This is a genomic window from Palleronia caenipelagi (genome assembly GCF_007004065.1).
Lineage (GTDB): Bacteria > Pseudomonadota > Alphaproteobacteria > Rhodobacterales > Rhodobacteraceae > Palleronia > Palleronia caenipelagi.
Window position 1 is genome coordinate 1 of sequence record NZ_VFSV01000024.1, and the last position, 53,641, is coordinate 53,641.

Here is a 53,641-nt window from a genome sequence, read left to right on the forward strand (position 1 = left end):
GCCCATCCTGCCAGATCTCCTGGACCAAATCCCGTCTGACGAAGAGATCGGTTCCGTGACGGCAGATGGCGCCTACGACACACGCAAGTGCCACGAGGCAATCGCTGCCCGTTGTGCCGCTGCGATCATCCCGCCCCGCAAGAACGCCAAGCCTTGGAAACCAACGAGCCCCGGAGCCATTGCCCGCAATGAGGCACTGCGCGCGTCCAAATATTTGGGTCGTGCCATCTGGCGACGATGGTCTGGCTACCACCGCCGGAGCCGGGTCGAGAGCAAGATGAACTGCATCAAGCTGCTCGGCCAATCCCTCATGGCCCGAGACTTCGACCGCCAGGTCGCCGGTCTGCAAGTTCGTATCGCCGTGCTGAACGGCTACACCGCGCTCGGCGCACCCATGACTGTAGCCGTAAGATAGGTCCGTCCGGGGAAAGGGGAACCGCGCTCAGACCCCGATTTGTGCAACAGCGCCCCATAAAACTGAAAACAGCTGTCTAAACCCTACGACTGGACCCCATTGAAACGGGGGAGATTACCTTGGCAGCCGCGAAAAGCTTTCGACAAAGCCTGTTGTTTGACGAAACAGTATACCGAAAAGCACCTTCATCATGAGACAAACTTGGATCGCTGTGTCCCTGAACTCGCGCTGCCACCCGCGCCTCCCCATCGGAGCACCACGCCATAGCATCCTAGGATCAAACCAGATCGATAGACAACCGCGCAGCTTTTGCGCGTCGGCCATTGTGATCAACCCAATTGAGCATCGATGGCCAACTGTACAAAGCCCAGTTTCGGGTCTTGTATCTTGTAGGCGACCAACTGCTCATACAAGTCAGCTGCCACGCTCGACTCAACAGAAGAAACCCACACCCCATTTGTGCAACAAAGCTCGGTCAGTTCAAAAGCTAAAGTGGCAGTTCGGTTGTTTCCCGCACGCGCTTGAGAGCGAAGCTCGACTGCATCTGCGCGACGCCCGGCAGGCGGGCGAGTTTGCTGCGATGAAGGTTACCGAAATCTTCGCTGTCGCGCACCACGACCTTCAGCAGATAATCCGCCGTTCCGGCCATCAGGTAACATTCCTGTACCTCGGGGATCCGGCGCACGGCGGCCTCGAAGGATTCGAGCACTTCATCTGACTGACCTGCCAGTGTGATCTCGACAAAGACCGTTGTCTTTCGCCCCAGAGCCGCCCGGTCGAGCAGCGCCACGTAGCTCGAAATCGCCCCCTCCCGCTCCAGCCGCGCGACGCGGCGATGGCAGGCGGAGGGGCTGAGGCTGACCTGCTCCGACAGTTCCGCGTTGGTGAGTCTCCCGCTCCTCTGAAGCTGCCGGAGGATTCGAAGATCTGTCTCGTCAAGGCTCAACATTTTGCAAGATCCTTCGAATAAATAAAATTATTGTCGACGATCATTCATCACCAGCGTCAAATCCGCAAGACCTTTGCAAAGCTCTTGTCACAGGCCTTTGCTATAACGGCGTCAACACCAGTGGAGGATCCCCAAATGAAAATCGGTTGCCCGACAGAAATCAAAGCACAGGAATTCCGGGTTGGCCTGACCCCCCCGGCCGCCGCCGAAGCGGTCGCCCACGGCCACGAGGTCATCGTTCAGCAAGGCGCAGGCGATGGCGCGGGCTTTACGGATGACGATTACCGCAACGCCGGTGCCGGGATAGTTGATACCGCCGATGAGATTTTTGCCGCCGCCGATATGGTGGTGAAGGTCAAGGAGCCGCAGGCTGTCGAGCGCAAGATGCTGCGCGAGGGTCAGCTCCTGTTCACCTATCTTCACCTTGCCCCCGATGTACCCCAGACCGAGGACCTGCTGGCCTCGGGTGCCACCTGCATCGCCTACGAGACCGTCACCGATCGCTCCGGCGGCCTGCCCCTGCTGGCCCCCATGTCCGAGGTCGCGGGTCGTCTTGCGCCGCAGATGGGCGCCTATACGTTGCAAAAGGCCAATGGCGGCCGCGGTGTACTCATGGGCGGCGTGCCCGGTGTGTTCCCGGCCCATGTGGTGGTGATCGGCGGTGGTGTCGTCGGAACCAATGCGGCGCGGATCGCCGCCGGGATGGGCGCCGACGTGACGGTGCTCGACCGCTCCCTGCCGCGTCTGCGCTACCTCGACGATGTGTTCGGAGGCCAGTTCAAGACCGGCTACGCGTCGAAGACCTACACCGCCGAGATGGTGGCCGAGGCCGATATGGTGATCGGCGCGGTGCTGGTCCCCGGCGCCTCCGCGCCCAAGCTCATCAGCCGCGCACAGCTCTCGGACATGCAGCCCGGCGCAGTGCTCGTTGACGTGGCCATCGATCAAGGCGGTTGCTTTGAGACGTCGAAAGCCACGACCCATCAGGATCCGAGCTTCGAGGTGGATGGCATCATGCATTACTGCGTGGCCAACATGCCCGGGGCCGTGCCGCGTACCTCGACCCAGGCCCTGAGCAACGCGACCATGCCGTTCATGCTGGCGCTGGCCGATAAGGGCTGGAAGAAAGCCTGTCAGGACGACCCCCATCTGGCTGCGGGCCTGAACGTTCATGCGGGTCAGCTGACGAACCTGCCCGTCGGTGAGGCGCAGAACCGCGACGCGGTGGAGCCGTCTGCGGTCCTCTGATCGAGTTTCAGGAAAACGCCCCCTTCATCGTCCGAAGATAAGCCACTGGCTTGATGGATGGGGGCGTTGCCGTCGCAACGACGGCTGCGAAGCGGGACGGGCTGGTGTCCGCCCCCTTCAATTTAAAACTGGCCTCTCGCGGTGCGAGGGGCCCTTTTCGTCAGATCGCGGCGCGGATCGCGGCCATGTTCTGGCCGTAGATCTCCGGCTGATCCACTGACCCGCCCCGGAACACGGCGGAACCTGCGACCAGCACATCTGCACCGGCCTCTACAACGAGGGGCGCCGTGGTGGGGTCCACGCCGCCGTCGATCTCGATATGCACCGGGCGGTCGCCGATCATCTGGCGCAGGGTGCGGATCTTTGCGGTCATGTCGAGGAACTTCTGCCCGCCAAAACCCGGGTTCACCGTCATCACGCAGATCAGGTCGGTGAGGTCCAGAAGATGCGCGACGGCCTCTGCAGGGGTGCCGGGGTTCAGGGCGACACCGGCCTTCATGCCAGCCGCACGAATCGCTTGCAGGGTCCGGTGGATATGGGGTCCGGCCTCCACGTGGGCGGTCAGGACGTCCGCGCCGGCCTCGGCATAGGCGTCGATATAGGGGTCCACGGGCGCGATCATCAGGTGCACGTCCATGACGGTTTTCACATGGGGGCGGAAGGCTTTGACCGCCATCGGGCCGAAGGTCAAATTCGGGACAAAATGCCCGTCCATCACATCCACATGCACCCAGTCGGCGCCCTGATCCTCAATGGCGCGGATCTCTGCACCAAAATTGGCGAAATCGGCGGAGAGAATCGACGGGGCGATCTTGATCGAACGGTCCATGGGGCAGCCTTTCCGTGTCAGCGCGTGGGTCCGCCCGTGCCATGGAGCAGGGCGGGCCGCAGGTCAATCGCTTCGACGGGTCAGGCGGATTTGAAGCCGCGCAGCACGCGCCGCGTGGCCTCGACCAGGGGATCGTGGGTTTCCGACAGGATCTGCACCCGGTCAAAGCGGTCCGGGTCGCGGGCCACGGCGTCGCGCAGGGCGTGGCCAAAGGCCATGCGGAGCTCAGTGCCGATGTTGAATTTGCAGATCTTCGAACTGCGGGCGAGCATCGTGCGCTGCGCGTCGGGCACGCCGGAGCCGCCATGAATGACCAGCGGCACGTCGGTCACCGCCTCGATGGCGCGGATGCGCGCCTCATCAAGCCCCTCCGACCGCTCCTGTTGCAGATGCACATTGCCCACCGAGACGGCCATGGCGTCTACCCCGGTCTCCCGGGCGAATCGCGCGGCTTCCTCGGGATCCGTCCCGGCCGATTCAGCGCCGCCGGAATAGCCGACAAAGCCGATCTCACCTTCGCACGATATCCCGGCGCTGTGGGCCAGTTCTGCGATGCGGGCGGTCTCGTCGATGTTCTGGGACAGAGGCTTTTGCGAGCCGTCGAACATCAGCGAGGTGAACCCGCTATCGAGCGCCTCTTGGCACTCGTCGAAGCTGTAGCCGTGATCGAGATGGGCGACCACCGGGACGCTGGCGCCCTCGGCCAGATGACGGAACATCTTGCCCAGAACCGGCAAGGGCGTGTGCTTGCGGCAGGAGGGACCAGCCTGAAGGATCACCGGCACCCCCTCCGCCTCGGCGGCGGCCACATAGGCGCGCATGTCTTCCCAGCCCAGCGTCACCAGACCGCCCACGGCATAGCCCCCGCTCAGGGCCGGTTGCAGCACATCGGAGAGGGTTGCGAGTGTCATTTGAACTTGGCCACCATGTCCTTGATCCCGGGGATCGTTTCCACCTGATAGGCGTGGGTCGGCTGAAAATACTGCACCAGCGAACGCTGCGACAGGCCGCCCAGAATGGTGAAGTAATACATCTCATAGCCCGGCAGTACGCAGCAGGGATGGTAGCCGTTATCGATCACAATCGTGGAGCCATCGACGATGTGATAGGCGTCGCCGGGCCTGTTATCCTCGCGCTGGAGCATTTGCAGCCCGGAGCCGTGATTGGGCCGAAAGCGGAAATTATAGGTCTCGTCATGGCGCGTCTCGTCGGGCAGGCGGTCGGTGTCGTGTTTATGCGACGGAAAGCCCGACCAGCCGCCCTGACCGACGGTATACAGTTCGGAAACCAATAGGCGGCCCACCTTGTCATGCTGTTTCTGACCGAGGATGTGTTTGATCTTGCGGTGGGTTTTCGTGTCGTCGGAGCCGTACTGCACCAGATCGATGCCATCGGCGCGCACGTCGAACGGCTCCAGCACGGTGTCATATTTCGCCCCGGCCACGAAGACTTCGGCGGCGTCGCTGACACAGACCATCCGCGCCTTGGCGCCGGAGGGGATGTAGACGCCCTCGGGCTCGCCATCCCACACATCGACGCCGCGATTGCCCAGGCTGGAAAAGGACACGCCCTCGACCGCCACATCCACGGTGCCGGTGGCGGGCACGATGCAGGTCTCATAGCCCGGCACCTGATAGTCAAACGCCTGACCCTTCGTAAGTTTCACGATATTAAAGTAATTCAGCGGCACCCGTGCATCATCGGCATCGACGATGGCGGCGTTCTGGTTGTCATAGGGGGGGATATGCATGGTCGGAACCTCTTGTCACAGGGCGCTCACCGGACCGGGGTGGTCGGCGAGGAATTGATCGAGTTGGGCGGTTGTGGGCATGGAGGGCGCGCAGCCCGGTTGCGAGACGACGATGGAGGCACAGGCCGAGCCGCGCAGGATCGCGTCGCGTAACTCGCGCCCCTCGGCGATCCCGGCCAGCAGCCCGGAGATAAAGCTGTCGCCCGCGCCGTTCGGCTTCACCGGCGTGACGGGGTAGATGCCGGTGTGGATCTCCTGCCCGTCATAGAAGGTCACGGCGCCTTTTTCGCCCATCTTGTAGATGACCATCCGGCCTGCCGTCTCGGCGAGGGCCTGCGCCTTGGCCAGCCCCTTGTCGATGCCGCCCGCCATGAAGCCGAACTCCTCGTCATTGCCGACGATCAGATCGCTGGCCTCGCCCGCGCGGGTCAGCACATCTGCGGCGACCTCGGCAGAGGGCCAGGAATAGGGGCGGTAGTCGATGTCGAAAATCACCGGCTTGCCTGCCGCTTTCATGTTGTCGAACGCGCGGAAGGTGGCGCCGCGCGAGGGCTCCGCGGCAAAGACCGTACCCGCGGTGATCACCGCCCCATAAGCGGCATAGTCGACCCGGTCCACGTCGTCTTCGGTTACCTGAAAATCCACCGCGTTGTTGCGGTAGATCACCAGCTGGAAATCCTCTATCTTGCTCTCATAGACCGCGAGCGAGGTGCGGTATTCGCCGCCGAGCGCGCGAATATAGCGGGTATCGACACCGTAATGCTCCAGCCGGTTGACGCAGAATCGCCCTACCGCGTCGTCAGAAACCGAGGTGACCAGCGCCGAACGCCCGCCGAGCTTGCACAGGCCCGCGCAGATATTGGCCGAGGAGCCGCCGAGATCCGCCCGGAAACTCTCCGCGTGATCGGCGGCGGTGCCCGGAGGGTCGGCATACATGTCCATTCCGGCCCGCCCAAAAACGACAAAGTTGTTTTCGCGGATGCCCTCCATCAGACCTGTCATTATGCTGCCTCCCTGCGGGTTGTCGCTTGCGCGGTGATCTGGCACAGGATAGAAAGTTTGCAACCGGTTGCAAACAAAAAGTCCGGCGACCTGAGATCTGAGGGGAGAAGCTTGGTGACGATCAGAATTGGGAATGCACCCTGTTCATGGGGTGTGGAGTTCGCGAATGACCCGAGAAACCCCGACTGGCGGACGGTTCTCGCGGAATGTGCCGGGGCCGGCTATCGCGGAATCGAGCTGGGACCAGTGGGCTACATGCCCGAAGATCCGGCGGTGCTGGGTGAGGCTCTGGCCGAGCATGAGCTGGAGTTGATCGGTGGCGTGGTGTTCCGCCCGTTCCACGATCCCGAAGCTTGGGATGACGTTCTGGACGGCACCCACCGCACCTGCCGCGCGCTGCGGAGCCATGGGGCCAGCCATCTGGTGCTGATCGATTCGATCTCCCCCCGCCGCGCACCCACCGCAGGTCGCGCCGATGAGGCCGAGCAGATGGACGCCGCCGAGTGGACCGCATTTCGCGACCGCATCGCCGAGGCCGCGCGGATCGCGGTGGAAGAATACGGGTTGATCGCCTCGATCCACGCCCATGCAGCAGGATTCATCGACTTCGAGCCCGAGCTGGAACGGCTGCTGGATGAGGTGGATGAGCGGCTTCTGAAGATCTGCTTTGACACCGGCCACCACTCCTATGCGGGCTTCGATCCTGTGGCCTTCATGAAGCGCCATGTGGGCCGGATTTCCTACATGCACTTCAAGGATATCGATCCGAAGATCAAAGAACAGGTGATCGCCGAGCGCACCGGGTTTTACGATGCCTGCGGGCAGGGAATTTTCTGCAATCTCGGTCAGGGAGATGTGGATTTTCCCGCAGTCCGTCAGGTGCTTCTGGATGCGGGTTTCAAAGGCTGGTGCACGGTCGAGCAGGATTGCGATCCGACCCTGCCGGGCAGTCCGATAGAGGATGCGCGCGCCAATCGCGACTATCTGGAGAGCGTCGGTTTCGAGCGGGGAGATCAGGCATGATGAAGCTGCAATGGGGCATGATCGGTGGCGGCGAAGGCAGCCAGATCGGTCCGGCGCACCGTCTGGGCGCGGGTCTCGACGGGGCGTTTGAGTTCGCCGCCGGTGCGCTTGATCACCGGCCCAAGGAAGGCCGCGCCTATGGTCAGCGGCTGGGTCTGGCCGGCGATCGCGCCTATGGCAACTGGCAGGAGATGCTGGAGGGCGAGCGAAGCCGCGAAGATCGTGTCGATCTGGTCACTGTCGCCACGCCCAATGCGACGCATTTCGAGATCACGCGGGAGTTCCTCAAGGCAGGCTTTCACGTACTCTGTGAAAAACCGATGACCATGACCGTCGAAGAGGGCGAAGAGATCGTTCGGATCACCCGCGACACGGGCCGGATCTGCGCGGTGAATTACGGCTATACGGGCTATTCACTGGTGCGGCACATGCGCGCCATGGTCGCCCGCGGCGATCTGGGCAAGGTCCGGCTGGTGAAGGCCGAGTTCGCCCATGGTCATCATGCCGACGCCGCCGACGCCGATAACCCGCGCGTGCGCTGGCGCTATGACCCGGCGCAGGCAGGGGTCTCGGCGCAATTTGCCGATTGCGGTATCCATGCGCTGCATATGGCGAGCTTTGTCACCGGTCAGGAGGTCACGCGCCTCTCGGCGGACACGGTCTCCTGCATCGAGAGCCGTGAGCTCGAAGATGATGCGATGGTGAATTTCCGTATGGATGGCGGGGCTGTGGGGCGGCTCTGGACGTCTTCGGTGGCTATCGGGCGGCAGCACGGTCTGACGATACAGGTCTTTGGTGAAAAAGGCGGTTTGCGCTGGGCGCAGGAGCATCCGAACCAGCTCTACTGGATGCCTCTGGGCGAGCGCTTGCAGGTGATCGAGCGGGGCGAGGCGAACCTGTCGCCCGAAGCGGACCGCTCGACCCGCGTCACCATCGGCCATGCCGAGGGGATGCCGCTGGCCTTTGCCAATATCTACAGCGATCTGGCCGAGGCGATCCGGGCGCGCAAGGACGGCCGCGAGATGGATCCCGCCGCTGATCTCTACCCCCGGGCCGAGGATGGCTTGCGCTCCATGGCGGCTGTGTTTGCCGTGGCGCAATCGGGCAAGGAAGACGGCGCGTGGCTCGACGCCCGCCCGCCGATGTTCCGCTAGATCCGCCTAGGACAGGCGCGGGCGCAGGGTCGCCCGCTCCACCACGTCGCAGGGAAAGAGCCGGCAATCGGGCGCGGTGACCTCGCCCTCCAGCATCCCAACCATCAGGCTCAGCGAGGCCTGAATGATCTCGGCGATGGGCTGGCGGATTGTTGTCAGACCGATATTCTGCCAGCCCGCCATTTCCATATCATTCAGCCCGATCAGCCCGATATCCCCGGGCACGGACAGCCCCGAGTCTGTCACTGCGCTGAGCGCCCCGATCGACAGCACGTCATCCCCGCAAAAATAGACCTCGGCCGGGGTGTCTTGCAGCAGGCGCTGCATCTCCGCCCGACCGGCGGCAAAACTATAGGCCTCGGCAAAGCTCTGGCTGAGGGTCACACCGTCGTGGCCTGCGAGTTCACCGGCGAAACCTTGCAAACGATCCCGCGTTGATGTGGCGCTTTCCGGCCCGCCCAGAAAGCCAACCCGGCGGTAGCCCCGGGCCAGCAACTCCCGCGCGGCCATCCGACCGCATTCGACGTTGTCGATGCCGACCACGTGGACTGGTGGCGCGTCAGTTGCGCGGCCAAAGCTGTGCACCACGGGGATGCCCGCCTCGGCGAAAGCGCGGGCGAAATCGGGGGGCAGGGTGGAGGAGGCCACGATCACCCCGTCAACGGAGTATTGACGCAGAAGCTGGACCGAGCTGTCTGGACGGGTCTCGTCGGTGAGATTCACCAACAGGGGCCGATAGCCGCGATCCTGCAAGCCTCTGGTAAAGAGGTCGAACACTTCCAGAAAGATCGGGTTATGAAAGTTGTTGGCCACGAGGCCGATCATCCGCGTCTGGCCGGTGGTCAGGCTGCTCGCCAGCGCGTTGGGGCTGTAGCCCAGCTCTGCCGCCGCCGCTTCGACCCGCTGGCGCATGGCGGGGGAGACGGAGGCTCCGGGGGTGAACGTTCGCGACACCGCCGAGCTCGACACGCCCGCCGCCCGGGCGACATCCTTCAGGGTCACACGCACGGGCTGGCATCCTCCTTGGGGGTCAATCGCGCGGACTATCCCCCTTTGGCCGGGCTTTTGCAACTGGTTGCAAAGCGTCTCAGACCCGGTGGCCCCAGAGATCGTATTCGCCGGCCTCATCCACCTCGACTTCGACGAAATCGCCGGGGCTCAGCCCGTCATAATCTTCGTCGATATAGAGGTGGCCATCGATTTCGGGCGCGTCGGCGGTGGTGCGACAGGTGGCGGCTTCGTCGTCCACCTCGTCCACCAGAACGGTCATGCGCTGGCCGACCTTCGCCTCCAGTTTCGCCTCGGAGATCGCTTGTGCTTTCTCCATGAACCGCTCCCAGCGCTCCTGCTTCAGCTCCGGCGCGACATGGTCAGGCAGGGCATTCGAGCGCGCACCGTCCACGTTTTCGTACTGAAAGCACCCGACCCGGTCGAGCTGAGCCTCGTCCATCCAGTCGAGCAGGTATTGGAACTCTGCTTCGGTCTCGCCGGGATAGCCGACGATGAAGGTCGAGCGCAGGGTCAGATCCGGGCAATCCGCGCGCCATGCGGCGATTTCGTCCAGCGTCCGGGCGCTGGCGGCGGGGCGGGCCATACGCTTCAGGACGTCCGGGTGGGCGTGCTGGAACGGGATATCAAGATAGGGCAGGAGCCCAGAGGACGGATCGGCCATCATCGGGATCAGCTCGCGCACGTGGGGGTAGGGGTAGACGTAGTGCAGCCGCACCCACGCGCCGAGCGTGCCAAGGTCGCGGGCCAGATCGAGGATCGGTGCCTTCGCCTCGCGGTCCTTCCAGTCGGTGCCAAAGGCAGAGGTGTCCTGGCTGATGACCAACAGTTCCCGCACGCCCGCGCCGACCAGCCGCTCTGCCTCCCGCATCACCGCCGCGTGGGGTCGTGAGGCGAGGCGGCCGCGCATGTCGGGGATGATGCAGAATTTGCACTTATGGTTACAGCCCTCGGAGATCTTCAGATAGCTGTAATGGCGGGGCGTCAGGCTGATCCCGCGTGCGGGCAAAAGGTCCACGAAGGGGTCGGGATCCGGCGGCACGGCGGCGTGGACCGCATCAAGCACCTGTTCGTATTGATGCGGGCCGGTGACGGCGAGAACCTTCGGATGCGCGCCGGTGATATAATCGGGCTCGGCCCCGAGACAGCCGGTGACGATGACCTTGCCGTTCTCCTGAAGAGCTTCGCCGATGGCCTCAAGACTCTCGGCCTTGGCCGAGTCGAGGAAACCGCAGGTGTTCACGATCACTGCATCGGCGCCGTCATAGCTGGCCGAGATGTCGTAGCCCTCGGCGCGCAGACGGGTCAGGATGCGCTCGCTGTCCACCAGCGCCTTGGGGCAGCCGAGGGAGACCATACCGATCGAGGGCTGTCCCTCCCGGCGGTCAGAGGAGGTCACAAGCTGCGCCTGAGCGCGGTCGGGGCGGAGATCTGGCGGGTTCGTGGACATTGGGCGGATATACGCTTGTTTTTTCGCCACGCAAGGCATCGGTGCTTGCGCGCGCTTGCGGTGTTGCGGAAGTCTGCGGGCATGAGACACGTTCTGATCCTCCTTCTTGTGCTGCAAGCCTGCGGGTCTGGCGGCAGCGATGCACCCCGCAACACCGCGGAACCTTCACCGGCCAGCGGCGACGTCTCGCGCGGCTTGTATCCCGGTGAGACCCCGCAGATGAGGGTGCTCGTGAACGAGTATGCAGATCGCTATGGCGTGCCGCGCAGCCTTGTGCACCGCGTTATCCAGCGCGAAAGCGACTATCGTCCCGAGGCGCGAAATGGGCCGTATTATGGGCTGATGCAGATCCTGCCCCAGACTGCGCAAACCATGGGCTTTCGGGGCCGACCTTCTGATCTTCTGGATGCAGAGACCAACCTGACATACGCGGTGAAGTATCTGCGCGGGGCGTGGCTGGTCTCGGGCGGGGACGAGGCGGATGCTGTGGGCTGGTACGCGCGCGGCTATTACTACGAGGCCAAGAAGCAGTGCCGGCTGGTCGAGACGGGTCTCAACGACCGCGAAACCGCCCGGCACTGTCGCTGAGCAGAGCGATCAGGCGTCCCGCCAGCCCGGCGCGCATGCGACCACGGTTGCGAATTTCCACTGCCCGTCGATCCGGCGCAAAACGTAGTGAGCGTCCATCACATCGACCGGAGTGCCGTCTTTTTGCAAGCGTCGGACGTCCCGGACGTCAAGAATAGCCAGATTGTCGTTGCAGCGCGTGACCGTCATCTCGCCGATCTCGCTATGGCTATAGCCGTCTGCTTCCAGCTTCGCGAATAGGGACTCGAGGAATGCGGTGAACACCTGCCGGTTGCTCAGGACAGCATCACCATCAGGTTGCACGAAAAAGGCCGGCTCGGTGTAGCAGTCTGCCACTCCCGCAAAGTCACGCCCGTTCCAGCGCTGCAAATAGGTCGCGTAAAACTCGGCGACTTCCGTTTCCAGATCGGATTGCATTCACAGCTCCTGTTCGCCTGAAAATTTTCGCGCCCGAGTTGCCAGAATGGCGGCGGAACAAAGGTTCCGCGCGCCGGTTGGGGGCGGGCATGGAGGACAGCCTGAAACGTGTAGTACCCCCAGTCCGCCCCCCTTGGTCTGAAAGGTACCCTTACATCTCGGGCATATAGAACATGCCTTCGGGCAGTTCGGTTGCTTTGCCCACCAGCGCCTCGCCGCCCAGGTCCCGCATGAGCTTCAGGGTCTTGTCAGCCGAGTCGAGATCCACCTCCAGCGTTTCTGGAATGCCCAGACGGAACCCTTCGATCAGGGTCTCGAACTCCGCATCATCGGCGGCGTTCATCAACGGGCGCAGGGGCTCCCACGCGGCGTCATCATTGGCCAGCATATCCTTGGCGGCGCGGCTCGCGGCGATCAGGCCTTTGACAGCGTCGGGATGCTTTTCAACGGTCTCCTCGCGCAGCACGTAGCCGAGATAGGGCATGTCGGGGTCGAGCCCCAGCGCCTCTGCGGCGGTGGCAACGTCGATCAGGACCTTCTGCCCGTCTGCGACCATGCGGGCGAGGAAGTGCCAGTAGTTGATCGCGCCGTCGAGGTCACCCGCGAGGGCTTGCTCCAGAATTTCCGGCGGTGAGCCGTAGACCTGCTGGGTCTGGCCGACCAGATCCATGCCGAATTCTTTTTGAGCGTAGGCCTGAAGGAGCAACCAGCTCTTGTCCAACTCGCCGCCGGCAATGCCGATTTTACCATCGGCCAGATCGGTGATGTCTTCGGCCTCGCTGTCGGCGGGGACGACCACGCCGCCGATGGCCTTGGAATAGGGGATGAACACAAAGTCATGACCTGCCGCGCGTTGCCGTGCGACCCAGAGCCAATCAGAGACGATGATATCGGTATCGCCATTCTCCAGCGCGGCATCGCTGTCCTCGCCGCGCGGACGCTTCGAGACTTCGAGATCGAAGCCGTTCTGGGCGTCCAGTTCGTTCTCGGTGATCGTGGTGATTTCCCAGTTCACCGTGCCCGATTCGAGCAGGGAAATGCGCAGCGACGGCATGTCCTCGGCCAGCAGCGGAGTTGTCCAGATCATCAGCGCAGCGGTGGCGGCGAAAGTCGGTTTCAAAAGCATGAGATCCCTCGGTTGAATTCCGATTGAAGACGTAGCCCGATGCGCAGCGCGCTCCAGCGCGCGAGCAACAAAATCTATCACTCGATCTGTCATTTTTTCGAAACTGTGGGAGATGTTGGCTGATGGAGCGGGCGATGAGATTCGAACTCACGACCCTTACCTTGGCAAGGTAATGCTCTACCCCTGAGCTACGCCCGCCCGTCAGCTATGTCATCCCGATGGAGCGGGCGATGAGATTCGAACTCACGACCCTTACCTTGGCAAGGTAATGCTCTACCCCTGAGCTACGCCCGCGCTGCCATCGGATGAGGCGCGTTTAGACAAGCTCTCGGGGGGATGCAAGAGAGCGCGTGCGAATTTTCTGCGAAAATTCATTCCCCGAAGCTGCCATCATATTTTCCCGCGTAACGATGGAGCGGAGCGCGAATTTTTGTAGAAAACTCGGCCCCGCCCGTTCCGTTCATGCGAGTTCGACCAACAGGTCTTTGGCGTCGATCTGACTGCCGACAGACACATGGACAGCCTTCACTGTGGCGTCCCGTTCGGCATAGAGACCCGTCTCCATCTTCATCGCCTCGACGGTCAGGAGCAGATCGCCTCGCTTGACCTCCTTGCCGGGTTCCACGGCGATGGAGGCAACGATTCCCGGCATCGGAGCGCCCACATGGTTCGCGTTGCCTGGCTCCGCTTTGGGACGGATCGCCGCGGCGCCGCCCTCTGTCCGGTTCGGCACGATCGAGACGCGTGGTTGGCCGTTCAGTTCAAAGAACACCCGCACCTGCCCGTCGTCTCGCGTATCGCCGATGGCCTGGCAGCGGACCTCCAGCGTCTTGCCCGGATCGATCTCGGCCGAGATCTCCTCGCCCGGTTTCATCCCGTAAAAGAACGTCTGCGTCGGCAGGGTCCGCACGGGGCCGTAATCCTCGTGCCGGGTGCGGTAATCGATGAAGACCTTGGGATACATCAGATAGCCGAACAGGTCTTCGTCGTCGATCTCGACGCCGCCGCACTTCGCCGAGGCTTCCTTGCGCGCTGCTTCCAGATCTACAGGGGGCAGGTGCTTGCCCGGGCGGTCAGTGATGGGGGTCTCCCCCTTCAGGATCTTGGTCTGAAGCGCCTCGGGCCAGCCGCCGGGGGGCTGCCCAAGAGAGCCGTGCATCATCTCCACCACCGACTCGGGGAAGCTCACATCCAACGAAGGATCCTCGACCTGCGCGCGCGTCAGCCCCTGGGCCACCATCATCAGCGCCATGTCCCCGACGACCTTCGACGAGGGGGTGACCTTTACGATGTCGCCGAACATCTGGTTCACCTCGGCATAGGTGTGGGCGACCTCGTGCCAGCGCTCCTCCAGCCCCATGGAGCGGGCCTGCGCCTTGAGGTTGGTGAACTGGCCGCCGGGCATTTCGTGGAGATAGACCTCAGAGGCGGGGGCCTGAAGGCCGCTCTCGAAGGCGGCGTAATGGGCGCGGACGGCTTCCCAGTAATTGGAGATCTCCCGGATCGCCTCGATATCAAGGCCCGTGTCGCGGTTCGAGCCTTTCAGCGCCTCGACCACGGTGCCGAGCGTCGCCTGACTGGTGTTGCCCGAGAGCGAATCCATGGCGCAGTCCACTGCATCCACACCTGCCTCGGCGGCGGCAATGATCGTCGCCGACGCAATGCCCGCCGTGTCGTGGGTGTGATAATGGATCGGCAGGCCGACCTCTTCTTTCAGGGCCTTGAAGAGGATCCGGGCAGCGGCTGGTTTCAGCAGCCCGGCCATATCCTTGACCCCCAGCACATGAGCGCCCGCGGCTTTCAGGTCATGGCCCATCTGGACGTAATATTGCAGGTCGTACTTGTCCCGCGCGGGGTTCTGGATGTCGCCGGTATAGCAGATGGTACCTTCGCAGACCTTGCCCGTCTCGATCACCGCATCCATAGCGACGCGCATATTCTCGACCCAGTTCAGGCTGTCGAAGACGCGGAACACATCGACGCCCGATTTCGCCGCCTGATGGACAAAGCCCTCGACCACGTTGTCGGGATAGTTCGTGTAGCCCACCCCGTTCGAGGCGCGCAGCAGCATCTGGGTCATCAGATTCGGCATGGCGGCGCGCAGATCGCGCAGGCGCTGCCATGGGCATTCCTGCAGGAACCGGTAAGCCACGTCGAAGGTCGCGCCGCCCCAACATTCCACCGAGAAGAGCTGCGGCAGCTTATGGGCATAGGCGGGGGCAACGCGGATCATGTCGATCGAGCGCATCCGCGTGGCCAGAAGGGATTGGTGCCCGTCGCGCATGGTGGTGTCGGTGATCAGCAAGTGCGGCTGGTCGAGCATCCACTGGGCCACCGCCTCGGCGCCCTGCTGCTCTAGGATCTGCCGGGTGCCATCGGGCGGTGCCGTGACCGGCGTTCGCGGCGCGATGGCCGGTTTCACGTCCGCCGCCGGCTTAGCCCGGCCCTGCGTTTCCGGATGCCCGTTCACCGTAATGTCGGCGATATATTTCAGCACCTTGGTTGCCCGGTCCCGGCGGGGGGTAAAGTCGAACAGCTCCGGCGTCTGGTCGATGAACTTCGTATGATACTCGTTCGACAAGAATGTCGGATGCCGCAGGAGGTTGATGACGAAATCGAGGTTGGTGGACACGCCCCGGATGCGGAATTCGCGCAAAGCGCGGTCCATCCGCTTGATGGCGGCCTCTGGAGTCGGCGCCCACGCGGTGACTTTCTCCAGGAGGGAATCGTAGAATCGCGTAACTACTGCGCCGGAGTAGGCGGTCCCGCCATCGAGCCGGATGCCCATGCCGGTGGCGCCGCGATAGGCGGTGATGCGGCCGTAATCGGGGATGAAGTTGTTGGTCGGGTCCTCGGTGGTGATGCGGCACTGGATCGCGTGGCCCGACAGCTCCACATCATATTGCGAGGCGACGCCGGTCGCGGTGCTGAGCGCCTTGCCCTCGGCGATGAGGATTTGGGCGCGGACGATGTCGATGCCAGTCACCTCTTCGGTCACCGTGTGTTCGACCTGCACACGGGGGTTCACCTCGATGAAGTAGAACTCGCCCGAATCCATATCCATCAGGAATTCGATGGTTCCGGCGCATTCATAGCCCACGTGCTCGGCGATCTTCTTGCCGAGATTGCAGAGCTTTTCACGCTGCGTTGCAGAGAGATACGGGGCAGGGGCGCGTTCGACGACCTTCTGGTTACGACGCTGGACCGAGCAATCCCGCTCCCAGAGGTGGTAGATATTGCCCTGCTTATCGCCGAGGATCTGGACCTCCACGTGGCGCGCGCGCTGGATCATCTTCTCCAGATAGCCCTCGCCATTACCGAAGGCCGAAATCGCCTCTCTCCGACCCTCCAGCACCTTTTCTTCCAGCTCGTCCGGCCCCATGATCGGGCGCATCCCGCGCCCGCCGCCGCCCCAGCTGGCCTTGAGCATCAGCGGATAACCGATCTCGTCGGCGGCCTTCCGGGCGACCTCCATGTCGTCGGTCAGAACGTCAGAGGCGGGGACAACCGGCACACCGGCGGCGATGGCGACCTGACGTGCGCTGGCCTTATCGCCCAGCTGCCGCATCGTCTCGGCTTTGGGTCCAATAAAGGTGATCCCGGCCTCAGTGCACGCATCCACAAACCCGGGGTTCTCGGACAGAAGGCCATAGCCTGGATGGATCGCATCGGCACCACATTCGAGCGCCACCCGGATCACCTCTTCGATGGAGAGATAGGCCTCCACGGGCCCGAGGCCCTGACCGATCTGATAGGCCTCATCCGCCTTGAAGCGGTGGAGCGACAGCTTGTCCTCCTCGGCATAGACGGCAACGGTCCGTTTCCCCAGCTCATTGGCGGCGCGCATCACCCGGATGGCGATCTCACCGCGATTGGCAATCAGGATCTTCTTGAAGTCGGTCATTTTGCCCCCGCGCAGTTATCTTTCGCAACTGTCCTACGAAGAAGATGCTGCACCTGCAATGCTATCGCTAACGAATGGCATTAATTTCAGCGAAATTTCTCCACATCCGTCAGCACCGCTTGCCTTGATGTCGTGCTGGCCCAAGGCATGCTCCGCTGGAATCAGCCATTCATGAACAATTCCCCCGCCAGACCCAGCCCGAACCCGGCGACCGCGCCGAGCGGCGGCAAAGTGTCATTCTCCAGCGGCACTTGCGGCGCGATATCCTGGAAGATCAGATAGAGAATGCCCCCTGCAGCTGCGCACATGAGTATGCCTGTGACCTGCGGCGCGCCTGAAAGGAACAGATAGCCGCCCACGGCGCAGAGCGGTCCCATCAACGCCAGCAGCGTAAACTTCCGCACCAGCCCCTCGTGACTGTCGTGACCTGCCTCTTCAGCCTCGTGATAGGCGTTGAATGCTTCGGGGACGTTTTGCAGGGCGATCAGCAGAGCCAGCAGCGGCGCGGCTTCCGGGCTGACCGAAAACAGCGCACCCATTGCGATGGCCTCGGGCACAAAATCCGACATCATCGCAAGAAACTGTGCCCCTTGTCCGCCGCGCCGCGCAATGGCGCCGTCTATGGCGCGCATCAGGATGGCTCCGGTCACAAAGCTCCCGAGCGCAATCCAGGGGCTGACCGGCTCTGCGCCCTGCGGAATCAGCACGAGAGCGACAGCGCTCAGCAGGGCGCCCGCGCCGAAGGCCACGATCGTGTGCCGCAACTCGCGTTCCTTCCAGTCGGGCAGGACGATTTTGAGACGGGCCAGTGCGGCGCCCACGGGAATCGACAAACCGGCGATAAGAGAAAACAGGAGGACCGAGATCATGTGGGAACCTATTAGGACACAGTCGCTCAACCCTTGCGGGTCAAAACGGAAAAAACGACCAGAACATTGACTGAACATCTGCTTTTCTTTGAGTTCGTCTCGCGTTAGGTTCGCCGCATGAGCAGTTTCGACGATCCCAACGCCATGTCACAGCCCTCTCTGGCCGCGCGCGCCATGGCCGCGCGCCCGGCGCCCTATCTTGATGAGCTGAACCCAGCGCAACGTGCGGCGGTCGAGGCGCTGGACGGGCCAGTGCTGATGCTGGCGGGCGCCGGTACCGGCAAAACCAAGGCCCTGACCGCCCGGATCGCACATCTGATGCAGACCGGACGGGCGCGACCCAACGAAATCCTCGCGGTGACTTTTACCAACAAGGCCGCGCGCGAGATGAAGGACCGGGTCGGGCGGCTCATGGGGCAGACGGTCGAGGGAATGCCTTGGCTGGGGACCTTTCACGCGATTTGTGTGAAGCTTCTGCGCCGTCATGCGGAACTGGTGGGACTGAAATCCAATTTCACGATTCTCGACACGGACGACCAGATCCGGCTGATGAAGCAGCTCATCATTGCCGAGAATATCGATGAGAAACGCTGGCCCGCGCGGCAACTGGCCGGGTTGATCGACCACTGGAAGAACCGCGCCTGGCGCCCCGATCAGGTTCCCGCGTCAGAGGCTTCGGCCTTCAATCATCGCGGCAGCGAGCTATACGACTACTATCAACAGCGCCTGAAGACACTTAACGCAGTCGATTTCGGCGATCTGCTGCTACACATGGTGACGATTTTCCAGAACCACCCGGATGTGCTGGAGCAATACCAGCGCTGGTTCCGCTATGTGCTGGTGGACGAATATCAGGACACCAATGTGGCCCAGTATCTCTGGCTGCGGCTGCTGGCCCAAGGACATAAAAACATTTGCTGCGTGGGCGATGACGATCAGTCGATCTATGGCTGGCGCGGCGCCGAAGTGGGCAATATTCTGCGGTTTGAAAAGGATTTTCCGGGCGCAAAGGTGGTGAGGCTGGAGCAGAATTACCGCTCCACCCCGCATATTCTTGCGGCCGCGTCGGCGGTGATCGACGCCAATCAGGGTCGGCTGGGCAAAACCCTCTGGACCGCTGCCGAAGACGGCGAAAAGGTCCGCCTCATCGGTCATTGGGATGGCGAGGAAGAGGCGCGCTGGATCGGCGAAGAAGTCGAATCGATGGCGCGGGGGACGCGGGGTCTGCGGCCCTTCAGCCTCGATGAGATGGCGATTCTGGTGCGTGCGTCACACCAGATGCGGGCCTTCGAGGATCGCTTTCTGACAATCGGTCTGCCTTACCGCGTCATCGGCGGTCCGCGATTCTATGAGCGGATGGAGATCCGCGACGCGATGGCCTATTTCCGTCTCGCCGTGAGCCCCGACGATGATCTGGCCTTTGAGCGGGTGGTGAACACACCAAAGCGTGGGCTGGGCGACAAGGCGCAGCAGAAAATCCAGATGACCGCTCGCAGCAACGGGGTGAGCCTCGTGGACGGGGCGCGGATTTTGCTGCAGGACAAAGGGCTTGGCGGCAAGGGCGGGGCCGAGTTGCGGGTGCTGGTCGATGCCATCGGGCGCTGGTCCGATCTGGCGCGCCAGCCGGAGCACAACCATATCGAACTGGCCGAGCAGATTCTCGACGAATCGGGCTACACCGCCCACTGGCAGAACGACAAGACGCCGGAGGCGCCGGGGCGGCTGGAGAACCTCAAGGAACTGGTCAAGGCGCTGGAGTCGTTTGAGAACCTGCAGGGGTTTCTCGAACATGTAGCGCTGATCATGGATAATGAGAGCGACGCGGGCGAGGCCAAGGTCTCGATTATGACACTCCACGCCGCCAAGGGTCTGGAGTTTCCCGCCGTGTTCCTGCCGGGCTGGGAGGATGGCTTGTTTCCGTCTCAACGCTCCATGGATGAAAGCGGCCTCAAGGGGTTAGAGGAAGAGCGCCGTCTGGCCTATGTGGGTATCACCCGGGCCGAGGAACTGGCGACGATTTCCTTTGCGGCGAACAGGCGGGTTTATGGCCAGTGGCAATCGGCGCTGCCCTCGCGCTTCATCGATGAATTGCCCGAAGCCCATGTGGATGTGCTGACCCCGCCCGGTCTCTATGGTGGCGGCTACGGCGCGGCTGGCATGGCGGCCTCGGCCTCTCCGCAGATCATGACGGCGGCGGAATCGGATCTGCAGGAGCGGGCCAGCCGGGCGGATGTTTATAACTCGCCGGGATGGAAACGCCTTCAGGCGCGCAGCCAGTCGCGCCCCATGAGCCAGCCCCGCGAGAGCCGCTCCATGGTCATTGATGCCGAAGCGATTTCGGCGTTCACCGCCGGGGACCGCGTGTTTCACACGAAATTCGGCTACGGCACTGTGATGGGTCTTGAGGGCGACAAGATCGACGTGGAGTTCGACAAGGCCGGGGGCAAAAAAGTCGTCGGCCGCTTCCTCGTCGCTGCGGCTGAGGCAGGCGACGTTCCGTTCTGATCTGACAGAGTGACAAAAGAAAATGACGGTGCCGGGGAGGAGGTCGGCACCGCCATCTTCGTTACGTCCGCAGGGAGGGAGGAGCGCGAACGTATTCGGGAAAAATGTGGCGGTGATGCCAGGGAGGAGGAGACACCACCGCCGTCATACGTCTGCCCAGGGAGGAGGAGGGGCAGGCGTAACCCGGTATTTTTGAGCGGTGACCCCCAGGGAGGAGGAGGGGCCACCGCCGCGATACACCCACCCAGGGAGGAGGAGGGGGCAGGCATATTCCGGTATTCTGTGGCGGTGACACCCAGGGAGGAGGAGGGGTGCCACCGATGAGATCAGGACGCCGAAGGGAGGAGGAAAGCGTCCCGAAACTGCGAATTACTTACGGTGCGATGCTTCCATAGCGATCGACTGGATCTGCGAGCGGTGAACGCCCAGATCATAAAGCTCCCGATCGCTGAGCATGGAGAGCTCGGCGAGCGTACGGCGATAGATGCGCCACGCATTGTAACGAGCGCGCAGATCGGTGAAGAAGTTGGAGCCGGAGTGACCGGCCTGAACGAAGCTTTGAGACAGTTCAGCCATTTTGAACCTCGGATGTTAGCGTTTGACACTGTGCCGGGCAGCGACACTGCCGTTGGCGTTGATCGGATATTTAGGCTTATTCTGCGGGTGCACAATCCATCCCGCCATCAATGCTGCTATGCAGCAAGCGCAATGCACCTGGCGCTGGTTGCGCTGTATCGCTCAGTGGCGTGCGCGGGGGGGGCGTTCGCCACCCCTCGGTGATTGGCAAAGGCAGGTTCTGCTCGGCGCCAAATTCGAATGTCGGCGAGGACCTTTGGGATTTCATGGAACGACGAGGATTCAGTGGGAAATTGGGGGAGTCGCGCTGTCTGCTCCTGCTCCCCTGTGCATTCGCCACAGTTTTGCCTGAATCCCTGAAAGAAAAATCTTGCTAGATGCAGGTCGAGGAGGGGCGCATTCTACCACATCTTGATCTCGGCGGGTCTGCGATCAAGATTCTGTGCTCTAAAAGCCGCAGGAGCTCGGAAGGGTCATGCTGATCCCATGAGATTTAGGTTGTTTCCCATGAATTCCCGTGGCATCCCTATATCTATCGAAAGGCAGCAGATACCGGCCAGTAGAGCCGGATCTCAAAAACAAAAACTGAGGCAGAAGCTTCATACAGGCACTCTACTAACTGCTTTTTCGATCATATCGGCAAGCGCGTGGGGCCATACCCCCAGGCAGTGCGCGCGGCCGGCCCCGGAAACGGGATTGACGGCGGCGATCCGGACAGTGGCAGCAGTTCGGGTCGCCGTTTTCCGTTTCCATACCACCAGAGAATCGATTGGGGGCGGGCAGGTCAAGGGGCGTTTTCAGTGGTCGACGTTTTTATCGGATCACACGAAAACAAGATCGACAGCAAAGGGCGTCTGTCGATCCCCGCCGATTTTCGTAAAATTCTTGATAAACGGGATCCGGACCGCGACGCAGAAGAGCTTCCGCGTTTTGTGCTGCTGTTCGGCGCAGGCTTTCGTGACTATCTCGAAGCCGTTCCCATGGCGCGGCTTGCGCAGGTTCATCGTCAGATAAAGCGCCTGCCCCCGGGCGATCCGCGACGCAAAGCGCTTGAGCGGCTCTACTATCAGGATGCACAGCGGTTCGTACTGGACGATACGGGCCGGATCGTGCTGCCTGCCCGTGCCCGCGCCGTCCTCGGCGGAGCCGAGCGGGCGCTCGTGGTGGGATGTGGTGAGATTTTCTACATCCAGCCCTTCACCGACGATTCCGATCCTCTGCCCGAAGCGGATTCGTCCATTGGCTACGATCCGGCGACCGATCCTTCGGCCTATCTGTCTGGCGATTTCGATGACGAGCCTGACCTGTGACCGATGCAGCGCCCCATATTCCGGTTCTCCTGAACCCGATCCTGCGCGCCTGTGCTCCGGTCTCTGGTGTCTGGGTGGACGGGACCTTTGGGGCGGGCGGGTATACGCGCGGCCTTCTCGCGGCGGGGGCCGAGCGCGTCATCGGCATCGACCGGGACCCATCCGTCTTTCCGATGGCCGCGAAATGGGCGGACGAATATGACGGCGCACTGACGCTGGTACAGGGGACATTTTCCGAGCTGGACGAGCATGCGGGCGATCCCGTCGATGGAGTCGTGCTGGATCTTGGTGTCTCCTCCATGCAGCTCGACCAGGCCGAGCGTGGGTTTTCCTTTCTCCGGGACGGGCCCCTCGACATGCGTATGGGCGACGGGGAGGTGACCGCCGCTACTCTGGTCAATGACCTGGATGAGGGACCGCTGGCCGACATCCTGTACCAATATGGTGAAGAGCGTGCGTCCCGGCGGATCGCCCGTGCCATCATAGCCGACCGCAAGATCGCGCCGATCCTCACGACCCGACATCTTGCCACGCTGATCGAAGGCGTATTGCCGCGTCCGAAACCGGGTCAGAGCCACCCTGCCACCCGGAGTTTTCAGGCGCTCAGGATTGCGGTGAATGACGAATTTGGCCAGCTTGTGGCCGGATTGGAGGCCGCTGAGAGGGCACTACGGCCGGGTGGGTGGCTGGCGGTCGTTACGTTTCATTCCATGGAAGACCGTGTCGTCAAACGGTTTTTCGCCGATCGTGGCAACAAGCGGGGCGCGGGCAACCGGCACCAACCCGCCGTCGAGATCACACCGCCAGCCTTTGAAGACATTTCGCGGGGCATTGCGCCTGATCGCGAGGAGATTGACGCCAATCCGCGCGCCCGGTCGGCGAGGTTGCGGATCGGTCGGCGCACCGACGCGCCGGCGGGATCTGCTGACCGGAAAGCGCTGGGTCTGCCCCGACTGGCGCAAAAAGGAGATTTCTGATGCGCACGCTCATGTATTTGCTGCCCGCAGTCACGATAATGGCGCTGGCGTTCTGGGCCTATTCCGAAAATTACGAGACACAAGGGTCCATCGCTCATGTGCGCGAGTTGCAGAGGCAGATCGGCGCTGAGCATGAGACGCTGTCGATTCTCAAGGCGGAATGGGCGTATCTCAACCGACCCGACCGTTTGCGCGATCTCGTGGCTCTGAATTTTGACCGACTGCAACTGCTGCCCATGCAGCCGTATCATTTTGCGGAAACGACCCAGATCCCGTTCCCGCCGAAACCCGGCGCCCTTTTGGCGATGGATGGCGTAACACAGCCCGAAGGGGAGCAATTCCCATGATCCGTACCCCGCTACGCCCGCTCGCCAAGATCCTCAAGGCACGCCAGAGAGGCGAAAATCCCGACCTCATCGAGCGGGAGAATCTCCGTCTCCGACACGAATCTTTGCAGGACCGCGCGCGGCGCCGGGCTGAGGGGAGGCTGCTGTTGATGGCGGGGTTCTTCCTGTGTGTCTTTGTCGTGATCGGCGCGCGCATGGGCATGATGGCGGCGTCTCAGCCCAGCGAGCCTCAGGCCGGCGTCGCAGGCAATGCCATTGTTGCCAGCCGTGCAGACATCACGGATCGTCACGGTCGCGTGTTGGCTACGAACCTTCTGACATATGCACTTTATGCCCACCCGCTTGAGATCATCGACAAGCCGCGCGCCGCGGGTCAGTTGGCCGAAATCTTCCCGGATCTTGATGCGGGTGATTTGTTGAACGATTTCACAGGCGGGCGCAAGTTCCTGTGGATCAAGCGAAAGATCAGCCCTGAACAGCGTCAGGCCGTTCACGATATCGGAGAGCCCGGCCTGCTCTTTGCGCCGCGTGAGATGCGCCTCTACCCCAACGGCCGGTTGGCTGCGCATGTACTCGGGGGCACGTCCTTTGGTAAGGAAGGCGTGAGCTCGGCGGAGGTCATTGGAACGGCCGGCATTGAAATGGCGCTGGACGCAGAGCTGCGTGACCCCTCCCGGGAGAGCGCACCGCTGGAGCTGTCGGTCGATATGTCTGTGCAGGCCGCGATGACCGAAGTTCTGGCGGGTGGCGTGACCATGCTGAATGCCAAAGGTGCTGCCGGTGTGCTCATGGATGTGCATACGGGCGAGGTGCTGGCCATGGCATCGCTGCCGGATTTCGATCCGAACGACCGCCCCCCCTTGCCCATCGAAGGGGATCCCGCCGACAGCCCGCTTTTCAATCGGGCCGTGCAGGGCGTGTATGAGCTTGGATCGACATTTAAAATTGTCGCCGCCGCTCAGGCGATGGAACTGGGTCTCGTCAATCCGAACACGAAGGTGAATGCCAACGCACCGCTCTATTGGGGCAAGTTCAAGATCGGGGAATACGGGGGCAAGAACTACGGTCCGACACTGTCCGTTTCCGATGTGATCGTCAAAAGCTCCAACGTCGGCACCGCCCATATCGCTCTGAAGATCGGCGGAAAGCGACAAAAAGCTTTTTATGAGCAACTTGGCGTTCTGTCGAAAAGTCCGGTGGAACTGGTGGAGACCAGCCGGGGCGTGCCGCTGGTGCCGCCAAACTGGTCTGAGATCGTTACGATCACGGCCTCCTATGGGCACGGATTTTCGACCTCGCCGATGAACCTCGCGGCGGCCTATGCGTCGATCCTGAACGGGGGCACGCTGGTGCGTCCGACGCTTCTGAAGCAGGACGGTCCTCAGAACGGACCCCGCGTGGTCAGCGAGGCGGTTTCGCGCGCCTCGGCGCGGATGCTGCGCGAGGTGGTGCTGCGCGGAACGGCGAGCTTTGGTGCCGTGCCGGGCTATGCGGTGGGCGGCAAAACCGGCACAGCGAATAAGGTCAAGCGCACCGGCGGCTACTATAATAACAAGAATATTAATACTTTCGCCAGTGTCTTTCCGGCTGATGACCCCAAATATGTCCTGATCATTACTCTCGATGAGGCGAGCGAAGAGAGCGGCTCCAAGCCGCGCCGCACGGCAGGTTGGACGGCTGTGCCGGTGGCGGCCGAGGTGATCCGCCGGACCGCTCCTCTTTTGGGACTCGAGCCTGAGATTGATCCTGCCGCCGCTTCTGCGATAAAGCTGGCGGCGCAATAAGAGGCAGGTCATGGCCGAACAGACGACGACACTGGCCGCGCTCGGGCTGACCGCTCGAGACGGGGCGAACCCGTATATTTCCGGCCTGACGGTGGATAGCCGCCGCGTGGTGCCGGGGGATCTTTTCGCTGCCTTGCCCGGGGTGCGGATGCACGGGGCAGAACGCGCCGGGGACGCCATTCAGGCCGGGGCCGTGGCGATCCTGACCGACCGCGAGGGTGCGGAGATCATCGGAGACTGGACCAGAGGCAGCGGTGTGGCGCTGGTGGTGACCGAAGAGCCGCGCCAGGCACTGGCCGGTGCCGCCGCGCTCTGGTTCGGCAGTCAGCCCGAGACCATGGTTGCGGTCACCGGAACGAACGGCAAAACCTCCGTATCGAGCTTTGTCCGCCAGATTTGGCAGGAGCTGGGTCATGCGGCGATCAATCTCGGTACGACCGGCATCGAGGGCGACTGGAACGCCAGTCTCGGCCACACGACGCCAGAGCCGGTGACGCTGCACCGCGCGCTGGCCGAGGCCGCCGGGATCGGAATCAGCCATGCGGCGATGGAGGCTTCGTCCCATGGGCTCGATCAGTTCCGCCTCGACGGGGTGACGCTGAAGGCTGCCGGGTTCACCAATCTCAGCCAGGATCATCTGGACTATCACCCCGATATGGAGAGCTATTTCACTGCCAAAGCGCAGCTTTTCGCGCGGGTTCTGCCCGAGGACGGCGTGGCGGTGGTCAATATCACCGACCCGCGTGGCGCAGAGTTGGTCGCGCTCGCGGAATCTCGCGGTCAGACTGTCATCACTGTGGGCACCGGCGCGGATGCGAGCCTGCGGATCCTCGGCCAGCGGTATGACGCGACGGGGCAAGACCTGAGGTTTTCGTGGAACGGCGCCACGCGGCAGGTACGGCTGAACCTGATTGGCGGCTTTCAGGCGGAGAACGTGCTGCTGGCCGCCGGGCTGGTCATCGCGGCGGGTGCGGCACCGGCGGATGTGTTTGACGTCTTGCCGAAGCTTTCGACCGTCAAGGGCCGCATGCAGCATGTGGCCACGCGGGAGGGCGGTGCGACCGTATTCGTAGACTATTCGCACACCCCTGCCGCGCTGGAGACGGCTCTGACCGCTCTGCGGCCCCATGTCATGGGGCGGCTCGTGGTTGTTTACGGCGCGGGCGGCGACCGGGACCGGGGCAAGCGACCGCTCATGGGGGCGGCAGCACGCGATCATGCCGACCTGCGTTTCGTCACCGATGACAATCCCCGCAGCGAGGATCCCGCCACGATCCGTGCCTCTATTCTCGCCGAGGACAAAGACGCCGTTGAGGTGGCCGACCGGGCCGAAGCGATCCTGCGCGGCGTCGATGCTCTGGAGCCGGGTGATGCGCTGCTGATCGCGGGCAAGGGGCACGAAACCGGGCAGATCGTCGGTGATACGACCTATCCCTTTGACGATGCTGAACAAGCCAGCGTGGCAGTGGCTGCTCTGGACGGGAGGGTTGCATGACGCTCTGGACCGCCGCCGAGGCGGCTGAGGCCACTGGTGGCCAGACCGTCGGCGACTGGACCGTGACGGGTGTCTCTATCGATACGCGGACCCTTCAGACGGGCGACCTCTTCGTCGCGCTGAAGGCCGCGCGGGACGGGCATGATTTCGTCGCTCAGGCATTGGAGGCCGGGGCAGGGGCTGCTCTTGTCTCATACCGGCCCGAAAATGTGGCCGAGGATGCGCCGCTTCTGATTGTGCATGACGTGTTGACGGCGCTCGAGGATCTGGGCAGGGCCGCGCGGGCGCGGTTTGCCGGCAAGGTGCTGGCGATCACCGGCTCCGTAGGAAAAACCACGACCAAGGAAATGGGCCGCATCGCTTTCGGCGCGCAGATGCGCGTCCATGCGGCCGAGGCCTCCTATAATAACCATTGGGGTGTGCCGCTGACGTTGGCACGGATGCCGCGTGAGGCGGATCTGGCGATCATCGAGATTGGTATGAACCACCCCGGCGAGATCGCCCCGCTGGCGAAAATGGCACGCCCGCACGCAGCAATCATCACCACCGTGGCCCCCGCCCATCTGGCGGCCTTTGCCTCCGTGGCTGAGATTGCACAGGAGAAAGCCGCGATTTTCGAGGGGCTTGAACCGGATGGACGGGCGATCCTGCCCGCCGATCTGGAGGTGACCCCTATCTTGCGCTCCGCCGCGCCGGGAAAGATGACGGGGTTCGGCTGCTCCGAAGATGCCGATCTGCGCCTCACCGAGGTGACGCTCCATGATGAGTGTACCGTGGTGCAACTGGAAGAGGCAGGTGTGCCGCTGGTGTTCCGGATCGGTGCGGTCGGACGACATCTGGCCTCCAATGCCGCGTCGATCATCGCGGCGGCCTCGGCACTAGGGGCGGATACCGATGTCGCGGCCCAGGCGCTGGCCGGATGGCACGCGCCGCAGGGGCGCGGCAGCCGCGAACGGATCGTGCTCGACGAGGTCGAGGATGCCGCGCTGGATCTGATTGACGATGCTTTTAACGCAAATCCCGCCTCTGTTGCCGCAGGGCTGGAGCGACTGGCTGCTGCGAGGCCGGGACCCGGCGGCAGACGGGTGGTGATTCTCGGAGATATGCTGGAACTCGGGCCGCGCGAGGCCGAGCTCCATGCTGATCTCGCAGCTTTGCCCGCCGTTGCTGCGCTTGACGTGGTCCACACCATCGGCCCGCGGATGCGCCATCTCCATGACGCGCTTGCGCCGGAGATCCGGGGCGAGTGGTTCCCCGAGACCGACGACGCCCTGCCGCAGCTCCGCAGGATGCTGCGTGTCGGCGATGTGGTGCTGGTCAAGGGCTCCAAATCTGCGCGCACTTCCCGGGTCGTTGACGCGATCCGCGATTTACGTCATCGCACCCGCCGAGCTGTCCCATAGGAACTGATGCCCCATGCTATACTGGCTGTCCGAGCTTTCTGACGGAGGAGGGATCTTTAACCTCTTCCAATACATCACCTTCCGTGCGGGGGCGGCGTTCTTCACCGCGCTGATCTTCGGGTTCGTTTTCGGACGTCCGATGATCAATCACTTGCGGCGCAAGCAGAAGCACGGGCAGCCGATCCGGGATGACGGCCCGGAGAGCCACATCGTCGCCAAGGCAGGGACCCCCACCATGGGCGGTCTGCTGATCCTGTCAGCGCTGATGCTTTCGACCCTGCTCTGGGCGCGGCTCGACACCCCCTATGTCTGGATGGTGATGTTCGTGACAGCGGGTTTTGGTCTGATCGGGTATCTCGACGATTACGCCAAGGTGACGAAGCGCAGCCATGCGGGCCTGTCGGGCAAGGTCCGGCTGGCGGTGGGCTTTGCCATCGCGGGCGTGGCTTCGATCTGGGCCATGTGGTTCCACCCGTCGGATTTGACCGGTCAACTGGCCTTTCCGGTGTTCAAGGATCTCCTGTTGAATTTCGGTCTGTTCTTCGTCCCCTTTGCGATGATCGTGATTGTCGGAGCGGCCAACGCGGTGAACCTGACAGACGGGCTCGACGGGCTGGCAATCATGCCGGTGATGATCGCCGCCGGGACCCTCGGGATCATCGCCTATGCGGTGGGCCGTGTGGATTTTACGGAGTATCTGGACGTGCACTACGTCCCCGGAACTGGAGAAATTCTCGTCTTCACCGCGGCTTTGATCGGTGGGGGACTGGGGTTCCTTTGGTACAATGCGCCACCGGCAGCCGTGTTCATGGGCGACACCGGATCACTGGCGCTGGGGGGGGCATTGGGGGCCATTGCGGTGGCGATCAAGCACGAGCTCGTGTTGGCCATCGTCGGTGGGCTGTTTGTCGCAGAGGCGCTGTCGGTGATCGTGCAGGTGCTCTACTTCAAGCGCACGGGTAAGCGGGTGTTCCTGATGGCGCCGATTCATCACCACTTCGAAAAGCGGGGCTGGGCAGAGCCGCAGATCGTGATCCGGTTCTGGATCATCTCGCTGATTCTGGCGCTGATTGGGCTGGCGACACTGAAACTGCGCTGACAGGTTTGGCTGCGCAGTCGGGATTTGGGTATTTTCAGACAAAAAGAGAAGCGCGGGGCTGCCCTGGTACCCCCGCGCTGCGACCTTCTAGCAGGGCCGGTCCTCTTCTTGTCGCGGCCATCGGCTCCCCAGCCTGTACCGCGATTCCACCATCGTACTGAAAGATGAACACGGGGCTAATGCGCCCCGTGTTTCTGTATTTAGGCGTCGCGCGCTACTTCGGCCAGGAGCTGGGCGTTGCCGCCCGAGGCGGTGGTGTCGATGCAGACGTGGCGCTCGTGCAGAACATCCGCAGCGGTCGGCTGGCCCGTCTGGAGGCCGATGATCGGGCCGGGGCGGCGGGCCAGTTGCAGGGCGAGACGGCGACCGTTCTCCTGATCGCCCCACCACAGCACCGCGCCGAAATCGGGCTCGTCGACCAGATCGCGCTCATGGGAAATGAGGCGGGCAGTGCCGCCGAGGCGTTCGACCTCGGCTTTCTGAGCGGCTTTGTCCGCATCGGTGGGGCCCAGGCAGAGCACGGGCTTGCGGGGCTCGGTGCTCCAGCGGTTCGATTCGCCCGTAGGTCCGGGCAGGTCCTGCGGCGATTGCGGCGCAGGAGTATCGACCGGGGTGCGGAAGCGCGGCAGATACAGGGGGCCGCCGGCTTTGGGGCCGGTGCCGGAGAGGCCTTCGCCGCCGAAGGGTTGGGAGCCGACGATGGCGCCGATCTGGTTGCGGTTCACATAGATATTGCCCGCGTGGATGCGGTCGGTGACGTGCTGGACGCGATCGTCGATCCGTGTGTGCAGGCCGAAGGTCAGCCCGTAGCCGGTGCCGTTGATCGCATCGATGACACGGTCGAGATCGGCGGCCTTGAAGGTCGCCACGTGGAGGACGGGGCCGAAGATTTCGCGCCCGATATCGCCGATGCCGTTGACCTTGATCAGGGCGGGCGCGAGGAAGGGGGCAGTTTCGGGAGCCTTGGCGCGATGCAGGAGGCGGCCCTCGGCCTCGGCAGCCGCAACATGGGCCGAGATGCCCTCATGGGCGACACCGTCGATCAGAGGGCCGCTATCGGTGCTGTAGAGCCACGGATCGCCAACAGAGAACGCGTCCATGGCGCCTTTGAGCATCGTGATGAAGCCTTCGGCGATGTCTTCCTGCACATAAAGGCAGCGGCAGGCCGAGCAGCGCTGGCCGGCGGACTGGAAGGCTGACTGCATGAGATCGCGCACGGCTTGTTCCGGCAGGGCGGTGCTGTCCACGATCATCGCGTTCAGGCCGCCGGTCTCGGCAATGAGCGGGGTGCCGGGGCGGGCATGTTCGGCGAGAGCGGCCTGAATCTTGCGTGCCGTGGCGGTAGAGCCGGTGAAGGCGACGCCCGCGACATCCGGGTGGCTCGTGAGCGCCCCTCCCACCGCGCCACTGCCGGGCAGGAGCTGCAGGGCGCTCTGCGGCACTCCGGCCTCGTGCAGGAGCCGGGTGGCGAGTGCTGCGATCAGCGTGGTTTGCTCGGCGGGCTTCGCCAGAACTGCGTTACCAGCAGCGAGTCCGGCCGCGATCTGGCCGGTGAAGATCGCCAGAGGGAAGTTCCACGGCGAGATGCAGACCACGCGGCCCAGAGGGGAACCGCCCAGCTCCGGGATGCGGGCGGCGTAATAGGTGAGGAAGTCCACCGCTTCGCGCAGCTCGGCCACGCCATCGGCCACGGTCTTGCCAGCCTCGCGGGAGAGAAGGGCAAAGATCTCGCCGAAGTGCTGCTCATAGAGGTCAGCGGCGCGGTTCAGGACCCGGGCGCGCTCTGCATCATCGGCGCCCCACGGGACGGCGGCCTGCATCGCGGCGGCCACATCAGCCTCGGACGCCGGATGAACGATGCCCACCTGATCTGCCGGATTGGCGGGATTCATCACCGGGCGCGCCTCGGCGGGGGACGGGGAGACCGCCAGCATCGGCCCGGCCTCGAACTGCGCGTTGCGATGGGGCATGCGGGCGGCATCGATCTCGGCCAGATGATCGGGCGCGGTCAGGTCCCAGCCGCGGGAATTACGCCGCTCCGGGGCGAAGAGATCGGGCCCTCGGGTCACCCGACGGGGCTCATCGAGACGTTCAAACGGGTCCGCGGCCACGGTTTCGGCGGGGACGTCCTCATCCACGATCTGGTTGACAAAGGACGAGTTCGCGCCGTTCTCTAGGAGCCGCCGCACGAGATAGGCGAGGAGGTCGCGATGGGCGCCCACGGGGGCGTAGATCCGGCAACGTACGTCCTGATCGGCGCGGACGATGTCGTAGAGCGCTTCACCCATGCCATGCAGGCGCTGGAACTCAAAGCTGTCGGTGCCCGCGCCCATCTCATCCGCCATGTGCAGGACGGCGGCGATGGTATGGGCGTTGTGGGTGGCGAACTGCGGGTAGATCCGGTCGTGGTAGGTCAACAAGCGGCGGGCGTTGGAGATGTAGCTCACATCCGTCGCGGCCTTGCGCTCGAAGACGGGGAAGGCGTCCATGCCCTCCTGCTGGGCGCGCTTGATCTCGGCGTCCCAATAGGCGCCTTTGACCAGACGAACCATGATCTTGCGCTCAAGCCGTTCTGCGGTCTCGGCGATCCAGTCGATCACATGACCGGCGCGCGGGCCATAGGCCTGCACGACGATACCAAACCCGTCCCAGCCGCTGAGGCGGGGGTCCTTGAGCACTTCTTCGATAACTTCAAGAGACAGGGTCAGTCGGTCCTGTTCCTCGGCGTCGATGTTAAAGCCGATCTTCAGCGCGGCGGCGCGGGCGGCGAGGTCGCGGACGACAGGCACCAGCTCCTCGAGGACGCGCTCGCGCTGGGCGATCTCGTAGCGGGGATGCAGCGCGGAGAGCTTGACCGAGATGCCAGGATTGGCGGCCACGTCGCGGCTGTTGGCGTGCAGTGCGATATGCCCGATGGCCTTCTCGTAGGACTGGCGGTAGCGCTCGGCATCGGGGAAGGTCAGCGCCGCCTCGCCCAGCATGTCGTAGGAATAAGTGTAGCCCTTTTCCTCCATCTTGGAGGCGCGCTCCATGGCGGCGGTCATATCCTCGCCCAGTACGAACTGCTTGCCCATGATTTTCATGGCGCGGGAGGTGGCGCGGCGGATGACCGGCTCGCCCAGACGCTTAACCGCGCGGCGCAAGGATTTCAGCGGACCCGTGTCGTCATCGTCGAGCACCTTGCCGGTGAACATCAGCCCCCACGTGGAGGCGTTGACCATGGCAGAGGAAGATTTGCCCAGATGCATGGACCACTGGCCCGGCGCGATCTTATCCTCGATCAGCTCGTCGATGGTCTCGGCATCCGGGACGCGCAGGAGGGCCTCGGCCAGACACATGAGCGCGATGCCCTCATCGGTGGACAGCCCGTATTCGGCGAGGAAAGATTCCATCAACCCGGGCTCGGCTTCGGCGCGTAACGCCTTGACCAGACGTGCTCCATGGGCTGAGATCGCCTTGCGGGCGGTCTCGTCGAGGTTTGCGGACCCGATCAGAGCGTCGAGGATCGCATCGGCATCGGGATAGGGCGTGACAGAGAGCAGAGCGGGGGGAAGCGACGTGTCGCGTGGCATGACAACCTCCTGGTCATTTTGGCCGTGATACCGCTTTTTTCGAGGGAAGTCTCGTCGTATACAGTGGTATGGTACGGAGGAATGCCTGCGTTTTGGCAGTTCTGGAGGAAAAATGGCTAGCGAAGAACTGGACCGGTTCGACCTCGCGATTCTCGAAGTCCTCGGGAAAGACGGACGAATCAGCGTGACGGATCTGGCCGGGCAGGTGGGGTTGTCCAAAAGCCCGGTTCAGGCGCGGCTGAAGCGGCTTGAACGCGAGGGGTTCATCACCGGTTACCGGGCGCTGGTGGATCCGGTGCGGCTGAGGCGCGAGCACGTGGCCTTCGTGCAGGTGACACTGACCGATACCCGCGAGGCTGCGCTGGCGGCCTTCAACAAGGCGGTGGCGGATGTGCCCGAGATCGAGCAGTGTCACCTGATCGCCGGAAACTTCGACTATCTGCTGAAGATCCGCACCGCCGACATGACGCGCTACCGCGAGCTGCTGGCCACCCACGTGTCCCGTCTGCCCTACATCTCCAATACCTCGACCTTCGTGGCCATGCAGGCGGTGAAGGACACCGCCTGGGCGGGTTGACGGCGCGGATGCACCGCGCCATCGGCTGCGCCTACATCATGTCGTATCCGTCATGTGGGACGATGGTCATGTCGTCCATTTCGTAGAACCATACGTTAAACCCGACGCCGGTTGCCAGTTCAGGGGCAAAAACCACTTCGTCCACCGACTCGAACTCGGGGCCGAATTCCCAGAAGACAGGGTTGCCGTGCTCCATCGTGATGACTTCCTGCCCGACCAGTACACCGTCATCATAGGCGCTCACTTTCAATTCCCAGCCACCAAGAAGGGTCGCCGTGAAATTCGCGCTGATGAAATCGAAATCATCCGCCGGGTCAGGGCTTTGGACCGAAGCCGATTGGCCAGAGCCGTTATAAAGGGACATGGTGCCAGACGTTGCGCCAAAATGCGCGCCGTAAGATGAGCTGGTCGGGTCAGACGTGTCAAAGTGATAGAAATTCGTCCAGGTCAGCCCGCGATACTCCGCAGAGAGTTGTGCAATTCCTGACAGGTCCTCAAAATCCAGCGTCACGGTTTCGGCCGTCAGCGGCAGCGCGGTGTGCTCAAGGGCCTGTGCAGCGACTTTTTCCGTGGGAAATCGTTCGGCCGCGCGCTCCGGCCCGCTGCTGTCATCGCAAAAGGCATCGGGATCGTAAACCACCGCGGTGTGGTCGAGTCCTTCGTCATCAGCATGACAGGTTGGAAACTGTGCCGGGATCTCGACCGGTGTCCCGCGCCCTGATGCGTTGACAACAGAATAGAGGTCGCCCGGAAGCGTTGAAAAATCGGTCATTACTATGCTCCAAAAAAATAACTTGGATGTCTAGCATAGCTCTAATTGAATGTTCTGAAAAGAAAAAAGCTGCACGCTGGATGAGCGCGCAGCTTGATTGGTCGGCACAGAGGGACGATCTCAGCAGTTGGCGCCGAGCGTTTTGCAGGCCGAGCGGTACTCGTCCTTCATCCGGGCGATGAGGTCGGCGGTGGAGGGCACGTCGTGGATTGCCGCGACCCCGTGGCCGGCGGACCAGAAATCGCGCCAGGCCTTGGCTTCGTTTTCCATGTTCATCCCGCCGTGGTCGGGCAGATTGTCGGGATCGAGCCCCTTGTTGATCAGTGACTGGCGCATGAAATTGGCATTCACGCCGGAGATCTTGGGAGTGTAGACGATGTCTGAAGTGCCGGACTGCACGACCATCTCCTTGTTCGCCTCGGGCACCATGGCCTCCTTTGTGGCGATGAAGCGGGTGCCGAGATAGGCCAGATCCGCGCCCAGAGCCTGCGCCGCAGCGATATGCGCGCCGGTGGACATGGCGCCGGACAGCACCACCGTGCCGTCGAAGAAGGACCGGATTTCGGGGATGAAGCCAAAGGGCGAGAGCAGCCCCGCATGGCCACCAGCCCCGGCACAGACCGCGATCAGCCCGTCCACCCCGGCCTCGACGGCCTTTTCGGCGTGGCGGGTTTTGATCACGTCGTGGAAGATCTTGCCGCCATAGGAATGGACCGCGTCCACAACCTCTTTGACGGCGCCAAGCGAGGTGATGACGAGGGGAACCTTATGCTCGACGATTTTGCGCAGATCGGGCTCAACCCGCTTGTTGGAGCCGTGGACGATGACGTTCACGCCGTAGGGGGCAGGGTTCTCGACCTCGGACAGACGCTCCTCGATCTCCTTGAGCCAATCCCCGAAGCCCTCGGTCGTGCGCTGGTTCAGGCTCGGAAAGGTGCCAAGCACCCCGGCCTTGCAGCACTCGACCACCAGATCGGGGCCGGAGGTGAGGAACATGGGCGCTGCGATGGCGGGCAATTGCAGGTTCTTGAAGTCGTGCATGATTTTCTCCCTGTGTCGCGGCCATCTAAGGCACGGGTTCTCGAGAAACCAAGTACGACGCTGCGGCACACCGAACCCCGGTCCCGTTGTCTCACAAGCGTTCACAATTGCCGGAGGTCACGTCAAAGGGAGGGGACCCCGGGCGGGCTGGCTGCCATTCTGCGGCAAAGGGAGGTATCACAATGATCCATTTATCCGCCCGTCGCATGGGGTCCCTGGCCCTGCAGGCTCTGGCACTGGGGGCCTGGCTGTTGGCCACAGCCCCGGCCTATGCCCAGTCCGACGAGATCCGGCGCGCGTGGCCGGGGACCGATTTTTCACGTATCGGAGTGGACTTTGATGAGATCATCTCGGGCGGGCCGCCTCGGGACGGCATCCCCGCGATCCATGATCCGAAATTCCGCCCTGCCGCGCAGGAGACACGGCTTGAGGATCGGGAGCCGGTGATGACCTATGTGCCGGAGACCGGACCAGCCCGCGCCTATCCGATCCGCTATCTCATGTGGCATGAGATTGTGAATGACGTGGTTGGAGGCAGCCCGATCGCGGTGACGTTCTGTCCGCTCTGCAACACTGGAATGGTGTTTGACGGGCGTCTGAACGGGCGAAAGATGACCTTCGGGGTCTCTGGCCTCCTGCGCCACTCGGATATGATCATGTATGATCATCAGACCGAGAGTTGGTGGCAGCAGGCGCTGGGCAAGGGCATCGTGGGGCAGATGACCGGCCAGTCTCTGCGCCAGCTTCCGGCCCGGATGGAGAGCTGGAGCGCGTTCCGCAGCGTGCATCCGGATGGGCTTGTACTGGATCAACCCGACTGGCCGCGTGCCTATGGCAAGAACCCCTACCAGTCCTATGATACCGGGCGGCCCTTTCTCTACTCGGGCGAGAACCCGCCCCACGGGATTCCGCCGCTGGAGCGGGTGATCCGGGTGGGCGACAGGGCCTGGCCTCTCACCCGTTTGCGCCGGGAAGGGCAGATCAGGGAGGCGGGGCTGACATTGAGCTGGTCAGAGGGGCAGGCTTCCGCCCTCGATACCGGAGAGATCGGGCAGGGGCGCGACGTGGGGAATGTGCGCGTACAGGACGGGCAGGGGCGTGATGTGGCCCATGACATTCCATTTGCCTTCGCGTTCCATGCCTTTCATCCGGACGGGCGTTGGATGCTCGGGCGCTAGGGCGGATCAGTCGTCCCAGTCGCCCGCGTGCCACTCGGGGTTCACCATCCGCCCATCAGGCCGCATCAGCGCGTCGATGCGTGCGAGCTCTTCAGGGCTGAGCGTGATTTCCGCCGCCGCGAGATTCGGTGCGAGCCGCTGGGGCGAGGCGGTTTTCGGCAGGGCGACATAGCCTTGGGCGATAATCCACGCGATGGTGACCTGAACCGCGTTGACGCCATGGGTTGCCGCGATGTCCCGGAGCACAGGATCGCCGGCCACCGCGCCCTTGGCCAGCGGGCAATAAGCGGCGATGGGGATACCAGCGGCATCCACCGCCTCGCGCAGCCTCGTCTGGGGGATGTAGGGGTGGAACTCGACCTGATTGACGCAGATCGGATGGCGCGCGGCAGCGCGGGCGCGGTTCAGCTGATCGACGTTGAAGTTCGACACGCCGCCAAACCGCACGTCGCCTCGGTCGATCAGGTCGTCGAGCGCGCCGATGGTCTCCTCAATCGGCACGTCGCCAGAGGGCCAGTGCAGGAGCATCAGATCGACAGGGCCTATGTCGAGGCGGCGCAGGCTTTCTTCGGTGGCCGCGACAAAGGCCTCCGGCGCATGGGCATCGGGCCAGATCTTTGTCGTGACGAAAACCTGATCCCGGGGCAAACCGCTGTCGCGCACGCCCTGACCGACCTCGGCCTCGTTGTGATAGAACTGCGCCGTGTCGATATGGCGGTAGCCTTCGGCCAGAGCCGCGCTGACGATAGCGGCGGTTTGGCCCGGCTCCATCTTGAAGGTGCCAAGCCCGATGGAGGGGATCCCCGCCGGTCCGATCATTTTGACTGCCATGGGGATCTCCTCCGTCGATTTTGCCGGTGTCAGCCGAGCTTAGCCTCAAAGCTGCTGCGGTAAAGGTCTGACAGCTCCGCCAGCGGAGCGGATTTCGAGCCCAGCGTCACCGTGTCACCGCCAAAGCGGCCCACGATGCGGATTTGCACCCCGGCTTTGCCTGCCGCGATCATCAGATGCTCGGCCGCGTCAAAGGAGCAGGCGGCCAGATAGCGCCCCTGATCCTCACCAAAGAGGCTGGCGGTCTTCTTTTTCTTGTCGATGGTGACGCCGATCCCGGCGGCTTCGGCCATCTCGAACGCGGCCAGTGCAAGACCACCATCGGACAGGTCGGTCACCGCGTTAAACACCGCCCGGTTGTCGAGGATGAACTGACCGTTCGTGCGCTCGACCTCCAGATCCACCGGCGGAGGCGGGCCATCATGGCGGTCAAAGGCCACGGCCAGCAGCGCCGAGCGGCCCAGATGGCCGCGGGTCTTGCCGATGACGATGGCCAGATCACCCTCTTGCGGCTGACCGGCGATCATCTGGTCGAGGCTCTCGATCAGACCCACCGCGCCGATGGTCGGTGTGGGCAGGATGCCGGTGCCGTCGGTCTCGTTATAGAGTGACACGTTGCCGGAAACGATCGGCATGTCGAGCGCCTTGCACGCCTCTCCGATGCCCTCAATCGCGCCGACGAACTGGCCCATGATGGCGGGCTTTTCGGGGTTGCCGAAATTCATGTTGTCGGTGGTCGCCAGAGGCTTTGCCCCCACGGCGACGAGGTTGCGATAGGCTTCGGCCACGGCCTGTTTGCCGCCCTCCACGGGATCGGCGAAGACATAGCGCGGCGTCACGTCGGAGGTGAAGGCCAGTGCCTTTTCGGTGCCGTGGACCCGCACGACGCCCGCGCCAAGGCCCGGGGTGCGGATGGTATCGGCCATCACCTGCGTGTCGTACTGCTCATAGACCCAATGCTTCGACGCATAGGCCGGGTTGGAAATCAGCGCCTTCAACCCGTCGATGGGATTGATCTTCGGCGCATCTTCCAGCGGGGCAGGGGCCGGGGTCGGCTCCCATGGGCGGTCGTATTCCGGAGCGGCGCCGGACAGGGTCGAGAGCGGCAGGTTGGCCTTCTCCTCGCCCCTATGGGTGATGATGAAGCGGTCCTCGGCGATGGTCTCGCCCACGATGGCGAAATCGAGGTCCCATTTCTCGAACACCGCCCGCGCCTCGGCTTCCTTTTCGGGCCTCAGCACCATGAGCATCCGCTCCTGGGATTCGGACAGCATCATCTCATAGGCGGTCATGTTCTCTTCGCGCTGGGGAACAGCGTCGAGGTTCAGCCGCACGCCGAGCCCGCCCTTGTCGCCCATCTCCACCGCCGAGCAGGTCAAACCCGCTGCGCCCATGTCCTGAATGGCGATCACCGCGCCGGTCTGCATCAGCTCAAGACAGGCTTCCATCAGGCGTTTTTCGGTGAAGGGGTCGCCCACCTGCACGGTGGGGCGCTTCTCCTCGATGCTGTCATCGAATTCCGCCGAGGCCATAGTGGCCCCGCCCACGCCATCCCGGCCGGTTTTCGCACCGAGATAGACCACCGGCATCCCCAGACCCGAGGCCGCCGAGTAGAAGATCTTGTCCGCGTCGGCGAGACCGGCGGCAAAGGCGTTCACGAGGCAGTTGCCGTTATAGCTGGGATCGAAGCGTACTTCGCCCCCCACGGTCGGCACGCCAAAGGAGTTCCCATAACCGCCAACGCCCTCGACCACGCCATGGACGAGCTGCCGGGTTTTAGGGTGTTCCACCTGGCCAAAGCTCAGCGCGTTCATCGCCGCGACAGGTCGCGCGCCCATGGTGAACACGTCGCGCAGAATGCCGCCCACGCCGGTCGCCGCGCCCTGATAGGGCTCGATATAGGAGGGGTGATTGTGGCTCTCCATCTTGAAGACCACGGCCTGCCCATCTCCGATATCGACGACGCCCGCGTTTTCGCCGGGGCCACAGATCACCTGCGGGCCTTCGGTTGGCAGGGTGCGCAGCCATTTCTTCGAGGATTTGTAGGAACAATGCTCGTTCCACATGGCCGAGAAAATACCCAGCTCGGTGAAGCTGGGCTCACGGCCTATAATCTCGAGAATGCGCTGATATTCATCGGGCTTCAGCCCGTGTGCCGCAATGAGGTCGTCGGTGATCTGTGGCTCGGTCATGGTCTCTCCCGTCCGGTTGCGCGCCTCATAATGCATTGCGCGCCGGGGCGGAAGGGGAGGCGCGCGCGTCTAGTCCTGCTGACTGAGAAACCCGCGCAGGGGGCTGAGGTCATAGCCGCCGCGCGCCCCGGCCTCGATGATCTCGTCTGTGGGCAATGCGCCCGCCTGACCCAGCGCCCAGACATGGCAACTGCGTGTCCCCGACCGGCAATAGGCAAAGACCGGACCGGCGGAGGCATCCATGGCGGCCGCGTGGTTGATGATCAGATCATGGGTGAACCCCGCATGGGTCACCGGCACATAGGCAAATCCCAGCCCCGCCGCTTCGCAGGCCGCGCGGATCGCATCCGAGCCCAGATCCGGGGTCACTTCGCTGTCGGGGCGGTTGCAGATCACCGTGGTGAACCCGGCGTCTTTCAGAGCGGGGATGTCATCGGTGGTGATCTGTGGGCTGACGGCGTAACCGTCGTGGATCTGGCGGATATCCATATGGCGCTTTCTCAGGGTCTGGGGGGCAAGCTGGGCCCGGATCAGGTCAGAAACAAACCCATGATCACCGCCATCAGCCCCAATGTCGAGAGCAGGAGTGCGCCCATATTCCAGGCCACGAGCCCTTTGAGCCGGGCGCGCAGGGCCTCATCGGTCAAACCCTTCCGCTTGGCCGAAAAGGCGGCGCCGATGCAATAGAGCAGGCCCGCGAGGCCCAGAACGGACAGGGTGACGCCGATCGGCACGAGATATTCCATGGGGGATCCTTATCCTTTGCGCGGGCTCTGGTACGTCATTGCCCGACCACGCTCAAGCGGTGCTTGCCAGCGCGGTTCGGCGGTCTTAGACCCGGCCTTCGACAGAACCCGAACCCATGCGAGGCCCCATGTCCGAAGGAACCCCCGACAGCTATCACGTCACCGCCGACGAGCTGCGCCAGTTTATCGAGCGTTATGAACGGCTTGAGCTTGAGAAAAAAGACATTGCCGACGCGCAGAAAGAGGTGATGGCCGAGGCCAAGGGGCGCGGCTACGACACCAAGGTGATGCGTAAGGTCATCGCAATCCGCAAGCGTGACAAGAATGACCTCGCCGAAGAAGAAGCGGTGCTGGAGATGTACAAGGCCGCGCTCGGTATGGAGTGACCGCGCGCCCCGGCGCCCTCAGCGGGGGCCGGGGTGATCGTCGAACTCGTCTGACAGGGCCCGCGCCTGATCTCCGTCCGGGTCCTCATACTGGCCGCTCCTCAGGGTCCAGATAAAGGCGACCAGCGCCAGCAGACCCAGCGAGACCGAGATCGGGATGAGGAAGGTCAAAACGTTCATCGAAAGCGCCTCATTGCGTTTGCAGTCACCGTGAGGGACGAGGACGACATGGCCAGCGCGGCCAGCAGCGGTGTGGCAAATCCGGCCATGGCCAGCGGGATCGACACCGCGTTGTAGATCGCGGCGATGGCGATATTCTGCCTCATCCGCGCGCGAGAGGTGCGGGCGGTTTTCAGCGCTTCGGGCACGCCTTCTAGCCCGCCGCTGAGCAACACCACATCCGAGGCCGAGCGCGCGGCTTCGAGTGCTGATCCCGGCGAGATCGCGGCATGGGCCACCGCGAGGCAGCCGGTGTCGTTCAGCCCGTCGCCCACCATCAGCACATGCTTGCCCGAGGCTTCCAGCGTCTGAACGTGGGCGACCTTATCGGCGGGGGACAGGCCGCTCCGCGCCTCCTCGATCCCCGTCGCGGCGGCCACGCGGGACACAGGCTCGGGCCGGTCTCCTGACAGCAGCCCCAGAGCGTAGCCCGCCCGTGCCAGTGCGGAAGTCGCGCGCACGGTGCTGTCGGGCAGGGTTTCCTCGGTCTCAAACGCCACCGGTGTTCCGATTCCCTTGTCGAGCCACACAGCGCCGTCGCCCACGGCACCGATCCATCCGGCGCGCCCCAGCCGGACCCGGCGCCCGTCGAGGTCGCCCTCGACCCCGTCGCCAGGGCGCTCGATGCGCCCGGTTACGGGCGCCCCCTCGATGCCACGCGCTTCGGCCGCTTCGGCAATCGCGCGGGAGACCGGATGCGCGGAGCCTTGGGCCAGTCCCGCCGCGATGGCCAGATCCGCCGGTTCGGGCGTCCCGATCAGGCGGGGTGCGCCGGTGGTCAGGGTGCCGGTCTTGTCGAACACCACCGCGTCGATCTCCGCCAGACGCTCCAGTGCGGTGCGGGATTTCACGAGGATCCCTGCCTTGAACAGGCGTGCCGTTGCCACGGTCGAGACCGCTGGCACCGCGAGCCCCAACGCGCAGGGACAGGTGATCACGAGGACCGAGATCGCCACATCGAGCGCCCGCCACCCGTCGCCCGTGGCCGCGAACCAGCCGATAAAGGCGATGAGGCCCAGCAAATGCACCGCCGGCGCGTAGATCCGCGCGGCTTGGTCGGCGATGCTCGAATACCGGCTGCGCTGCATCTCTGCGGTGGCGACGAGTTCGGCCATGCGCGCAAGCGCCGTATCCCGACCCGCGCGGTCCACGCGGATGGTCAGGGTGCCGGTGAGGCTTGTCTCCCCTGCGGTCACACTGTCGCCCACGCCCGCAGGCTCTGGTCGGGTTTCGCCGGTCAGCGCCGAGCGGTCGAGATCAGTGCGGCCTTCGAGGATCACCCCGTCCGCAGGCAGCCGGTCGCCGGGACGCACGAGGATGCGATCTCCGGGTGAGAGGCTCTCGGCGGCGACGATCTCTTCGCCGGTGCCGGTCAGCCGAATCGCTTGCGGGGCCTCGAGCGCGGCCAGTTCGGCGGCGGCGGAGCGGGCGGCGGCGCGCCCCTTATGGTCGAGATACCGCCCGACCAGCAGGAAGAAGGTCAGCGCCAGTGCCGCGTCGAACCAGCCTTGCTCTTCGCCATAGCCAAAGGCCGTGGCAACGGAGGCGGCGGAGGCCAGAATGATCGCCAGCGAGATCGGCACATCCATATTGAGCCGTCCCTTGCGCAACACGCTCAGGGCCGAGCGAAAGAAAGGCTGCGCCGAGAAGGCCACTGCCGGGATGGCGATGGCCGCCGAGATCAGGTGGAAGACCTGTGCCGTGGCCCCCGCCGCGCCGGACCAGACGGCGACCGACAGGAGCATGACGTTCATCATCGCGAATCCCGCCACGCCGATCTGGGCCACGAGCGCTCTCGCGGTCTCGTCGCGGGGCGAGAGGCGCAGCGGGTCGAGACGCTCGGCCCGGTAGCCCGCATCCGCCAGCGCCCCGATCAATGCGTCGGTTTCCACGCCGGGAGCCTCGGCAAAGACCCGCTTCAGTGTCAGGTTCACCCGCGCCGACCGGACCTGTGGCATGGCGTTCAGGGCCGATTCCACAGTGCTGATGCAGGCTGCGCAATGGATGTCGGGGAGGTGCAGCACATGGGTCGTGCCGGAGACCTCGGGGGCTTCGGCTTCGGGCAGAGCAGCACAGGCGGGGCAGGCGGCCGTCATGGTCTTATCTCTTCACGCTGATCGCGATGGCTTTCTCGTAGAGCGTGCCGTCCTCGGCAGTTGCGCTCACGTCGAGACGCCATTTGCCAGGCGCCAGATCCACCGCGAACGATCCGCCATTGCGCAGCTCCAGAACGGTGTCGTCGCGGGCCTCGGTGGGGCGGCCGATATGGGCGTCGAGACTGGCCAATTCAGCCAGTTGGCCGTCCTTGTCGAGAATCGCGAGGGACAGGGCGCCGTCCCGGTAGGCTGCCTCAACTTTCCATCCCAGCGCGTCCTGCGCGTCCCGCCGCGCCTCGAAAGATTGGCTGGCGACGTAGGAGTTATCGACCTCCAGCCCGGGGAAGGTGCGCACCGCGTTCACCGCCAGCAGCACATTCACCGCAATGATGATCGAGAAGCCGCCCACAAACATCGAGGCCACGTGGCGTCCGGTGAGTTGCTTCACTGGTTTTCCCTCCCGTTGAAGCTGGTGCCGACCGAGGCGCGCTCGCCGCTCTCGGTATCTTCGACCCAGAGATCGAGATTGGTCCGCTCGCGGGTCGAGACTGGGGTTCCCGATGCGGCTGTCAGATAGACCCGGACCCGGTGCTGGGCGTCGGCGGGGACCATGACGATATCATCCGTGTCGGCGCCCTCGACCGAAAGGACCACACCGGAATCGGCGGAGACGGACAGGGCAAAAGGCCGCTCCTCGCCATGCTTGTTGCGCAGGCGCACGTCATAGGCGTTGCGCACCGAGCCGTCGGAGAGCACAACGAAGGTCGGATTGCGCACGGCGGCCACGGTCATCTCGATATCGGGGCGGATGAACAGCGCGAACAGCAGCGCCAGACCGAAGGCCGCCCACACTCCGGCATAGACGTAATTGCGCGGGCGCATCAGGTGCTTGCGCACATTGATCGGATCGCCGCCTGCCGCTTCGCGCGGCGCATCGGAGAGGGCCACATAGTCAATCAGGCCGCGCGCCGCGCCAGTTTTCTCCATGACCTCATCGCAGGCGTCGATGCAGAGCGCACAGGTGATGCAAGCGAGCTGCTGACCGTCGCGGATGTCGATGCCCATCGGGCAGACATTTACACAGGCGTTGCAGTCGATGCAGTCACCGGGACCCTCGGCGCGGGCGAACTTCCCGGTGGTGGTGTTGCGCACACCCGGCATGGTGATCAGAGGCGAGCGTCCCCCGATTTGCGGTCCCGCAGCGCTGGCCTCGGCGGCGGCCTCACGGCGCTTTTTGCCGCGGGTACGGGGCTCGCCACGCCATTCGCGATAGGCCACGGTCAGGGTGTCGTCATCCATCATCGCGCCCTGAATGCGCGGCCAAGGGCACATATAGATGCAGACCTGTTCACGCATGAAACCGCCAAAGACGAAGGTCGTCATGGTGAGCACGAAGATCGTCATATAGGCGATGCCCGGGGCCTGAAACGTGACGAGGTTGAAGAGCAGCGTCGGCGCGTCGGTGAAATAAAACACCCAGGCCCCGCCCGTTGCCACCGCGATCATCAGCCACAACGCCCATGTGGTGACCTTGAGACGGATCTTCCGAGCGTCCCATTTGGAATTATGCAGCCGCATCCGGGCATTTCGGTCGCCCTGCACCCAGCGTTCGACCACCAGAAACAGGTCGGTCCAGACGGTCTGCGGGCAGGCATAGCCGCACCAGACCCGCCCCAGCATAGCGGTGAAGAGGAACAGTCCGACGCCCGCCATGACCAGCAGGCCCGCGACGAAGTAGAATTCGTGTGGCCAGATCTCGATCCAGAAGAAGTAGAACCGCCGGTTCGCCATATCCACCAGCACCGCCTGATCGGGGAGGTTCGGTCCCCGGTCCCAGCGAATCCACGGGGTGATGTAGTAGATCCCCAGGGTGACGATCATGATCACCCATTTCAGGCGCCGAAAATAGCCGGAGACCCGGCGCGGAAAGATCGGCACCCGGGCGGCGTAGAGAGAGGTTTGGTCGTCGGACATGGTGAACCTTGGTACTGTTTGTGCCGGTGTGGCAAGGCGGCGGGGCGGCGTCGTTGACGTGGATCAAAGCCCCGCCAAGTCAGGCCTCACGAGCCTGTGAAGTTCTGGGCCGCTCAAAGGCAACGCCCCCGGAGGCTTCTCCGGAGGCGTCGTTGGTTTCGCAAGAGGACTTATTGTCCCGCCGCAGCGGCCTCTTCGGAGACACCGCCACCGAGGCTGTAGACATAGGCCGCAACCGCGCGGACTTCGCCTTCGCCCAGACGCTCGACCCATGGGGGCATCACGCCGTAACGGGCATTGGTGATCGTCTCGGTCAGGGCGTCATCGCTGCCGCCATAGAGCCAGATCGCGTCGGTCAGGTTCGGCGCGCCCAGAGCCGGATCGCCCTTGGCATCGAGGCCGTGGCAGGACGAGCAGTTCTCGTCATAGAGCGTCCCGCCCTCACCCGCGAGCGGGTCCGTGCCTTCGGGCAGGGACTGCACATGGGTGACGAGGGTCGCGATTTCATCGCCAGACAGTATCTCGCCAAAGGCCGGCATTTCCGAATAGCGGGCGTCAGGATCGTCCTCGTTCCGAATGCCATGGCGGATCGTATAGGTGATCTCCTCCATGGTGCCGCCCCAGAGCCAGTCATCGTCGAGCAGGTTCGGGTAGCCTTTGGCCCCCGCCGCGCCCGAGCCGTGACACTGGGAGCAGTTGGTGCGGAACACCGCCGCGCCCGCGTTCAGGGCAAAGCCGGACAGCTCCGGGTGACCGGGAATCTCGGCCGGGTCCAGCTCGGTCAGCGCAGCAAAGCGCTCTGCGTGCTGGGCGTCCACGGCGGCGATGTCTTCGGCGACACTGGCGCGGGTGGACCAGCCAAGAATGCCTCCGGTGGCGCTGTTGATCAGCGGCCAGGCCGGGAACAGGATCACGTAGATCAGACCCCAGGCGATGGTTCCGTAGAAGCACCATAACCACCAGCGGGGCAGGGGGTTGTTCAGTTCCTCGATGCCGTCCCATTCATGGCCGGTCGTCTCTGTGCCGGTGACGGGATCTTTGCGGCGCTCACTCATTTCGGGGCCTCCAGTGTCGGGTCGCGGTCGGCATCGGCCCGGGCGGGCCGATCCTCGCTGCGGAAGATGGATTGCGCGGCATCCTCATGGAGCTCCCGCGATCCGGGCCGGTAGGCCCAGAACACGACGCCCAGAAAGACCAGCATCAGCGCCAGAAGCGCCCAGCTGTCTGCAAAAGCGCGCAAGAGGGAGTAGGTGTCGTCCATATCTCCCCCCTTATCGTGTCGCGTCGGCGGTGAAGGTGGAGAAGTCCACCATCGTGCCGAGGATCTGCAGATAGGCAATCAGCGCGTCCATCTCGGTCAGGGCCTCCTGACCATCGAAGTTACGCACCTGCGCGCCGGGATAGCGCTCCAGCAAGCCGTCGATATCGCCGAACGGATCCGTCTGGACCCGGAAATCGGCCTGCGCCACCTCGATCATCTCGTCGGTGTAAGGCACGCCGACGAACGCATTGGTGGCCAGCAGTTCATCGATATGCTCGCCATCGATGGTTTTGCGCAGCAGGTAGTCGTATTTCGGCATGATGCTCTCGGGGACGACGGATTGTGGGTCAACGAGGTGATCCACATGCCATTCATCCGAGTAGCGCCCGCCGACCCGGGCCAGATCCGGCCCGGTGCGCTTTGACCCCCAAAGGAACGGGTGATCATATTTCGACTCCGCTGCGAGGCTGTAATGGCCGTAGCGCTCGACTTCGTCCCGCATGGGGCGGATCATCTGGCTGTGGCAGACATAGCAGCCTTCGCGGATGTAGATCTCGCGCCCGGCCATCTCCAGCGGGGAGTAGGGGCGCACGCCCTCTACATCCTCGATGGTGTTCTCCAGCCAGAAGAGCGGCGCGATCTCGACGATCCCGCCGATGGTCACCACCAGAAAGGAGGAAACCAGCAGCAATGTCGCGTTCCGCTCCAGCGCCCCGTGCCTGTCTAGGAGCTTCTTCTTGCGCGGGCTGTCAGCCTGTGCGTTGCCCGGGATTTGTGTGTTTTTATCAGTCATTTCTCACTCCGCGGGAACAGAGACAGTTACGGACTTGGCTTCGGGCGAGCGGATGGTCATCCACATGTTCCACACCATGATCAGCGCGCCGGAGAGGTAGAGCACCCCGCCCAGACCGCGGACCACATACATGGGGAACTTGGCCGCCACCGTGTCGGCGAAGGAGTTCACCAGGAAGCCGTCAGCATCCACTTCGCGCCACATCAGGCCTTCCATGATACCGGTCACCCACATGGAGGCGGCGTAGAGGACGATGCCCAGCGTCGCCAGCCAGAAGTGCAGGTTGATCGCGGGAACAGAGTACATCTTCTCACGGCCCCAGAGTTTGGGCGTCAGGAAGTAGAGGCAGCCAAAGGTGATCAGACCGTTCCAGCCGAGCGCACCGGAATGCACGTGGCCGATGGTCCAGTCGGTGTAGTGCGACAGGGAGTTGACCGCACGGATCGACATCATCGGACCCTCGAAGGTGGACATGCCGTAGAAGGCCAGCGAGGCCACGAACATGCGCACGATCGGGTCGGTGCGGATCTTGTCCCACGCGCCTTCCAGCGTCATCAGGCCGTTAATCATGCCACCCCAGGACGGCATCCAGAGGATGATCGAGAACACCATGCCGAGGGTCGAGGCCCAGTCGGGCAGCGCGGTGTAGTGCAAGTGGTGCGGACCCGCCCAGATATACAGGAAGATCAGAGCCCAGAAGTGGATGATCGACAGCTTGTAGCTGAAGATCGGTCGACCGGCCTGCTTCGGCACGAAGTAGTACATCATGCCGAGGAAGCCCGCGGTCAGGAAGAAGCCCACCGCGTTGTGGCCGTACCACCACTGGGTCATCGCGTCCTGCACACCGGCAAAGACCTGAACGGATTTCGAGCCCCAGATCGAGACCGGGATCGAGATGTTGTTGACCACGTGGAGCATGGCCACGGTGACGATGAAGGCCAGCAGGAACCAGTTGGCGACGTAGATGTGCTTTTCACGGCGCTTCAGGATCGTGCCGAGGAACACCGCCAGATAGGCGAGCCACACGATGGTCAGCCACAGGTCGATATACCACTCGGGCTCAGCGTATTCTTTCGATTGGGTCGCACCCAGCAGGTAGCCGGTCGCCGCCATCACGATGAAGAGCTGATAACCCCAGAAAACGAACCAGCCCAGATTGCCGCCCCAGAGCCGCGCGGCGGAAGTCCGCTGCACGATATAGAAGGACGTGGCAATGAGGGCGTTGCCGCCAAAGGCAAAGATCACCGCCGAGGTGTGGATCGGGCGCAGGCGACCGAAATTCGCAAAGCCCTCGGCCCAGTCGAAATTCAGGACCGGAAAGGCCAGCTGAAACGCGATAAGGGTCCCCATCAGGAACCCGACCACACCCCAGAAAGCAGTGGCGATCACACCGTAGCGGATCGGCCCGTCCATGTAGGTATTGGGATCATGCTCGGTCGCAGGCTCGCCAACGCGGCGCAGCTCCCGGATGAAAAGAAACGCCGCGATCAGCATGATCAGTGCGGCGTGGACGGAATAGGCGAGATCGCGACCCCAATCCGCCGCTATGGCGGCGAAGATCGCAATCAGCCCGAATAGGACGAGCTTTAGGTACTGCATAGGTTCTCCTGTCGTCGGCTCAGGTCGTTTTTTCTGCAATTGCACAATTCTGTGTTAGGCTTCCTTGACATGGATCAACGTCGCCAGAAACCGACAGGATTAATTTCGTACAGAAGGCTGCGCAGCGGCTGAGGAAGATGGAGGATTTCAATGGCTTATAAGACGGTGGCCGCAATTGCGGGGCTTGGCTCGCTGGATGCGCTGGACGCGGCGATGGATTTTTGTGCCCGGCACGAGGCACATTTGCACGTTCTCTGCGTCTCGCCCTCTTATATCGAATCGAGCGCCATGATGGCGACCGATTACGTGGCTGCGGCGCCCGTGATGGTCGAGGCGGCCCTTCATGACGCCGAAGAGATCGAGCGCAAGACCCGCGAGAAGCTCAAGACCCATCCTTATCCTTGCACGGTGGACAGCCGCCGGGATCTGGCGGTCAACAGGTCGCTCTCGGTGCTGCGGGCCATGCGCTTTGCCGATGTGGCGTTCCTGCCGCGTCCGGTGGGGGACAGCGCCGCGCAGATCGGACCCGTGGTCGAAGAGGTGCTGCGGCACACCCGGATCCCGGTGATCATCGCGCCCGAAGGCAAGGTGGTCGAGGCGAAGAGGATCATGATCGCTTGGGATGGCGGCGAGGTGGCGCTGGCCGCCGTGCGTGCCGCCATGCCGCTGCTGAAGCGAGCGGAGACCGTGGAAATCGCCACTGTGGACCCCGATGACGAGACCGAAGGCCATGATCTGGCGGTGATGCTCGATCGTCACGGAATCGCCGCAGCTGTTACTGAGCTGAAGGGAACGAAGAAGACCGCCGGTCAGGTCCTGCGTACCCACGCGTTTGAGAGCGATGTGGATCTGGTGGTGCAGGGGGCCTATTCCCACAACCGGCTGCGCGACATGCTGCTGGGTGGCGTCACCAAGCACATGCTGGGCGACACCACCGTGCCGGTTCTTCTGGCCCGCTGAGGGTCAGACGATCAGGCCGCCATCCTCGTCATCTCCGGCTTCGATGGCCAACGCCTCGAAGTCGGGGATACGGATGTAGCGCGAGCCTTGCGTGTCGATCAGCCCGGATTTCCTCAAGGCGGTGATCTGTCGGCTCGTCGTCTCGATGGTCAGTCCCAGATGATTCGCCATCTCTTCGCGCGAGAGCGGCAGGCGCACAGTCACGCCGTTCTCGGGCAAGGGCGCCATGTCCACACGGGATTGGCGGCGTGCGAGGTTGACCAGAAAGGACGCGACCTTTTCGCGGGCGGTCATCCGGCCCAGCACCACGGTCCAGTCCCGCGCCGCGTCAAGCTCGTCCAGGGTCATCGTAAGGAGCCGTGATGCGATATGCGGTGTTGTGCGGCAGATCTTCTCGAACTCGGTTCGCTCGAATCGGCACAGTACCGTGTCGCTCAGCGCCACGACATCGAAGGCCGAGCGGGATCGGCCGGGCCGCCCGATATAGTCAGAGGGCAGCAGTAAACCGACATTTTGGCGCCGACCGTCTTCCAGCGTGCGGGACAGGGTCGCACAGCCGATTACGATGGAGCTGAAATGGGTTAGCATCTCACCCGCGCCGACGATGGTCGTCCCGGCCGGGTAGGTCCGGTAGCTCTTAGCCTGCTCCAGCATGTCAAGCTCGTCAGAGCTGCATTCGGCGCAGACGGCGCGCTTTCGGATTGGACAAGTGCCGCAGGACACGGTGGAAGATCGGTGAAACATACCCACTGTTCTATGGGCCGGTTTGATTTCGATCAATGCGGTCCTTTGCGTCACGGGCAATTTGGTCACATGGACCCGAACGCATTACAAACCGCTTTGCTGACCGCGCGCATTCCGCGCTACACCAGCTATCCGCCTGCGGATCGCTTTTCCGACAGCGTGACACCCGAGCTGGTCTCTGACTGGATGGGCGCTCTGCCGGCGGATGAACCGATTTCGCTATACGCCCACATTCCGTTTTGCCGCCGGCTGTGCTGGTTCTGTGCCTGCCGGACGCAGGGGACCAAGAGCCTGTCTCCGCTGGACGGGTATCTCGATCATCTGCAGATGGAAGTGGATATCAGGGCCGCGCTCCTGCCGGGTAAAATGAAGCTCTCTGCGCTGCATCTGGGGGGCGGGACGCCAACGATTCTGTCGCCCGACCGGATGGACCGGCTGCGGGACATCCTCTTTGGCTCATTTGAGCTGACGCCGCAGACCGAGGTCTCGGTGGAAATCGATCCCTGCGAGTGCGATGGGCCGCGTCTAGACGCTTTGATGCGGCTGGGCCTCAGTCGAGCGTCGGTCGGGGTGCAGGATTTCGATCCCGTGGTGCAGCAGGCGATCGGCCGGGAGCAGACCGCCGAGCAAACCATCGGCGTTGTGCGCGAACTGCGCGCCCGGGGAATCCCGAGCGTCAATGTGGATCTGCTCTATGGTTTGCCCTATCAGACCGCCGAACGGCTGACCCGGACGCTGGAGCAGGTGATCGAGTTCCGCCCCGAACGGTTGGCGCTCTATGGGTACGCCCACGTTCCCTGGGCCGCCCGGCGTCAGCGGCTTATCCCCGAAGATGCCCTGCCGAGCCCGGAAGAGCGGCTGGAGCTGTCCGCCATGGCCCGTGAGATCCTGGTGTCAGCCGGCTACACAGTTGTGGGCATCGACCACTTTGCGGAGCCTCAGGATACTTTGGCCATCGCTGCCCAGACCGGCACATTACGCCGGAACTTTCAGGGCTACACCACCGACACGGCCGACACGATCCTCGGCCTGGGCGCTTCGGCGATCTCGCAATATCCGTCGGGCTACAGTCAGAATATCGCTGCGACAGATGGATGGCAGCGCGCCGTTGCGGCCGGACAACTTCCGGTCGCGCGGGGCGCAGCGCTGACCCGGCAGGACCGTATTGTCTCGACGATCATCCGCGATCTGATGTGCGACGGTCATTGTGATATCGGCGCGGTGGCGCAGGGCGATGCTGACCGGTATCGCGGCGCGGCTGAGTTTGCGCTGGCCCGGCTGCCCGGCATCGGGACGCTGTCCGAAGACCAGCTTGAGGTCAGCGATTTGCGTTATGCCCGTCTGCTTGCAAGCTGCTTTGATCCCGGCGTCGGGTCAAACGCAGCGCGGTACAGTCAGGCGAGCTGAGATAAATAGACGTCACCGTTCCAAAACGGTGACGTTTTCCATCTCCTCGATTAGCGCAACGTCTTCGTGGTACCCCAAAGTCAGAGATTCTGAGAGCGCCTGATCCCACCAGGGCGGGAGGACTTCGAACGGGAAAGACTCCCTGGGGAAATTGCGCAAAAAGACATCGATCAGTTCCGAAGCCATCTGCGGCGATTTGGGCCGGCGCATTCGCATATATCCCTTCATCTTCGTCCGGCCTTCGAAGGACATTTCGGTATTTGCGAAATCGAGCGCCCCAACGACACTGGTCTCGTTCGGCAGTCCGGCCATGGACCGCACAACGTTGAGCCAGATGAACGGGGCATCCTCATAGCACCAGACCGTTATCGGGCTGTCCGGGCAAGTCTCCCTAATTCGTCTGATAAAGTCCGACCACCGGACCGTACGGGGATCCACGCCATCCAACAACGCTTCGAGTGACTTGTGCCGGGATTGATTGCGAAACAAGGCCGGGAGGAAAGTGGCAGGGTCGCGGATGCAAAGGTGAAACGAGACATCATGATCAGCAAACGCGCCCCGCATCCGGCCAAGCTTTTCGGTTTGGGGATACAGCCCGTCGGCAGAAAAGGCCCAGCCAGATACACAGAGGAACCCGGAATTTGACAGGACCAGACGTCTCGCGTTGCCGCGTTTGGTAAAATCGTGCAGCAGATTGGCTTGCTGGGCGGGGGTCAGATCCTGCTGTTCTGTCGCTTTGATCACGTCGCCCATGCGCTTCTGATAGGCCGCTCGGTCAGGCACGATGATCCCCTGCGGCCCCAGCAATCTCGCATTGCGTCGGAGGGTATCGACAATCAGGTCGGAGCCGGTGCAGTGGGCGCCGATGTGGTATGCGATATGCATCTGTCCTCCGGTGTTTCATGGGCAAGGCTGCGTCGTGGTGCCACGACGAGACACTGGACGCAAATTTCATCGATTTGCAACCGGATCGCACTCTTGTGGCACCGTCAGTCGCGGGTTAGGAAGCGTAGATATGCCGGTGTAGCTCAGTTGGCCAGAGCGGCGATCTTGTAAGTCGAGGGTCGGGGGTTCGAATCCCTCCACCGGCACCACGGAATCTTCTGTATCTGCATGATACTCAGAGGATCCATTATTTTTCTGGTGAAATGCGGCCCAGGCTGCTCAGAAGTTTCCTGAATTTGTTCCCGTAAGCGCAGTTTTTAGTGACCTCGCTACGCAAGAAATTCGCTCGAGCGTAGCAAGGAGGAGCGCAGTTGGCTCCGATTCGAAATATGTCGAATGAGAAGTGGCGTGCCGAGATCTATTCCGGCGGAATTCGCGGATCAAAGGTGCATTCAAAGAAAGATGCTGCTCGAGTGATCTTCGTCCCTGTCACTGGACAGCGGGGTACTTTACCCCTGTCGATGAGAGGAGCACGACATGGGACAGCATCGACGGAAATACACGGATGAGTTCAAGGGTGAGATGCGCTGTGCGCCACTGGTTCAAGCACCGCATCGAACGCGGTTGAGCGGCTTTATGAGCCAGGCGCGACGCAGGGCAGCGTGGCGAAAGAGCTGGGGATCACCGGCACGCAGCTGAAAACCTGGCGGTTGGAGATCGAGGCCTTCGGCTCGATGGAAGCGAAACACCGCCAGAAGGCCAATGCCGCCGAGCTGGAGCGGCTGCGCAAGGAGAACAAGCGGCTGGCAGAGGAGAACGAGATCTTGCAAATGGGTGAGCAGGCGAACGCCACGGGTCCGAGGGCGCCTGCGAACGCTTTTTTCGCCTCTCGGGCGGTGAAACCACGATGAACAAGCGCGCTTTCATCCCTGCCCACAAAGCTCAGTTCGACTGACCGTGGCCCCAGTGGGGCCGCGTAAGCGGGAGAACGCGGTTTCTACACTTTGCCGGCTGGTCCGCCTGTCGCGCAGTTGGTTTTATGGTCACGGCGCCGGTGAGGCAGCCCGTGAAAGTCGGAAGGCGCGGCGTGCGGCACGGGACAAGGCACTGCTGGAGCGGATCAGCCATTTTTTCAAAGCCAGCAAGGGGCGCTACGGGTCCAAACGCATCCACCGGGATC

Annotated in this window: 48 protein-coding genes, 3 tRNA genes and 2 pseudogenes; 21 read left to right on the top strand and 32 right to left on the bottom strand. The window is 63.2% G+C overall.

Translation table 11 applies throughout. The features are described from left to right. The coding region (locus FEV53_RS12880) for an IS5 family transposase (protein ID WP_142835235.1) at nucleotides 1–415 on the top strand (415 nt) is incomplete at its 5' end. A 123-nt stretch (nucleotides 416–538) separates the two neighbouring features. On the opposite strand, the pseudogene FEV53_RS12885 reads toward FEV53_RS12880, so the two are convergent. After that, nucleotides 539–824, bottom strand: a pseudogene (locus FEV53_RS12885) (transposase); the annotation flags it as partial. A gap of 78 nt (nucleotides 825–902) precedes the next feature. After that, nucleotides 903–1,361, bottom strand: a complete 459-nt coding sequence (locus FEV53_RS12890) for an Lrp/AsnC family transcriptional regulator (protein ID WP_142835278.1) — start codon at nucleotides 1,359–1,361, stop codon at nucleotides 903–905. A 138-nt stretch (nucleotides 1,362–1,499) separates the two neighbouring features. On the opposite strand from FEV53_RS12890, the gene ald reads away from it, so the two are divergent. Beyond that, nucleotides 1,500–2,612 carry an alanine dehydrogenase gene (gene ald, locus FEV53_RS12895; RefSeq protein WP_142835237.1) on the top strand — a complete coding sequence of 371 codons (1,113 nt, stop codon included), beginning with the start codon at nucleotides 1,500–1,502 and terminating at the stop codon, nucleotides 2,610–2,612. 160 nt (nucleotides 2,613–2,772) lie between these two features. Here the strand turns inward: ald and rpe are convergent, their stop codons facing one another. From rpe to iolC, 4 genes are all read right to left on the bottom strand, one after another. Beyond that, complete coding sequence (rpe, locus tag FEV53_RS12900; RefSeq protein ID WP_142835238.1) at nucleotides 2,773–3,441, bottom strand: ribulose-phosphate 3-epimerase; 669 nt, start codon at nucleotides 3,439–3,441, stop codon at nucleotides 2,773–2,775. A gap of 80 nt (nucleotides 3,442–3,521) precedes the next feature. Next, a complete protein-coding gene (locus FEV53_RS12905) occupies nucleotides 3,522–4,352 on the bottom strand; it encodes a class II fructose-bisphosphate aldolase (RefSeq protein WP_142835239.1) in 831 nt (276 codons plus the stop codon). Continuing rightward, nucleotides 4,349–5,191 carry a 5-deoxy-glucuronate isomerase gene (locus FEV53_RS12910; RefSeq protein ID WP_142835240.1) on the bottom strand — a complete coding sequence of 281 codons (843 nt, stop codon included), beginning with the start codon at nucleotides 5,189–5,191 and terminating at the stop codon, nucleotides 4,349–4,351. The genes FEV53_RS12905 and FEV53_RS12910 overlap by 4 nt, the downstream gene beginning before the upstream one ends. A 15-nt stretch (nucleotides 5,192–5,206) precedes the next feature. Further along, nucleotides 5,207–6,193 (bottom strand): 5-dehydro-2-deoxygluconokinase, encoded by a 987-nt coding sequence (gene iolC, locus FEV53_RS12915; protein ID WP_142835241.1) that lies wholly within the window; start codon nucleotides 6,191–6,193, stop codon nucleotides 5,207–5,209. A gap of 114 nt (nucleotides 6,194–6,307) precedes the next feature. Between iolC and FEV53_RS12920 the strand changes: the two genes are divergently transcribed. Both FEV53_RS12920 and FEV53_RS12925 read left to right on the top strand, forming a co-directional pair. Next, nucleotides 6,308–7,216 (top strand): sugar phosphate isomerase/epimerase family protein, encoded by a 909-nt coding sequence (locus tag FEV53_RS12920; RefSeq protein WP_142835242.1) that lies wholly within the window; start codon nucleotides 6,308–6,310, stop codon nucleotides 7,214–7,216. Then, nucleotides 7,213–8,370 (top strand): Gfo/Idh/MocA family protein, encoded by a 1,158-nt coding sequence (locus FEV53_RS12925; protein WP_142835243.1) that lies wholly within the window; start codon nucleotides 7,213–7,215, stop codon nucleotides 8,368–8,370. The genes FEV53_RS12920 and FEV53_RS12925 overlap by 4 nt, the downstream gene beginning before the upstream one ends. Nucleotides 8,371–8,376: 6 nt before the next feature. Here FEV53_RS12925 and FEV53_RS12930 read toward each other — a convergent pair whose 3' ends face one another. Beyond that, nucleotides 8,377–9,378 carry a LacI family DNA-binding transcriptional regulator gene (locus tag FEV53_RS12930; protein ID WP_142835244.1) on the bottom strand — a complete coding sequence of 334 codons (1,002 nt, stop codon included), beginning with the start codon at nucleotides 9,376–9,378 and terminating at the stop codon, nucleotides 8,377–8,379. A 79-nt stretch (nucleotides 9,379–9,457) separates the two neighbouring features. Then, nucleotides 9,458–10,828 carry a 30S ribosomal protein S12 methylthiotransferase RimO gene (rimO, locus tag FEV53_RS12935; RefSeq protein ID WP_425465486.1) on the bottom strand — a complete coding sequence of 457 codons (1,371 nt, stop codon included), beginning with the start codon at nucleotides 10,826–10,828 and terminating at the stop codon, nucleotides 9,458–9,460. Nucleotides 10,829–10,909: 81 nt separating this feature from the next. On the opposite strand from rimO, the gene FEV53_RS12940 reads away from it, so the two are divergent. Continuing rightward, nucleotides 10,910–11,416: a lytic transglycosylase domain-containing protein gene (locus FEV53_RS12940; RefSeq protein ID WP_142835245.1), complete on the top strand. Its 507-nt coding sequence runs from the start codon at nucleotides 10,910–10,912 to the stop codon at nucleotides 11,414–11,416. 9 nt (nucleotides 11,417–11,425) lie between these two features. Here FEV53_RS12940 and FEV53_RS12945 read toward each other — a convergent pair whose 3' ends face one another. The 6 genes from FEV53_RS12945 to FEV53_RS12970 all read right to left on the bottom strand — a co-directional run bounded on the left by FEV53_RS12945 (nucleotide 11,426) and on the right by FEV53_RS12970 (nucleotide 17,732). Further along, nucleotides 11,426–11,833 carry a YybH family protein gene (locus FEV53_RS12945; protein WP_142835246.1) on the bottom strand — a complete coding sequence of 136 codons (408 nt, stop codon included), beginning with the start codon at nucleotides 11,831–11,833 and terminating at the stop codon, nucleotides 11,426–11,428. A gap of 151 nt (nucleotides 11,834–11,984) precedes the next feature. Further along, nucleotides 11,985–12,959, bottom strand: coding sequence for an ABC transporter substrate-binding protein (locus FEV53_RS12950; protein WP_142835247.1), 975 nt, complete (start codon nucleotides 12,957–12,959; stop codon nucleotides 11,985–11,987). A gap of 123 nt (nucleotides 12,960–13,082) precedes the next feature. Beyond that, nucleotides 13,083–13,157, bottom strand: a tRNA-Gly gene (locus tag FEV53_RS12955). A gap of 21 nt (nucleotides 13,158–13,178) precedes the next feature. Next, nucleotides 13,179–13,253: transfer RNA gene (locus tag FEV53_RS12960), tRNA-Gly, on the bottom strand. Between the two features lie 166 nt (nucleotides 13,254–13,419). Then, nucleotides 13,420–16,863 carry a pyruvate carboxylase gene (locus FEV53_RS12965; RefSeq protein WP_142835248.1) on the bottom strand — a complete coding sequence of 1,148 codons (3,444 nt, stop codon included), beginning with the start codon at nucleotides 16,861–16,863 and terminating at the stop codon, nucleotides 13,420–13,422. A gap of 161 nt (nucleotides 16,864–17,024) precedes the next feature. Then, nucleotides 17,025–17,732, bottom strand: coding sequence for a ZIP family metal transporter (locus FEV53_RS12970; RefSeq protein ID WP_142835249.1), 708 nt, complete (start codon nucleotides 17,730–17,732; stop codon nucleotides 17,025–17,027). Between the two features lie 117 nt (nucleotides 17,733–17,849). On the opposite strand from FEV53_RS12970, the gene FEV53_RS12975 reads away from it, so the two are divergent. Then, nucleotides 17,850–20,237: an ATP-dependent helicase gene (locus FEV53_RS12975; protein ID WP_142835250.1), complete on the top strand. Its 2,388-nt coding sequence runs from the start codon at nucleotides 17,850–17,852 to the stop codon at nucleotides 20,235–20,237. A gap of 369 nt (nucleotides 20,238–20,606) precedes the next feature. On the opposite strand, the gene FEV53_RS12980 is transcribed toward FEV53_RS12975, so the two are convergent. Further along, a complete protein-coding gene (locus FEV53_RS12980) occupies nucleotides 20,607–20,813 on the bottom strand; it encodes a DUF1127 domain-containing protein (protein ID WP_142835251.1) in 207 nt (68 codons plus the stop codon). 800 nt (nucleotides 20,814–21,613) lie between these two features. On the opposite strand from FEV53_RS12980, the gene FEV53_RS12985 reads away from it, so the two are divergent. From FEV53_RS12985 to mraY, 7 genes are read left to right on the top strand one after another with little or no spacing between them, the layout of a single operon-like run. Then, complete coding sequence (locus FEV53_RS12985) at nucleotides 21,614–22,123, top strand: division/cell wall cluster transcriptional repressor MraZ (protein WP_185962197.1); 510 nt, start codon at nucleotides 21,614–21,616, stop codon at nucleotides 22,121–22,123. After that, nucleotides 22,120–23,100 (top strand): 16S rRNA (cytosine(1402)-N(4))-methyltransferase RsmH, encoded by a 981-nt coding sequence (gene rsmH, locus FEV53_RS12990; RefSeq protein WP_142835253.1) that lies wholly within the window; start codon nucleotides 22,120–22,122, stop codon nucleotides 23,098–23,100. Before FEV53_RS12985 ends, rsmH begins: the two co-directional genes overlap by 4 nt. Next, nucleotides 23,100–23,447: a cell division protein FtsL gene (ftsL, locus tag FEV53_RS12995; RefSeq protein WP_185962198.1), complete on the top strand. Its 348-nt coding sequence runs from the start codon at nucleotides 23,100–23,102 to the stop codon at nucleotides 23,445–23,447. Before rsmH ends, ftsL begins: the two co-directional genes overlap by 1 nt. Beyond that, a complete protein-coding gene (locus FEV53_RS13000) occupies nucleotides 23,444–25,231 on the top strand; it encodes a peptidoglycan D,D-transpeptidase FtsI family protein (RefSeq protein ID WP_142835255.1) in 1,788 nt (595 codons plus the stop codon). The genes ftsL and FEV53_RS13000 overlap by 4 nt, the downstream gene beginning before the upstream one ends. Before the next feature lie 10 nt (nucleotides 25,232–25,241). Beyond that, nucleotides 25,242–26,726, top strand: coding sequence for a UDP-N-acetylmuramoyl-L-alanyl-D-glutamate--2,6-diaminopimelate ligase (locus tag FEV53_RS13005; protein WP_142835256.1), 1,485 nt, complete (start codon nucleotides 25,242–25,244; stop codon nucleotides 26,724–26,726). Further along, the gene (locus FEV53_RS13010) at nucleotides 26,723–28,129 is read left to right on the top strand and encodes a UDP-N-acetylmuramoyl-tripeptide--D-alanyl-D-alanine ligase (RefSeq protein ID WP_142835257.1); all 1,407 of its coding nucleotides are present in this window, start codon (nucleotides 26,723–26,725) and stop codon (nucleotides 28,127–28,129) included. The genes FEV53_RS13005 and FEV53_RS13010 overlap by 4 nt, the downstream gene beginning before the upstream one ends. 13 nt (nucleotides 28,130–28,142) lie before the next feature. Then, complete coding sequence (gene mraY / locus FEV53_RS13015) at nucleotides 28,143–29,228, top strand: phospho-N-acetylmuramoyl-pentapeptide-transferase (RefSeq protein ID WP_142835258.1); 1,086 nt, start codon at nucleotides 28,143–28,145, stop codon at nucleotides 29,226–29,228. Nucleotides 29,229–29,428: 200 nt separating this feature from the next. On the opposite strand, the gene putA is transcribed toward mraY, so the two are convergent. Further along, nucleotides 29,429–32,800, bottom strand: coding sequence for a bifunctional proline dehydrogenase/L-glutamate gamma-semialdehyde dehydrogenase PutA (gene putA / locus FEV53_RS13020; protein ID WP_142835259.1), 3,372 nt, complete (start codon nucleotides 32,798–32,800; stop codon nucleotides 29,429–29,431). 112 nt (nucleotides 32,801–32,912) lie between these two features. Between putA and FEV53_RS13025 the strand changes: the two genes are divergently transcribed. Next, a complete protein-coding gene (locus FEV53_RS13025; RefSeq protein ID WP_142835260.1) occupies nucleotides 32,913–33,377 on the top strand; it encodes an Lrp/AsnC ligand binding domain-containing protein in 465 nt (154 codons plus the stop codon). A 31-nt stretch (nucleotides 33,378–33,408) separates the two neighbouring features. On the opposite strand, the gene FEV53_RS13030 is transcribed toward FEV53_RS13025, so the two are convergent. Both FEV53_RS13030 and FEV53_RS13035 read right to left on the bottom strand, forming a co-directional pair. Continuing rightward, on the bottom strand, nucleotides 33,409–34,149 hold the full coding sequence (locus tag FEV53_RS13030) for a hypothetical protein (protein WP_142835261.1): 741 nt from the start codon (nucleotides 34,147–34,149) through the stop codon (nucleotides 33,409–33,411). Between the two features lie 120 nt (nucleotides 34,150–34,269). Continuing rightward, a complete protein-coding gene (locus tag FEV53_RS13035; protein WP_142835262.1) occupies nucleotides 34,270–35,190 on the bottom strand; it encodes an NAD(P)H-dependent flavin oxidoreductase in 921 nt (306 codons plus the stop codon). A 182-nt stretch (nucleotides 35,191–35,372) separates the two neighbouring features. Here FEV53_RS13035 and FEV53_RS13040 point away from each other — a divergent pair, with 182 nt between their 5' ends. Then, nucleotides 35,373–36,368: a DUF3179 domain-containing protein gene (locus FEV53_RS13040; protein ID WP_246100811.1), complete on the top strand. Its 996-nt coding sequence runs from the start codon at nucleotides 35,373–35,375 to the stop codon at nucleotides 36,366–36,368. A gap of 6 nt (nucleotides 36,369–36,374) precedes the next feature. Here the strand turns inward: FEV53_RS13040 and FEV53_RS13045 are convergent, their stop codons facing one another. From FEV53_RS13045 to FEV53_RS13060, 4 genes are all read right to left on the bottom strand, one after another. After that, complete coding sequence (locus tag FEV53_RS13045; protein WP_142835263.1) at nucleotides 36,375–37,199, bottom strand: aldo/keto reductase; 825 nt, start codon at nucleotides 37,197–37,199, stop codon at nucleotides 36,375–36,377. 29 nt (nucleotides 37,200–37,228) lie between these two features. Further along, nucleotides 37,229–39,391, bottom strand: a complete 2,163-nt coding sequence (gene purL, locus FEV53_RS13050; protein WP_142835264.1) for a phosphoribosylformylglycinamidine synthase subunit PurL — start codon at nucleotides 39,389–39,391, stop codon at nucleotides 37,229–37,231. Between the two features lie 69 nt (nucleotides 39,392–39,460). Continuing rightward, the gene (locus tag FEV53_RS13055) at nucleotides 39,461–39,880 is read right to left on the bottom strand and encodes a protein tyrosine phosphatase family protein (RefSeq protein ID WP_142835265.1); all 420 of its coding nucleotides are present in this window, start codon (nucleotides 39,878–39,880) and stop codon (nucleotides 39,461–39,463) included. 41 nt (nucleotides 39,881–39,921) lie between these two features. Beyond that, nucleotides 39,922–40,137, bottom strand: a complete 216-nt coding sequence (locus FEV53_RS13060; RefSeq protein ID WP_142835266.1) for a hypothetical protein — start codon at nucleotides 40,135–40,137, stop codon at nucleotides 39,922–39,924. A gap of 128 nt (nucleotides 40,138–40,265) precedes the next feature. Here FEV53_RS13060 and FEV53_RS13065 point away from each other — a divergent pair, with 128 nt between their 5' ends. Continuing rightward, entirely contained in the window at nucleotides 40,266–40,523 is a 258-nt protein-coding gene (locus FEV53_RS13065) for a DUF2312 domain-containing protein (RefSeq protein ID WP_142835267.1), read from the top strand. Nucleotides 40,524–40,541: 18 nt separating this feature from the next. Here the strand turns inward: FEV53_RS13065 and ccoS are convergent, their stop codons facing one another. The 8 genes from ccoS to ccoN all read right to left on the bottom strand — a co-directional run bounded on the left by ccoS (nucleotide 40,542) and on the right by ccoN (nucleotide 48,465). Then, the gene (gene ccoS, locus FEV53_RS13070) at nucleotides 40,542–40,703 is read right to left on the bottom strand and encodes a cbb3-type cytochrome oxidase assembly protein CcoS (protein WP_142835268.1); all 162 of its coding nucleotides are present in this window, start codon (nucleotides 40,701–40,703) and stop codon (nucleotides 40,542–40,544) included. After that, a complete protein-coding gene (locus FEV53_RS13075; RefSeq protein WP_142835269.1) occupies nucleotides 40,700–42,838 on the bottom strand; it encodes a heavy metal translocating P-type ATPase in 2,139 nt (712 codons plus the stop codon). Before FEV53_RS13075 ends, ccoS begins: the two co-directional genes overlap by 4 nt. A 4-nt stretch (nucleotides 42,839–42,842) precedes the next feature. Continuing rightward, entirely contained in the window at nucleotides 42,843–43,286 is a 444-nt protein-coding gene (locus tag FEV53_RS13080) for a FixH family protein (RefSeq protein ID WP_246100812.1), read from the bottom strand. Continuing rightward, nucleotides 43,283–44,812, bottom strand: coding sequence for a cytochrome c oxidase accessory protein CcoG (gene ccoG / locus FEV53_RS13085; protein WP_142835270.1), 1,530 nt, complete (start codon nucleotides 44,810–44,812; stop codon nucleotides 43,283–43,285). Before ccoG ends, FEV53_RS13080 begins: the two co-directional genes overlap by 4 nt. 170 nt (nucleotides 44,813–44,982) lie before the next feature. After that, nucleotides 44,983–45,867 (bottom strand): cytochrome-c oxidase, cbb3-type subunit III, encoded by an 885-nt coding sequence (gene ccoP / locus FEV53_RS13090; RefSeq protein WP_142835271.1) that lies wholly within the window; start codon nucleotides 45,865–45,867, stop codon nucleotides 44,983–44,985. Beyond that, entirely contained in the window at nucleotides 45,864–46,073 is a 210-nt protein-coding gene (locus FEV53_RS13095; RefSeq protein ID WP_142835272.1) for a cbb3-type cytochrome c oxidase subunit 3, read from the bottom strand. Before FEV53_RS13095 ends, ccoP begins: the two co-directional genes overlap by 4 nt. A 10-nt stretch (nucleotides 46,074–46,083) precedes the next feature. Beyond that, nucleotides 46,084–46,866, bottom strand: coding sequence for a cytochrome-c oxidase, cbb3-type subunit II (gene ccoO / locus FEV53_RS13100; protein WP_142835273.1), 783 nt, complete (start codon nucleotides 46,864–46,866; stop codon nucleotides 46,084–46,086). Nucleotides 46,867–46,869: 3 nt separating this feature from the next. Further along, nucleotides 46,870–48,465, bottom strand: a complete 1,596-nt coding sequence (gene ccoN, locus FEV53_RS13105) for a cytochrome-c oxidase, cbb3-type subunit I (protein ID WP_142835274.1) — start codon at nucleotides 48,463–48,465, stop codon at nucleotides 46,870–46,872. Between the two features lie 150 nt (nucleotides 48,466–48,615). Here ccoN and FEV53_RS13110 point away from each other — a divergent pair, with 150 nt between their 5' ends. Beyond that, a complete protein-coding gene (locus tag FEV53_RS13110; RefSeq protein ID WP_142835275.1) occupies nucleotides 48,616–49,425 on the top strand; it encodes a universal stress protein in 810 nt (269 codons plus the stop codon). 3 nt (nucleotides 49,426–49,428) lie between these two features. Here the strand turns inward: FEV53_RS13110 and fnrL are convergent, their stop codons facing one another. Beyond that, nucleotides 49,429–50,169, bottom strand: a complete 741-nt coding sequence (gene fnrL, locus FEV53_RS13115; protein WP_142835276.1) for a transcriptional regulator FnrL — start codon at nucleotides 50,167–50,169, stop codon at nucleotides 49,429–49,431. On the opposite strand from fnrL, the gene hemN reads away from it, so the two are divergent. Beyond that, nucleotides 50,161–51,576, top strand: coding sequence for an oxygen-independent coproporphyrinogen III oxidase (gene hemN / locus FEV53_RS13120; RefSeq protein ID WP_246100813.1), 1,416 nt, complete (start codon nucleotides 50,161–50,163; stop codon nucleotides 51,574–51,576). The two genes, fnrL and hemN, sit on opposite strands and share 9 nt — an antisense overlap. 12 nt (nucleotides 51,577–51,588) lie before the next feature. On the opposite strand, the gene FEV53_RS13125 is transcribed toward hemN, so the two are convergent. Next, nucleotides 51,589–52,461: a hypothetical protein gene (locus FEV53_RS13125; protein WP_142835277.1), complete on the bottom strand. Its 873-nt coding sequence runs from the start codon at nucleotides 52,459–52,461 to the stop codon at nucleotides 51,589–51,591. A gap of 132 nt (nucleotides 52,462–52,593) precedes the next feature. On the opposite strand from FEV53_RS13125, the gene FEV53_RS13130 reads away from it, so the two are divergent. From FEV53_RS13130 to FEV53_RS13140, 3 genes and pseudogenes are all read left to right on the top strand, one after another. Beyond that, nucleotides 52,594–52,670 (top strand) — tRNA-Thr (locus tag FEV53_RS13130). A 453-nt stretch (nucleotides 52,671–53,123) separates the two neighbouring features. Further along, nucleotides 53,124–53,372, top strand: a complete 249-nt coding sequence (locus FEV53_RS13135) for a hypothetical protein (protein WP_246100814.1) — start codon at nucleotides 53,124–53,126, stop codon at nucleotides 53,370–53,372. 55 nt (nucleotides 53,373–53,427) lie between these two features. Beyond that, nucleotides 53,428–53,641: pseudogene (locus tag FEV53_RS13140) on the top strand (IS3 family transposase); the annotation flags it as partial.

What these genes read in the sequence shown, in the direction of transcription:
- FEV53_RS13005 (WP_142835256.1), top strand. Translation starts at nt 25,242, where the DNA reads ATGGCCGAACAGACGACGACACTGGCCGCGCTCGGGCTGACCGCTCGA.
- FEV53_RS13030 (WP_142835261.1), bottom strand. Translation starts at nt 34,149, where the DNA reads ATGACCGATTTTTCAACGCTTCCGGGCGACCTCTATTCTGTTGTCAAC.
- FEV53_RS12905 (WP_142835239.1), bottom strand. Translation starts at nt 4,352, where the DNA reads ATGACACTCGCAACCCTCTCCGATGTGCTGCAACCGGCCCTGAGCGGG.
- ccoO (WP_142835273.1), bottom strand. Translation starts at nt 46,866, where the DNA reads ATGACTGATAAAAACACACAAATCCCGGGCAACGCACAGGCTGACAGC.
- FEV53_RS12965 (WP_142835248.1), bottom strand. Translation starts at nt 16,863, where the DNA reads ATGACCGACTTCAAGAAGATCCTGATTGCCAATCGCGGTGAGATCGCC.
- iolC (WP_142835241.1), bottom strand. Translation starts at nt 6,193, where the DNA reads ATGACAGGTCTGATGGAGGGCATCCGCGAAAACAACTTTGTCGTTTTT.
- FEV53_RS13010 (WP_142835257.1), top strand. Translation starts at nt 26,723, where the DNA reads ATGACGCTCTGGACCGCCGCCGAGGCGGCTGAGGCCACTGGTGGCCAG.
- FEV53_RS12925 (WP_142835243.1), top strand. Translation starts at nt 7,213, where the DNA reads ATGATGAAGCTGCAATGGGGCATGATCGGTGGCGGCGAAGGCAGCCAG.
- ccoG (WP_142835270.1), bottom strand. Translation starts at nt 44,812, where the DNA reads ATGTCCGACGACCAAACCTCTCTCTACGCCGCCCGGGTGCCGATCTTT.
- ald (WP_142835237.1), top strand. Translation starts at nt 1,500, where the DNA reads ATGAAAATCGGTTGCCCGACAGAAATCAAAGCACAGGAATTCCGGGTT.
- FEV53_RS12975 (WP_142835250.1), top strand. Translation starts at nt 17,850, where the DNA reads ATGAGCAGTTTCGACGATCCCAACGCCATGTCACAGCCCTCTCTGGCC.
- FEV53_RS13065 (WP_142835267.1), top strand. Translation starts at nt 40,266, where the DNA reads ATGTCCGAAGGAACCCCCGACAGCTATCACGTCACCGCCGACGAGCTG.
- FEV53_RS12970 (WP_142835249.1), bottom strand. Translation starts at nt 17,732, where the DNA reads ATGATCTCGGTCCTCCTGTTTTCTCTTATCGCCGGTTTGTCGATTCCC.
- rimO (WP_425465486.1), bottom strand. Translation starts at nt 10,828, where the DNA reads ATGTCCACGAACCCGCCAGATCTCCGCCCCGACCGCGCTCAGGCGCAG.
- ftsL (WP_185962198.1), top strand. Translation starts at nt 23,100, where the DNA reads ATGCGCACGCTCATGTATTTGCTGCCCGCAGTCACGATAATGGCGCTG.
- FEV53_RS13025 (WP_142835260.1), top strand. Translation starts at nt 32,913, where the DNA reads ATGGCTAGCGAAGAACTGGACCGGTTCGACCTCGCGATTCTCGAAGTC.
- FEV53_RS13055 (WP_142835265.1), bottom strand. Translation starts at nt 39,880, where the DNA reads ATGGATATCCGCCAGATCCACGACGGTTACGCCGTCAGCCCACAGATC.
- fnrL (WP_142835276.1), bottom strand. Translation starts at nt 50,169, where the DNA reads ATGTTTCACCGATCTTCCACCGTGTCCTGCGGCACTTGTCCAATCCGA.
- mraY (WP_142835258.1), top strand. Translation starts at nt 28,143, where the DNA reads ATGCTATACTGGCTGTCCGAGCTTTCTGACGGAGGAGGGATCTTTAAC.
- ccoN (WP_142835274.1), bottom strand. Translation starts at nt 48,465, where the DNA reads ATGCAGTACCTAAAGCTCGTCCTATTCGGGCTGATTGCGATCTTCGCC.
- FEV53_RS12945 (WP_142835246.1), bottom strand. Translation starts at nt 11,833, where the DNA reads ATGCAATCCGATCTGGAAACGGAAGTCGCCGAGTTTTACGCGACCTAT.
- purL (WP_142835264.1), bottom strand. Translation starts at nt 39,391, where the DNA reads ATGACCGAGCCACAGATCACCGACGACCTCATTGCGGCACACGGGCTG.
- FEV53_RS12910 (WP_142835240.1), bottom strand. Translation starts at nt 5,191, where the DNA reads ATGCATATCCCCCCCTATGACAACCAGAACGCCGCCATCGTCGATGCC.
- FEV53_RS13045 (WP_142835263.1), bottom strand. Translation starts at nt 37,199, where the DNA reads ATGGCAGTCAAAATGATCGGACCGGCGGGGATCCCCTCCATCGGGCTT.
- putA (WP_142835259.1), bottom strand. Translation starts at nt 32,800, where the DNA reads ATGCCACGCGACACGTCGCTTCCCCCCGCTCTGCTCTCTGTCACGCCC.
- FEV53_RS13110 (WP_142835275.1), top strand. Translation starts at nt 48,616, where the DNA reads ATGGCTTATAAGACGGTGGCCGCAATTGCGGGGCTTGGCTCGCTGGAT.
- FEV53_RS12980 (WP_142835251.1), bottom strand. Translation starts at nt 20,813, where the DNA reads ATGGCTGAACTGTCTCAAAGCTTCGTTCAGGCCGGTCACTCCGGCTCC.
- ccoS (WP_142835268.1), bottom strand. Translation starts at nt 40,703, where the DNA reads ATGAACGTTTTGACCTTCCTCATCCCGATCTCGGTCTCGCTGGGTCTG.
- FEV53_RS12940 (WP_142835245.1), top strand. Translation starts at nt 10,910, where the DNA reads ATGAGACACGTTCTGATCCTCCTTCTTGTGCTGCAAGCCTGCGGGTCT.
- ccoP (WP_142835271.1), bottom strand. Translation starts at nt 45,867, where the DNA reads ATGAGTGAGCGCCGCAAAGATCCCGTCACCGGCACAGAGACGACCGGC.
- FEV53_RS13095 (WP_142835272.1), bottom strand. Translation starts at nt 46,073, where the DNA reads ATGGACGACACCTACTCCCTCTTGCGCGCTTTTGCAGACAGCTGGGCG.
- FEV53_RS13035 (WP_142835262.1), bottom strand. Translation starts at nt 35,190, where the DNA reads ATGCACGACTTCAAGAACCTGCAATTGCCCGCCATCGCAGCGCCCATG.
- FEV53_RS13040 (WP_246100811.1), top strand. Translation starts at nt 35,373, where the DNA reads ATGATCCATTTATCCGCCCGTCGCATGGGGTCCCTGGCCCTGCAGGCT.
- FEV53_RS13060 (WP_142835266.1), bottom strand. Translation starts at nt 40,137, where the DNA reads ATGGAATATCTCGTGCCGATCGGCGTCACCCTGTCCGTTCTGGGCCTC.
- FEV53_RS13000 (WP_142835255.1), top strand. Translation starts at nt 23,444, where the DNA reads ATGATCCGTACCCCGCTACGCCCGCTCGCCAAGATCCTCAAGGCACGC.
- FEV53_RS13125 (WP_142835277.1), bottom strand. Translation starts at nt 52,461, where the DNA reads ATGCATATCGCATACCACATCGGCGCCCACTGCACCGGCTCCGACCTG.
- rpe (WP_142835238.1), bottom strand. Translation starts at nt 3,441, where the DNA reads ATGGACCGTTCGATCAAGATCGCCCCGTCGATTCTCTCCGCCGATTTC.
- FEV53_RS13075 (WP_142835269.1), bottom strand. Translation starts at nt 42,838, where the DNA reads ATGACGGCCGCCTGCCCCGCCTGTGCTGCTCTGCCCGAAGCCGAAGCC.
- FEV53_RS12950 (WP_142835247.1), bottom strand. Translation starts at nt 12,959, where the DNA reads ATGCTTTTGAAACCGACTTTCGCCGCCACCGCTGCGCTGATGATCTGG.